Genomic DNA, 46482 nt, shown 5'->3' with positions numbered 1-46482 from the left:
ACATAATAAACTAGCAAAAACTAGAACATAATTTTGTATTAATTACACTTAATAATATATAAAAATTTTAATTATATTTAATAATATAAAAAGTTATTATATGTTATATAAAAAAAGGATAACATTCCATATTATCCTTTTTAGTATTAAATTTAGTTAAACATATGAAATTAAATTTTAGTCGTAAAGGTACGAGCAATAACGTCGCGTTGTTGTTCAGCAGTTAGTGAGTTAAAACGAACTGCATAACCAGAAACACGAATTGTTAATTGTGGGTATTTTTCTGGATGTTGTACTGCATCTTCTAATGTTTCACGACGAAGTACGTTTACATTTAAATGTTGACCACCTTCAACTTTAATTGTTGGTGCTACATCTAATGGAACTTCACGATATTCGAATTGACCAAGTTCCGCAGTTGGGACGATTTGATCTTCTTTGTAAACTGATTTAGCAGCAACACAACGAGCTTCTTTGGTTGAATCATCTAATAACCAGAAAGAGTTAAGTAGTGCTTGATTGTCTGCTTTAGTAATTTGGATACCTGTAATCATTTTTAAATCCTCCTAATGGATCTGGACCTTATTGTCCTAAACTATTTAGGAGTAATATAGCACTTTCAAAATTTGATTAAAATCAAAAAAAGCTATTAATCTAATAAGTTTTACCGTTGATCGTATAATTTTACTCAATTTTTGCAAATAACTTTATATTTATTAAAAGGTAATCTTTTATTGTCACTTGCAATTTAAGTGATATTTTGATGATCTTATATTAAACAAGTTATTTTTATGCGTCTTTTTATTCGTTGAACGCTTATTTACTGTTGAATGAAGAGTACTTTTCTCATCATTGATTATCAGTAGGTTTATTGGTATTTTTAGGTATAATTAATATCATCAATAAATCCAGTGTTGAACTAGATAAAACAATTGTAAAGGTCAAATATGAGTAATCAATTAACATGGAATGATGTTATTGGCTCTGAAAAAGAGAAGCCCTATTTTCAACATATAATGCAGTTTGTGGCAACGCAGCGTGCGCAAGGTAAAATTATTTACCCACCCCAGCACGATGTATTTAATGCTTTTCGTTTTACTGCATTTAGTGACATTAAAGTAGTGATCCTAGGGCAGGATCCTTATCATGGTCCAAATCAAGCTCATGGCTTATCCTTTTCTGTATTACCTGGAATCAAACCGCCTCCCTCGTTATTAAATATCTATAAAGAGTTAGCAACTGATATTGAAGGATTCACGATACCTAATCATGGCTATTTAGGTTATTGGGCTACTCAAGGTGTCTTATTACTCAATAATGTATTAACAGTTGAAGCTGGTCAAGCTCACTCTCATGCCAAAATAGGTTGGGAAACCTTCACTGATCATGTTATTGCAGCAATTGATAAATATCTAGAGGGTGTTGTTTTCCTACTTTGGGGGTCACCTGCACAGAAAAAAGGTCAATTTATCGATCGTCAAAAACACCATGTGTTAACGGCAGTACACCCATCGCCATTATCGGCTCATCGTGGATTTTTTGGTTGTAAACATTTTTCAAAAGCCAATAATTTTATTTTACAACATGGTAAAACGCCAATTGATTGGCAACCAAGATTACCGGAAAACAAGCAATGAATAAAAAACGTCGACCAGGCTTACAAGAAATCGCCAATTTACTTGGTATCAGCAAAATGACAGTAAGTCGCTTTTTACGAGATCCCAATCTTGTATCGGAAGCACTACGGTTAAAAATTTCATCGACTATCGATAAACTGGGTTATATCCCTAACAAAGCCCCAGACATGTTATCCAATGCTAAAAGTTATGCTATTGGGGTGGTGTTACCCTCGTTAACCAACCAAGTTTTTGCCGATATTTTAAAAGGTATCGAAATGGTCATGGATGTAAAAGGGTACCAAACCATGATCACGCATACCGGATACAGCGCCGATAAAGAAGAGTTACGGGTTCGCTCATTACTGTCTTACAATATTGATGGACTAATTTTGACTGAAAGAATACATAATCCCGCCACACTTAAAATGATCGAAATTTCAGGTGTGCCGGTAGTTGAAATTATGGATAGTGTCTCACCTTGTATTGATATGGCTGTTGGCTTTGACAATTTCACCGTCACCAAAAATATGATTCATCACATGATAGATAAAGGGCGACGTAATATTGTCTACTTTAGTGCCAGACAAGATCAGCGAAGCATTATTCGCCAGCAAGGTTATGAAAAAGCTATGCAAGAGGCGGGATTAACGCCAAAAACATTAGCGACAAAAGAAGCTTCATCCTATGAATTAGGCGCAAGATTTTTGCACCAAGTTCTAGAAGAAAATCCAAGCGTTGATGGTATTTTTAGTACCAATGATGATTTAGCTATAGGCGTATTACTTGAATGTCAACGTATTGGTATTGAAATACCTAAGCAGATAGCTATAGTTGGATTCCATGGACACAAAATTGGCCAATATATGAATCCGAAATTAGCCTCCATACAAACGCCAAGAATAGAAATGGGTAACATTGCTGCCGAATTACTTCTAAAACGCATCAATGGTGAAAAGATCGACCAAAAGGTAATCGACTTACCTGTTGCATATCTAGAGGGTGAAAGCTTATAAAAAATAAAGAGTTTTTTAAAAATCTAGATTAACGATCTGCTTTGTTGGGATTTCTGGTTTTCATGATTTGATATCTCTGCTATAATTACCTCTCAGTGGTTATTTATACCTACTAATTAGATCATCAAAGAATAACACTGAGGCCCCCAATGAAAATTGTTGAAGTAAAACACCCTCTAGTTCGCCATAAAATTGGCTTAATGCGTGAATATGACATTAGCACAAAAGATTTCCGAGACCTTGCCAGTGAAGTTGGCAGTTTACTGACTTATGAAGCAACAGCTGACTTACCGACTGAAAAAGTGACGATTGAAGGTTGGTGTGGACCAGTTGAAGTCGAACGCATCAAAGGGAAAAAAATTACCGTTGTTCCTATTTTACGTGCTGGTTTAGGTATGATGGATGGTGTCCTAGAACATATACCGAGTGCAAGAATTAGTGTTGTTGGTTTTTATCGTAACGAAGAAACTCTCGAACCTGTTCCTTATTTCCAAAAACTCACTTCTGATATTGAAGAACGTATGGCTTTAGTGGTAGATCCTATGCTTGCTACTGGTGGCTCTATGGTGGCTACTATTGATCTGCTTAAAAAAGCCGGTTGTAAAAATATCAAAGTACTGGTTTTAGTGGCTGCGCCAGAAGGTATTAAAGTATTAGAACAAGCTCACCCAGATGTTGAACTTTATACGGCATCAATTGATGAACGCCTAAATGATAAAGGCTATATTTTACCTGGGCTAGGTGATGCCGGAGACAAAATATTTGGCACGAAATAAAATCTCAATTTTTAGACCGGTTTATCCGGTTTTTTTATGTCTGCTATTTAATAATTAATTTGCTATTAGCAAAAAGAAGTTTAAGAAGAGAGGAAAACGTGTTTAAAATCAATAATGATGAAATTAAAAAGGATACTTCACTATTAAAACCAGCCTGGCAAGATATTTTTACTGGTGCTCAAATGCTATTTGTTGCTTTTGGTGCTCTAGTCTTAGTACCACTGTTAACTGGTTTAAATCCAAATGTAGCATTATTTACTGCCGGTGTCGGTACATTGTTATTTCAACTTGCAACTAAAAATAAAGTACCGGTATTTTTAGCCTCTTCTTTTGCTTTTATTGCACCAATTTCTTTTGGAGTAGCTCAATGGGGAATACCGGCAACTTTAGGTGGATTGGTTGCCGCTGGTTTGGTATTTATGTTTTTTGCTTTTCTGGTCAAAATTAATGGTAACAATGTTATCGATCGGATTTTACCGCCGGTAGTTACCGGGCCAATTATTATGGTAATTGGTTTATCATTAGCCCCAGTTGCAGTTGGTATGGCTATGGGTAAAGATAGTGGACTTCAAGCCGAAAACTATCAACTTATCATTATTTCAATGGCTTCTTTGTTAACGACTTTAATTGTTGCTATCTGGGCAAAAGGCTTTTTTAGATTGGTTCCGATTATTGCCGGTATTGTGGTTGGATATACACTTTCATGTGCTTTTGGTATTGTCAATTTTCAACCAGTTATTGATGCACCATGGTTTAAAGTGCCTGATTTCACATTTCCAGAGTTTCAGTGGCAAGCTATTTTATATATGATTCCTATTGTGATTGCTCCAACTATTGAGCATGTGGGGGATATTATGGCAATTGGTGCTGTAACAGGTAAAGATTATACTCGTGAACCTGGTTTACAACGGACATTGTTGGGTGATGGATTGGCTACTACTACAGCAGGATTTTTTGGTGGGCCTCCATGTATTACTTATGCCGAAGTTATTGGTGCGGTAACCTTAACTCGCAATTTTAAAACTCAGGTAATGACTTGGGCTGCATTATGGGCAATCTTAATGTCTTTCATTGGTAAAATAGGGGCATTTTTAAGTTCAATTCCAACTGTCGTAATGGGTGGAATCATGGTGTTGTTATTTGGTTCAATTGCTTCGGTTGGTATTAATATTTTAGTCAAACATAAAGTCGATCTTTCTGTATCACGGAATATGTGTATCGTCTCGTTAGTACTAGTATTTGGTATTGGTGGCATGATCTTCGATTTTGGTTCTTATGCATTACAGGGTATTAGTTTATGTGGGATTTTAGCCATTGTGTTAAATTTAATCTTACCGCAACAAACTAAAACCAATAACTAAGATAAACATTCTGGCCGTTAATCATAAAATCGATTAACGGCTAATCATATTTCCTTTTTTTACTACTCTATAAGATCTCTACGTTTTACTTAATAAATAATTATTTTAGTCAGCAAGTACTAACTTTTATAAAAAATATTAAGAGTACATTGATCAAATTCTAATTTTAAGCGTTAGGATTAACTTAATAACTATTATTTTTCCATAATAAAATAGATTTGATTTACCGTATGTTTTTTACAAACGTAAGTGAGTAATAACTTCCAAATAGTAAAGCTATTTTAAAAAAATTGAGGAAAGGGGTTTTTGATAAATAAAAAACTCACTTATTTCTCAATAAGTGAGTTTGGTTTAATAGTAATCAACAAACGTTATTTAATTGGACGCATTGTCGGGAATAAAATTACATCGCGAATAGTATGACTGTTGGTAAATAACATTACAGTTCTGTCAATACCGATCCCTAAGCCAGCAGTTGGTGGTAGGCCATGTTCTAATGCGGTGATGTAATCTTCATCATAGAACATTGCTTCATCGTCACCGGCATCCTTTTGTGATGCTTGATCGGCAAAACGTTGCGCCTGATCTTCTGCATCATTAAGTTCTGAGAAACCATTACCAATTTCTCGTCCACCGATGAAAAATTCAAAGCGGTCAGTGACAAATGGGTTTTCATCATTACGACGAGCCAGTGGTGATACTTCAGCTGGATATTCGGTGATAAAAGTTGGTTGTATTAAGTTAGCTTCAGCCACTTCTTCGAAAATTTCAGTTACAACTCGACCTAATCCCCAACCTTTTTCTACTTTGATTCCCACATCTTTGGCAATTGCACATGCTTTATCAAAATCATCTAAATCCGCATTATTCGTTTCTGGACGATAATGACAAATTGCTTCACGCATCGTCATTTTGATAAATGGTTTTCCAAAATCAAAAGTATGTTCGCCATACTGTACAACTGCATCACCAGTTACTGCGATAGCTAAACGGCGGAATAATGCTTCGGTTAATACAATTAGGTCTTTATAATCGGCATAAGCCATATACATTTCCATCATTGTAAATTCTGGATTATGTCGTGGTGATACCCCTTCATTACGGAAGTTACGATTAATTTCAAATACTCGTTCAAATCCACCAACAACTAAACGTTTTAAGTAAAGTTCTGGCGCAATCCGTAAGTACATATCTAAATCTAGCGCATTATGATGAGTAATAAATGGTTTTGCTGAAGCTCCACCAGGAATCACTTGCATCATTGGTGTTTCAACTTCCATAAAATGGTTTTCAAGCATAAAGTTGCGAATTTCAGTCACCACTTTTGAACGAGCAATAAAGGTATCTCGAGATTGTTGGTTAGTAATTAAATCAAGATAACGTTGACGATAGCGCATTTCTTGATCGGCTAAGCCATGGAACTTATCTGGTAATGGGCGTAGTGCTTTTGTTAATAAGCGAATTTCTTGACAATGGATTGAAAGCTCACCAGTTTTGGTTTTGAACAAATAACCTTTAGCACCAACAATATCACCAAGATCCCATTTTTTAAATTGTTCATTATAGTAATTTTCTGGTAGATCATCACGAGTGACATAAAGTTGGATTTGTCCAGTTACATCTTGTAGTGATACAAATGATGCTTTTCCCATAATACGGCGCATCATCATGCGACCAGCAACAGTAACGATAATTTTATTTTCGATTAGCTCTTCGTTAGTTTTATCATCATACAATTTATGAAGATCGCTTGAGATTGCATCACGACGAAAATCGTTTGGGAAAGCAATGCCTTGTTCGCGAATTGCAGCTAGCTTTTCACGACGTATTGTAAGCTCGTTGTTTAACTCTTCAATATGGTTTTGTTGCTCTTGCTGTGTTGACATAATATTACCTTTTATTTATCACCAAACAGGGTTATAAACCTGCTTTTAAGCTTTCTTCAATAAATTGATCTAAATCACCGTCTAAAACGGCTTGAGTATTACGGGTTTCGACGCCGGTACGTAAATCTTTAATTCTCGAGTCGTCAAGTACATATGAACGGATTTGACTACCCCAACCAATATCGGATTTATTTTCTTCCATCTGCTGTTTTTCGGCATTCTTTTTCTGCATTTCCAGCTCATAAAGTTTCGCTTTGAGCTGTTTCATCGCTTGATCTTTATTACTATGCTGAGAGCGATTGTTTTGACATTGAGTCACAATCCCTGTTGGCACATGGGTAATACGAACAGCAGATTCAGTTTTATTAACGTGCTGACCACCTGCACCAGATGCGCGATAAACATCAATACGTAGATCGGCAGGGTTGATATCAATATCAATATTATCATCAATTTCTGGATAGACAAATACTGATGCAAATGATGTATGACGTCGGTTACCTGAATCAAATGGACTTTTACGAACTAAGCGATGAACGCCAGTTTCGGTACGTAACCAACCATAAGCATAATCACCAGATACCTTAATAGTGGCCGATTTAATGCCCGCTACATCACCATCTGATACTTCCATCACTTCGGTACTAAATCCTTTTGATTCAGCCCAACGGAGATACATTCTAAGTAGCATTTCCGCCCAATCTTGTGCTTCAGTGCCACCTGATCCAGATTGAATATCTAAATAACAATCAGCACTATCATAATCACCTGAGAACATTCGACGGAACTCGAGACCAGCTAGTTTTTTTTCTAATTGCTCTAGTTCTAGATTTGCTTCATCAAAAGTATCTTGATCTTCTGCTTCAACAGCAAGTTCAAGTAAGCCTTCAACATCATCAAGTCCTTGATCTAATGAATTAATGGTATTGATGATCTCTTCAAGCATTACTCGTTCTTTACCTAATGCTTGTGCTTTTTCTGGATCTGCCCAAACTTCCGATTGTTCTAATTCAGCATTGACTTCCTCAAGACGTTCTTTCTTGAGATCGTAGTCAAAGATACCCCCGAATCACATCTGTTCGCTCGGTTAATTCGGCTATTTTCGATTTGATAGGATTAATTTCAAACATATTATGCTGTTTTGTAAATTTTTAAGTTTTTTAATTAATCCTGCATTGTAACGGATTTAAGTATAACTTAGCAATTACCAATTTGCTTACATCATTGATAATAATGTAAATGAATAATAAATAAAAAATGACGCGTATTGCGTCATTTTTATAATGTGATTTTTCTAAATGAGCTTATTTTTTCGCTTCTGTGTATAATTCAGCTACTTTATCCCAGTTAATAACATTCCAAAACGCACCAATATAATCAGCACGACGGTTTTGATATTTTAAATAATAAGCGTGTTCCCAAACGTCAAGCGCTAAAATTGGTGTGCCAGAAACACCTGAGAATTTTTCACCCATAACTGGGGAATCTTGATTAGCAGTTGAAACCACTTCTAGCTTATCATCTTTCAATACTAACCATGCCCAACCAGAACCAAAACGAGTTGCCGCAGCAGCTGAGAATTTTTCTTTAAATGCATCAACTGAACCAAAGTCTTTTTCAATAGCAGCTTTAAGTTCACCTTTAAGTTCAGTTCCAATTTTTAATAATTCCCAGAATAGAGTGTGGTTAACATGACCACCAACATTATTTTTAACACCAGTAATTTTGTCTGCAGGGACTTTGTCTAGATTTTTTAGTAATGTTTCAGGGCAAAAGTCTTTAACTTCAGCAGGTAGAGATTCTAATAATGCATTAGCATTATTTACATAAGTTTGATGATGTTTGTCATGATGAAGATGCATTGTTTCAGTATCAATATAAGGCTCTAAAGCATCATAAGCATAAGGTAAAGGGGGTAATGTATAAGCCATGAAATTGCTCCTTTCATTTATTAAGTATTTTTAACTCATTTATACTGTCGAGTATACGGTCTATCAATATATCCCACAAACTATTGTTTAGATAGCTTATGACTATCTAATTTAATATCATTGCTGTATGATTTTTATACTTCGTTTGGTTGTGTTAAATAAGGTGTATACATCATAATTGCATGATTTTCACTAATGAGTTTTTCCTCTATTTGATTATCGAGCAAATGGGTTTTTCGTTGCCATATCTTATTGTGTCTGGTGTATCCGCCCCACCATTGTTGTTCAATAACGTGATCGGTTTCGAATATTTCATAGTGATAAGATAAAGGTGTATTGGCAAGCAGTTCACCATGTAAATATTCATCATCTAACCAAAGATTAAGTCGGTACGTTGTATTGGTTTTATTAAGTAATTGTAAATCGATATAGTTATAAGAAAGTGTTGCACCACAAGCAAATGGAATAGTACGGTTAACATCCGGAAAAACATCAAAACTATGACGCCATCGTTCAATAATGGTTAAATCTGAATGTAATACCATCCAGTAAATCAAATTGCCAAGTTGGCATAAACCACCACCAATATCTTTGCCGATTTGGCCATTATGTAATGAGAGACCTTCTAAAAAGCCGCGTTTCTTAGATGGTCGACCAACTTTTTGCCAAATTGAAAATCGTTGATTGGGCTTAATTATCGAACCGTCGAGCTGTTCAATTGCTAAGCGAAGGTTAGTAATTTTGTTATATTGCAAATACATATCAACATCTTTCAGTTGTCTTAACAATACCGATTGATGTTTTTTATGAGAATAGCAGCAAGTATTATTATTCTTATCAATTACGCTATAGGCGTGACGGTTGCGCCACCAATCTAGTTTACGTTTGAGAATAAAATACTCCTTACCTAATTTTAACCTTAAATTACTGCGTTTTTTAGGTTTATCTACAATAGTGTTTTGCATATAACAATCATCCTAACTACTAAATTGCTTATTTTTTTATAAGTGATAAATAATTAAGGCTTAATTTATCTAAAAAGCCAAACAGTTTCTGATTCATTTCAGAATAATCATGGGAACGAAGTTGGCTAGGTGTATCAACAAAACGATATTTTGCTGCCTGATTAAGATCACTTTCTGAGTGAGCAATCAGCTGTTCAACAACATCTAAAGTTAACTCCATATGACATTGAAAACCATATACTAAAGGACCATAAGCAATGATTTGTCGTGGGCAGCCTTCACTATAGGCAATAATTTGTGCTTCTTGGGTTAAACCTGGCATGTCATTGTGCCAATGGCCGACAGCTAAACCCTTGCCAAAATCAACAAATAAAGGATTATTTTTACCTATTTCAGTTAAGGTGATAGGGAACTTACCGATTTCCTTTTCCGGACTATGACCATGTGGGGCTCCTAAAGCTTCACCAATTAATTGTGAACCAAGACAGACGCCAAGTACGATTTTTTTTGAGTTGATAGCCGATAATATTACTGCTTGTTCCGCTAGCGAGTCAAAATGAGGGCACTCTTGTTTGGTTGTTGCTGGTGATTGTGGGCCACCCATAATAATCAACATATCAATATTATCTACATTGTTGGGAAGAGGTTCACCAAGATAAACACGAGAATAACTAATGGTATAACGATGTTCTTTAGCCCATTGCTCATAAGCTCCAGGAGCTTCGAAATCTTCATGAATAATAAAATGCAAATGCATTGGTAAATCTCCTTTAACCTAACTATTATCGATCAGAATACTCAATTGCCATTAGATGTGAATATGGAAAATTAAGCGCGATAATTATTATGAATCTTTTATTAAGAAAGACAATAGTAAAGATATCAATAGGCGATAAACAAATAAGTTATAGAGCAGAAGAATAATAGGCATAAAAAAATCTGCTTGAGCAGATTTCAACATTCGGAAAGTTGGCTCCTCCAACAGGACTTGAACCTGTGACATACGGATTAACAGTCCGCCGTTCTACCGACTGAACTATGGAGGAACCGAAATGTAGCGCGCATATTATAGATTTAATGACATTATGTCAATAGTTAAATTGTTTAAAATGTGTTTTTTGTAGCAGATTATCTCGATTATTATGCTTCAAGTATTCGGATTGTCTTGAATAATGTCTTTTGTCTGAGTAGTTGTTGTGGATGTGATCCTAGTTCTCCTTCAGGGATCGTTTGATTTAATGCTTGATAATATTTGATCCAATAAGGCAGAATTTGGCCTGTGGCTAAATCGCTAAAGTTCATAGGATAACGTTGAAAATAATCTTCACCAGATGGGTACTTGAAAGCATAAGTAATCAGTTCACTACAGTAAAACCCTTTATCATCTTCGCGAAAACTATGGTTATAAGGCAACCCTAGACAGGTTTGCACTCGCATTAATGCGTTTTTAATGACGGAATCATCATAAATGGTTGCTACTAGATTATATTGAGCGGTAGCTAAAAAGTTGTTTAGGGGCTGTTGGATTACCCCATGTTTTTGAGTGGCTTCAATGATGATATTATTGCCAATATATAAACCAACATGGCTTATCTGATTGATTATCTCATCCGAGCAGAGCTGTGAACCAGAATGCGTAATTGCTTCATTAAATTCGCTTTCTTCATACTGGGATTGAAAAATAATATCGCCAATTTGCATTTTTATTGATGTTTTTTAGCGTGGTGACGCCATAATGAAAACATGACACAAGTTGCGATGATAAATTTAAGTGCATCCACACCAACAAAAGGTAAATAGCCTGCTTGTATCGCTTCGCTAAGGGAAATATGTAAATACCCCATTAAATAGACCACACCAAAGACAAATAATAATTGGTGAGCACAAGCAAAGGCAACTAATCCTAACAGAAAACGACGATCGTAACCTTTTTCTGCTGCATATCCAGCTAAATAAGCACTAAATACATAACCATATAAATAACCAGCAGAAGGAGAAGCAAGCGCCATAATGCCACCGCTACCATTGGCAAAAAGTGGTAATCCTAATGCACCTAAAAAAAGGTATTGAAGAATTGCTAAAGCACCTAATTTACGCCCCAAACAAGCTCCGATCAGAAGCACGCCTAATGATTGTAGACTGAATGGTACCGGATAGGTTGGAATACTGATATTTGCGGCAACGCCTAGCAGCAATGCGGCACAAGTAACTGCGCCCAACTTGCGTTGCCAAGAGGATAAGTTGAATAGTGTATTAATATAAGTTGGATAGTACGATGTTAATTGTTGTTTCATTATTTTCTACCATTAAAAGCTAAATAGTAGCGTCATAATAATACAAAAATAAAGCATGTAAACTATTTTTTTATAAAATAGTTTACATTTGTTTGGGGAATTTTGTTTCAAACTAAAAAAGGATTTGTCATTCGTTCATTGCCAAAGCTCGACATCGGACCATGGCCAGGAACAAAGATAAAATCATCACCAAGCGGAAATAGTTTATTTGTGATAGAGGAAATTAAATCGGCATGATTTCCTCGAGGAAAGTCGGTACGGCCAATGCTACTTTTGAATAAGACATCACCGACAAAAGCAATTTTATCTTTGGCATTGATAAATACGATATGGCCAGGAGTATGGCCAGGACAGAACAGAACATCAAGTGTAATGTTACCCACTTTAACTTGTTCCCCTTCAGTTAACCAGCGATCAGGTAAAAAACTATCTGTATAAGGAAAGCCAAATTGCATACATTGTTGTGGTAGTCCAGAGAATAAAAACTCATCTTCTTGACTAGGGCCAATAATCTTAACATTATAATGATTAGCTAACGCCACGGCAGCGCCAACATGATCTAAATGGCCATGAGTAAGCAAGATTTGCTTGATATTTACGCCTAGTTTTTCCACTGCTTTTCTAAGCAGTTCTGGCTCTCCACCAGGATCAATAAAGGCAGCCTCGTTTGTTTCATCACACCAAATAATGCTACAATTTTCTTGAAAAGCTGTAACTGGAATGATCTGATATTGAAACATATAATTCTCCCTTAATTGCTTAGCGCCGATTCGTTAAATTTTTACCATCTTGTGTGTTTAGTTGCGCAAAAATCATGCTTGATAGCATAGTCACAATACCTAGTATAACAAAGGTTAATTGAAATGCGTGAATAGTAGTTGTTGAATTGCTGAATAATCTTACTAATACCGCACCAAAACCAGTACCAAAGCTAATGGCTAATTGCTGATTAACCGCCATTAAACTATTACCACTGCTGGTGCTTTCACCTTGTAAATTAGCTAATGTTATACTATTCATTGAGGTAAATTGCATTGAATTGATTCCGCCAATGCAAAATAGCAAAATGCCTAATATTACTAATGGTGTCGCTAAGTTTATTAATGACATTAAAAGAATCAAAATTCCAGCTAAGATGGTATTAGCGACCAATACAAAACGGTAACCTAAACGAGCCAGAATCCGCGTAATGAAAAATCTGGTACAAATTGAAGCAATTGCCATAGGAACTAGCATCATGCCAGCAAAAATTGCTGAATAACCAAAACCAACTTGTAAAAATAGTGGAATAAGGAAAGGCACGCCAGAAATGCCCAATCGACAAACTAAATTACCGATAATACCAATTTTAAACGTTCGAATATTAAATAATGATAGTGGAAATAGTGGCCCAGATTTTTTTTGCGCATAGGTTCGATAAATAAATAAAAAAATCAGACTGATGATGGCAAGCGTTATTGGTAAATAATATTGTTGACCTTGATTTAAACATTCGACACTAAGGGTAGCGCTGATAAAAGTAATAACGATAAAAAGAAAACCAAAGAAATCAAAAGGCATATGTTTGCCTTTAATGTTAGGCATATACTTTAAGCTAATAAATACCCCTAAAACCCCAATTGGCAAGTTAATCAAAAATACCCAATGCCAACTTACCATATCGACTAGATAACCGCCTAAAACCGGCCCTAATACTGGTCCGATCAATCCTGGTATTGTTGCGGTATTTAATGCCGCTAAAAACTCGTTACGTTTAAATGCTTTAATCAAAACTAAGCGAGAAACCGGTACCATCATTGAACCACCAATACCTTGAATTACTCTTGATATATCTAAGAAAATTAATGAATTGGATAAAGCACACAGTAATGAACCTATTGTAAAGAGTGATACTGCCAGTACAAAGATATTTCGGGTACCAAATTTATCTGAAAGAAAGCCACTTACTGGAATAAATAGTGCTAGTGTTAGTGCATAACAGATTACCGCTGACTGCATGTTTAGGGGGGATTCATTAAGATCTTTGGCCATAGTTGGCAAAGCAGTATTTAGAATTGAGGTATCGAGTGATTGCATAAAAAAAGCAAATGCAGCAATCCAAGGTAATATACGATAGACAAAAGGTGGTAACTGTAGTTCGCTATTCATTTTGTTCAGCCTAAAATTGATTGATATGCTGGAAGCAGAGGAATTTTATTAATCCTAAGATTATACTCTCTTACTCATCGGGTATGATTGAATAAGAGAGCTAATGAATGCTATTTTACAATATTCACTGTTAATTGCTGGATTTTTTCTTATTTTTAACGGGTTTTCCTTGCCAATAACCAGCCAATAGTGAACCAGAAATATTGTGCCAAACAGAAAAAACTGCAGCAGGTAGTGCCGATAATGCTGAAAAGTAGGTTGTACCTAATGTTGCAGCTAACGCTGAGTTTTGCATGCCTACCTCTAAAGACATAGTTCGACAAGTGGACTCGTCAAAACCAAATAAACGACCTCCCCAATAACCACCCAGTAAACCAACACCATTATGAATAATGACGGCAAAGATAACGGTTATACCTACTTGAGCAATGAGTGCATGACTACCAGCAACAACTATACAAATAATTAATAAAATACAAAGCATCGATAACAGTGGCAAAAAGCGTTCACATTTTTTTACCACAGGATATAAAAAGTGGTGGACAATTAAGCCTAAAAGAATAGGGACGAGAACAATTTGAACAATATGTATCAACATATCCCAAACTCGAACTTCAACGGTAGTACCAACTAACAATAATGTTAGTAATGGGGTTACTACAACGCCAACCAGTGTTGATACCGATGAGATGGTGACCGATAATGCGACATCCCCCTTAGCGAGATAAATCATCACATTCGAGGCGGTACCACTAGCAACGCTCCCCACAAGAACCATGCCGACTAATAGCTCTGGTCGCATAGTGAATAATTTAGATAAGATTAACGCGGTAACTGGCATTACAATATAATGCAGTAAAGTACAAATTATGACTGCTTTCGGTTTAGTGACGACGCGTTTAAAATCATCAATACTTAACGTTACCCCCATTGTAAACATGACAAACATTAATAATTGTGATGTATGTGGTCGCACAGGTAGAAAGGTATCAGGTGAAAAATAGGCAGCTATTGCACAAAGAATTGCCCATAATGGAAATAATCGAGTTAATGAAATAATGGATTGTACAAAAAGTTGACTATAGCGCTGCGACATAAAATATCACCTTTTGTTGATAAATCATTAATAATTAAATGGTTATCTTTTGAACGGATTTGTAATTTCCATTCTATTAATTCTACGAAATAGCGTCAAGGTATTTGTTAAGATAGTGTTAATTATTTGTGAAGGCGGTTCTGTTCGCAATTGACTAAGAATATTAAAGATATCGACAATGTTTTCGGGACGATTTATTTGTCCTTGGCGACCGCTTAATGGCATATCAGGTGCATCAGTTTCCAACACTAAACTTTCCAGCGGTATTTTTGCAATGGTTTGGCGAGTTTTATTGGCTCTGGTATAACTTATTACCCCACCAACACCAATATAATAGCCTAATTTAATAAATTGCAATGCCTGTTGATAGCTACCAGAAAAGCCATGGATCACCCCACGACATGGCAAATTAGCTTGATGTAATTCATGATAGATAATGTCGTGTGTTTTGCGTGAATGGATTAAAACGGGTAAATCATAGCGCTTGGCTAATACCAATTGAGCTCGAAAATAATCTAGTTGCTGTTGCCAATCAACAGATTGGTCATAACGGTCTAAGCCAATTTCACCAATGGCAACTAATTTTGTAGGGTGAGTACTAACTATATCTGATAGTTGTTCAAGATCAGCCGGCGAGTGTTGATAGATAGGGTGTAAACCGAGTGCAGCATAAAGTTCACTATATTGCTCGGTGAGTTGTAATATTTGACTAAAATGTGTTGCTGATACAGCAGGAATAATTAAGCTATTAATTTTAACTTGGCGAATATTATTGATTGAATTCTCGAGATCGGTAACAAAAGCAGGAAAATTGAAATGGCAATGCGTATCGATAAACATAGTGCCTCCTCCTATTCTTCGACTTGATGTAATAATATCGGCAATAAATATCGCTGAGCAAACTGTATTATTTGTTCTATTAGATCATCGGTTAATTCGGGATAAAGCCTTGCGTAATAACTATCACATTCTGCGGTAAGAAATTGGCCACCTTGCCAAGTGGTTAATAATTTGCTTATTGCTTTTTCACTGAGTTCAATTTGTCCAGTTTTTGGATTATATGCAGCAAGCAACCAGCTCCATGCGCTTTGTAATGGCATTAATAGTGGTTGGTTGACACCTTTTATAAAACCTTCAACGAGATCCGTTAATAGGGTTAACGCTTGTGGGGCATCAATGTGTAAAAATCGCCATTGGTTGTCTTCTCGGCCATATAAGCGACTTTGGCTGTCGGTTTTATCCCAATTCAAAATACAATAAATTAAGTGATCAATCCATAATGACATACCATCACGAATCGAGAGTTTAGCTGGGCGCCAAGTTAAAAGACCATCTGCTTGAATGTGGGTTAGCCAACCTTGTAATTGATAATGTTGTTCATCTATCGAAATAGTTAAATTTACCTCTAAGGTTGATGGATTAGTTCTCTCTTCAATGATTTTATTGGCTAAAGGTTGCAGTGCTTCACACAGTTCATCATAAATAATCTCACCAAATGCACCGTCGGGTAACTCACCTGTTAGCTTAAGCCGTTGGTAAAAGTTATCACAGCCTTGCGAGTCCTTAGCAATCATTTCATTTAAAATTTGTAGATTAAGTTGATAGCGTTTTAAGTTATCTAGGCTAAAGTTTTCAGCATCGGGCAAGGTGTCATCTAAATAATTGACATAAAAATTAAAGCGTTTTTGTAAGAAAAACCGAATAGAGTGTTGATAAAAACGTTTTAATTCATCTAGATTGATATTATCCATAATGACTTTGCTAATATCGCTGATAAATGATTGGTTTTCTCCCGCTTTTAACGCGGCAGGTAACCACTCATCAGCATAACTTTTAGGTTCATTTAAGAAATTTTGAGGATTAAATGGTGTGCGAGTATGCAACGTTCTTAAATTATCAATTAAAGGCGTTTTTTTATCAGAATCTTTATCAGTAGCATCATGATAATACTGCACAATATAATCCCAAAGCTCATCGACTAATACTGACGGATAACGTTCGCTATCGTCTTTCATATCTCGACCGATATAACTGATATAGAGTTGATCTTGTGCAGATAAAATAGCTTCCAAAAACAGATAACGGTCATCAATACGTCGACTACGATCACCTCGACGAGGATTTTGAGCAATTAAGTCAAAATCTAAAGGTAAAGATGTTCTTGGATAATCACCATCATTCATACCTAATAAACATACTAATTTAAAAGGAATCGAACGCATTGGCATCATAGTACAAAAGTTTATTTTACCGACTAAAAAACGATGGGCTAGATGATTTTGCTCCAATCGTGATTGCATCGCATCATGTAAAATAGTTATTGAAATTTGATCGGTAAAATTAGCATTTAAACCACTGCTAATCAGTTTTTGCCACTCTTCTTGAATCATTAATAAAATTGATTCACGTGAGTCATTACTAACAAAAAAATCATTAATCAGTTCAATACAGCAGCCTTGCCATTCAGTTAATGGCTTATCTTCACTGAGAATGGTTAACCATTTACGCACCGATTTTATAAATTCTGCTAACTGACCGATTAATTCAGCATCTAAGCCGGTAGCACCATCATAAGCTAATATCTGTTGCCAACCACCTTGTTCACTATTCATGGTATAACCAAGTAATAACCGTTCAAGGCCAAATAGCCAACTGTGAGCATTTTCTAGACCAAAACGAATACCTGATTCAATAATCCAAGTATGTAATAAAGTTAGTTGTGACTCACTTATGGCAAACTTTTCAGCAATGGCTGGAATTTCAAGTAGATTAAATAACTCTTCAGCGGTAAAGCGGCTTTCAGTAAAGTTTAAAATAGCAAAAAATCCTTGCACCATTCGATCAATGTTGCGAGCTTTTTGATCGGAAATTGTGAATGGTAGATAGCGTTGTCCTTCAGCGTTACCGAATACTGACCGAATATAGGGTACATATTTATCGATATCTGAAACCATGACAATACAATCACGTAATTCAAGTGTTGGATCGGCATCAAATGCAGATAATAGATAATCATAAAGTACTTCGACCTCGCGCTGTTCACTATGGCAAGCGTGGAAGGTTACGGATCTATCTGTTTTCTTTATCGGCGCTTTTACATCACTGGTTTGATAAAGTTCTAAAATATCTTGCTGAATTGAATCTAATAAACATTTTCGCTCATGATCGACAAAAATATCAATGTCTTGTTTATTATTGAATTCCTGCAATAAAAATAGGTTATCTCGTCCTAACTTACCCCAAGATGTTAATAATGGGTTAGGAATATTATCAGGTGTATTTTGGATCTCTGATAGCTGTTTTTCTACAATATCGCCCCAATACCATTTGCAAGGATTATTAAACATTAAATGGACATCAATGTGTTGACCAAGTGTTGATAATAATGATAAATAAATTGGTGGTAGTGAGGTAATACCAAAAATATAGACTCGTTTCGGTAACGATTTTAATCTTGTGCGATCGAAATCATTATCTAACAAAATGTCTAACATTTGCTGATAGATATTGGCACGATGATAAGGTTGACTAATTGCAATTAGTTGTCGCCATAATTCAGATTGCCAGATTTCATCTGGATGATGATTTAGTTCAGCTACCGTTTGCTTGCTTTCCCATTTGGCTAACCAGTCAGGGCGATAAACTAAATATTGGTCAAATAATTGTGCGATTCGAGTCGCTAGTTGATACTGTTTTCGTTCTTCTTTATCAATATTAAGATAATGTTTAATGGTATCAAATTCAGGTCGCTCGATAATTTTTGGCAATAGATAATACAAACGCCAAGTCATTGATTCGACATTATAACTATTTTCCTGAGGTGAATTAGGTAACAGAGTTTGGTATAACTGCCAGATAAATTGGCTTGGAAAAAGAAAATCAACATTAGCAACTATCCCTAGATCATTGGCTAATTCAATTTGTAACCATTGTGCCATACCTTGGCTTTGCACCATAACCATATCAGGCATAAAAACCTGTTCTAGCGGATCTCTGCGCATTAACTCGCTGACTAATGTTTTGAGTAAATCGACTTGATTAGAATGATAAATGGTGAACATAGTTACATTAATATTAATAGAATTAATCAGATTATCGCTGATTGCTATTAATAAATCTAGCCATGATTAAATAGTAACTTTTTATAACTAAATAAAATGCCAATAGTTTATAAAAATTTTGAGGAAAGGGGTTTTTCAGAGGTAAAAATTACGCCTTTTAGGTAATGATAATTCAAATAGTCGTTCAGTAAATAATAAAAAAGGCTACAATTTATTAATTTGTAGCCCTTTATTGCCTAGTTTAGCTATCAATATCCTTATTGACCTATACGGCGAGTTAACTCAATAACTCGTATTTTTGCTAAGGCTTTAGAAAGTTCAGCAGATGCTTGAGCAAAAGACATATCATCGCTAGGATGATTAATGTGTTCTTGCGCTTGTCTTACTGCTTCTTGTGCCCTTGCTTCATCCAAGTCTTCACCACGAATCGCGGTATCAGCTAAGATTGTTACCATGGTTGGTTGTACTTCTAAAATACCACCAGATAGATAAATAAACTCTTCTTGTCCATCGGCTTTAACAATCCCGACCATTCCCGGTTTAATGGTTGTCAGTAACGGAGTGTGACCAGGATAAATTCCAAGTTCACCTTCTCGTCCTGTAACTCTGATTCGCTGAACATCACCTGAAAAAAGGTGAGATTCAGCACTAACAACTTCTAATTGATAGGAAGTTAGTGCCATAATGCTCTCTCCGTTCTATAAATCTCTTAGAGAGATTTCGCTTTCTCAATCGCTTCGTCGATTGAACCAACCATATAAAATGCTTGTTCAGGAATATGGTCATAATCACCGTTCATAATACCTTTAAAGGCACTAATTGTGTCTTTTAATGGTACGTATTTACCAGGTGAACCTGTGAACACTTCCGCAACGAAGAATGGTTGAGATAAGAAACGTTGAATTTTACGTGCGCGAGCAACAGTTAATTTATCGTCTTCTGATAATTCATCCATACCAAGAATCGCAATGATATCTTTTAATTCTTGATAACGTTGAAGAATTGACTGTACGCCACGAGCACAATCGTAATGTTCTTGCCCAACAACAAGTGGATCTAATTGACGACTGGTTGAGTCGAGTGGGTCAACCGCAGGGTAAATACCTAATGATGCTATTTGACGACTTAATACGATTGTTGCATCCAAGTGAGCAAAGGTAGTTGCTGGAGATGGGTCAGTTAAGTCATCGGCAGGTACATATACTGCTTGGATTGAGGTAATTGAACCCGTTTTAGTTGAGGTGATACGTTCTTGTAATAACCCCATTTCTTCTGCTAAGGTCGGTTGGTAACCTACCGCAGATGGCATACGACCTAATAGTGCAGATACTTCGGTACCGGCTAAGGTATAACGGTAAATATTATCGATAAATAATAGTACGTCTTTACCTTCATCACGGAATTTTTCTGCCATTGTTAAACCAGTTAACGCTACGCGTAAACGGTTTCCTGGCGGCTCATTCATCTGACCATAAACCAATGATACTTTATCAAGTACGTTTGATTCTTTCATTTCATGATAGAAGTCGTTACCTTCACGAGTACGTTCACCTACACCAGTAAATACTGAGTAGCCTGAGTGCTCGATAGCGATGTTACGAATTAATTCCATCATGTTTACAGTTTTACCAACACCTGCACCACCAAATAGACCAACTTTACCACCTTTTGCAAATGGACAAATTAAGTCGATAACTTTGATACCAGTTTCAAGTAATTCTGTTGAGTTAGCCAACTCTTCGTATGTTGGTGCTGCACGGTGAATCGCCCAACGCTCTTCTTCACCAATTGGACCTGCTTTATCAACAGGATCACCAAGTACGTTCATAATACGGCCAAGTGTTTTTGTTCCCACAGGAACTTCAATGCCGTGACCTGTATTTACTACTTTAAGTCCACGTCTTAAACCATCAGATGAGCCCATTGCAATACAACATACAACGCCACCACCTAATTGTTGCTGAACTTCCAGAACTAATTTATCAGTGCCAGTTTCCACTTCTAATGCATCATATACCTTTGGTACTGCATCTTCTGGGAATTCGACATCAACCACCGCACCGATGATCTGGACAATCTTTCCAGTAGCCATTTTTAATCCTCTACGTCTTTTTCTTAACTATAAGCCAATATTTAGCACTAACCTGAAACAGCAGCTGCACCAGATACAATATCAATTAATTCATTTGTGATCGCACCTTGACGGGCTTTGTTATACACAATTTGTAATTCATTAATTAAATTTGCACCGTTATCGGTTGCTGCCTTCATGGCCACCATTCTTGCTGCTTGTTCACTCGCTAAATTGTCAACCACCGCTTGATAGACTTGTGATTCAATATAACGACGTAAAATCACATCTAATAATGATTTTGCATCAGGCTCATAAATATAATCCCATGATGAAGCTTTAAGTTCTTTATCTTCTGAAGCCGGTAATGGTAATAATTGCTGTATTGTTGGCTTTTGCGACATTGTGTTAATAAACTTATTGGTTACAATATATAGTTTATCAATTTTACCGTTGTCATATGCCTCAAGCATTGTTTTTACCGGACCAATTAAATCAGATAAAGTTGGTTCATCACCTAAATTGGTTACTTGGGTTAAGATGTTGGTTTTTACTGAAGAGAAAAACGAAACACCTCGAGAACCAATTAAAGCGACATCTGCTTCAACGCCTTTCTCTTGCCATGCTGACATATCAGCAATAACAGTTTTGAAAAGATTGATATTTAATCCACCACATAAACCACGATCGGTTGAAATGATAAGATAGCCAACTCGCTTAACATCCCTTTCTTCCAGATAAGGATGTTTAGTGCCTATTTGAGCTAACGCTAAATGTCCAATTACTTCACGAATCATTTCAGCGTATGGACGACTAGCCGCCATTCTATCTTGCGTTTTACGCATTTTAGAATTAGCTACCATTTCCATCGCTTTGGTGATTTTTTGCGTACTTTGGATACTGGCAATTTTCGTTCTAATTTCTTTTGCATTAGCCATTTGTTACCTCACCCTTACCAAGTTTGAGTTGATTTAAAGCTTTCAAGCATTGCTTTTAACTTGTTTTCAATCTCATCATTGTAATTGCCTGTTTCGTCGATTTGCTTAACAAAATCGGCATATTGACTATGGGCATAAGCAAGAAGTGCTGTTTCAAATGATAATACTTTAGCAAGTTCAACATCTTCAAGATAACCACGCTCAGCAGCGTAAAGTACAATTGATTGCTCAGCAACAGTCATTGGTGAGTATTGCTTTTGTTTGAGTAATTCAGTTACTTTTTCACCATGGCTTAATTGGTTTCTTGTTGCTTCATCTAAGTCAGAGGCAAATTGTGAGAATGCTGCTAATTCACGATATTGTGCAAGAGCAGTACGAATACCACCAGATAATTTTTTCATTATCTTAGTTTGCGCAGCACCACCAACACGAGAAACCGAAATACCTGGGTTTACCGCTGGGCGAATACCTGAGTTAAATAAGCTAGTTTCAAGGAAGATCTGACCATCAGTAATCGAAATTACGTTAGTTGGTACGAACGCTGAAACGTCACCTGCTTGAGTTTCGATAATTGGTAATGCAGTTAATGAACCTGTTTTACCTTTTACTTCGCCTTTAGTGAATTCCTCAACATAAGCTTCGTTAACACGAGCTGCACGTTCAAGTAAACGAGAGTGAAGATAGAATACATCACCAGGGTAAGCTTCACGTCCAGGTGGACGACGAAGTAATAATGAAATTTGACGATAAGCAACCGCTTGTTTTGATAAATCATCATAAACAATTAATGCATCTTGACCGCGATCACGGAAGTATTCGCCCATGGCGCAACCAGCGTAAGGTGCTAAGTATTGTAATGCTGCAGATTCAGATGCTGATGCCACCACCACAATTGTGTTTTTAAGTGCACCATGCTCTTCAAGTTTACGCACTACGTTAGCAATAGTTGATTGTTTTTGACCGATTGCTACATAGATACATTTAACCCCAGAATCACGTTGATTAATAATGGCATCAATTGCTAATGCGGTTTTACCAGTTTGACGGTCACCGATGATAAGTTCACGTTGACCACGACCGATTGGAATCATTGAGTCAACTGCTTTATAACCAGTTTGTAATGCTTGGTCAACTGATTGACGGTCGATAACACCTGGAGCAACCACTTCTACTGGCGAAAATCCATCATGTTGAATTGAACCTTTACCATCAATTGGTTCACCGAGAGTATTAATAACACGGCCTAATAAACCATCACCTACTGGTACCTGTAAAATACGTCCAGTACATTGCACTTTCATCCCTTCAGATAAGTCTTCGTATGGTCCCATGACCACAGCACCAACAGAATCTCTTTCAAGGTTTAATGCCATTGCATAACGGTTGCCTGGTAATGCAATCATTTCACCTTGCATTACATCAGTTAATCCGTGGATTCGAAGAATACCATCACTTACAGATATGATAGTTCCTTCATTGTGAGCATCACTCACAATATTGAACTGAGCTATCCGCTCTTTAATTAGTTCACTTATTTCAGTTGAATTTAGCTGCATTATCAGTCCCCTTAAGACTGTAGAGCGTCATTTAGTCGATTTAGACGCCCTCTGATACTACTATCAATAACCATATCGCCCGTACGAATAATAAAACCAGAAATGAGCGATTTATCAATATGACATTTTAGTTTTACTTTTCGTGATAAACGTTTTTCGACTGCGACAGAAATTTTATCAAGTTGTTCACTGGTAAGCTCATTAGCAGAAATAACCTCAACATCTGCTTGTGCTTCTTTATCTAAACAGTATTGCTCAAACAAACTTAACACTTCAGGAAGAAGAGATAAACGTTTGTTTTCAGCCATAACTTTAATAAAATTAGTGCTAAACTCATCTAATACATCTTTACAGATATTGATGAGTAAGTTAGCCACTGAATCAGTTTTCATGTCAGATGTTAAGATACTTCTTATTTGAGCATCTTTGCTCACTTCAGATGTTAACACCAACATTTTGTGCCATGATTCGATGCTATTTTTTTCAACAGCAAAGTCGAAAGCGGCTTTAGCATAAGGGCGAGCAATCGTAATTAAGTCAGCCATTGCTCTATTCTCCTTATAGTTCAGCTACGAGTTTATCAATGATGTCGCTGTTAGCGGCTTCATTAACAGAACGTTCAATAATTTTTTCTGCACCGGCAATAGCGAGTGTAGCGACTTGTTGTTTAAGCTCTTCTCTAGCGCGTTTGCGCTCAGCTTCAACTTCAGCAAGTCCTTGAGCAACAATCCTTTCTTTTTCACGAGAAGCTTCTTGTTGTGCTTCTTCAAGAATGGCTGCTTTGCGTTTATTCGCTTGCTCAATAATTGCATTAGCCTCAACCTTAGCCTGTTGCATTATGTCAGATGTATTTGCTTTGGCTAATTCCAAATCTTTTTTTGCTGTTTCTGCTGAAGCAAGTCCATCTGCTATCTCTTTTTGGCGTTTTTCAATCGCTCGGATAACGGGTGGCCAAACAAACTTCATACAGAACCAAACAAACAATACAAATGTAATTGCTTGGCCGAGGAGAGTTGCGTTCATATTCATGAGACAATTCCTCTTAAATTATTATTAGCCTGCAACAGCAAAAATGACATATAACGCAATACCTACACAAATCATAGGGATCGCATCAACTAAGCCCATAACGATAAAGAATTGGGTACGTAACATAGGCATTAATTCTGGTTGGCGAGCAGCACCTTCTAAGAATTTACCACCTAATAAACCAATACCAACTGCACCACCGATTGCAGCTAATCCCATCATTATGCCTGCGGCTACAAATAACATACTATCCATTATATACTCCAGTTTATTATCAAAAAAATTTAAAAATTAATGATCTTCTGTTGCCGAAGCCATCGCTAAATAGACAATCGTCAACACCATAAAAATAAATGCTTGTAAGGTAATTATCAAAATATGGAAAATAGCCCATGGTAATGATAATACCCATTGTGACCACCAAGGTAATAGTGCAGCAATTAAGATGAAGATAAGTTCACCAGCATACATGTTACCGAAAAGTCGTAATCCTAATGAGACAGGTTTAGCTAATAAACTAACAAGTTCTAGGACTAAGTTAATTGGTGCAAATGCCCAATGATTAAAAGGATGTAAAGTATATTCTTTAATAAAACCTGTAATCCCTTTATATTTGATTGAATAGATGATGATAAGCGCAAATACGCCTAAAGACATTGACATGGTAATACTAACGTCAGCTGTCGGTACTACTCTTAAATGTGATAAACCTAAATATTGTCCAGCGTAAGGTAAGAAATCAACTGGAATGAGATCCATCAGATTCATTAAGAAAACCCAAATAAACACAGTAAGAGCTAAAGGGGCAATGAGTTTATTTTGGCCAGTAAACATGTCTTTGACGGTATTATTGACAAATTCAAAGATCATCTCGACTGCACATTGAAGTTTACTTGGTACGCCACTCGTTGCTTTCCTTGCAACACGATGGAAAATCCATAAAAACAGCACACCAAGTAAAATTGAAAAGAACAAGGAATCAAGATTAAAGGTCCAAAAACCAGAACCGACTTGTAAGTTCTCAAGATGGTGTTTTATATAAGCTTGCGGTGAAGCTGGAGAGGAAACTGCCATATAACCCTCTTACCTATTTTCTAAAAATAAAAACTACAGCTTGTTATATTTTTTACCTTAAAAGGTATAAACAATTACTGCAATAACCGAAGCTGTTATTTTAAACCTAATTGCCTATATTAAGTCAACAACTGATTAAAAAAATAAAGAATTTAGACACTTTTTACTAATTTTGCGTAAAGAATAACAGCTTTATTACTCACTTTATTAGAAATAATTTTCACCAATTGCCTAATTAATGTAGAAAAAATAGGCTAATTTGATTGTTTAACTGCATTAGCAATTTGTTCCGCAAGTTGCTGAACTTGTGATTGATTGCTACCTTCAACCATCACTCTAATAAGAGGCTCTGTGCCTGATTTACGAATGAGTACTCGCCCATTATTAACAAGTTGTTGTTCAGCTTGTTCAATGGCTGATTTAACTTCAGGATTCGTTAATGGATCATGTTTACCAGAGAATCGGACATTAATTAATACTTGGGGCAACATTGTCATACCACTACATAAATCAGCTAATGACATATCATTGCGTACCATTGCAGCTAAAACTTGTAAGCCAGCAACAATGCCATCACCGGTAGTGGTTTTATCTAGCAGTAGAACGTGACCTGAATTTTCAGCGCCTAACCGCCAATTTTTTTCAACTAGCATTTCAAGTACATATCTATCGCCGACTTTTGCTCTTACAAATGGAATACCAAGATTTTTAAGGGCGATTTCCAGCCCCATATTACTCATTAGCGTACCGACCACTCCACCTTTTAGCTGACCCTGTCTTAACGCTTCTCGAGCAATGATATAAATAATTAAGTCACCATCAATTTTATTACCTTTATGGTCAACCATAATAATACGGTCACCATCACCATCAAGGGCGAAACCTAAATTGGCTTTTTCACTGATAACTCTCTCAGTTAAAGCTTTTACATCAGTGGCACCACAATTTTCATTAATATTCACGCCATCAGGGTCACAACCAATTTTGATTACTTTAGCGCCAAGCTCACGCAATACTTTCGGGGCAATGTGATAGGTGGCACCATTAGCACAATCCACCACAATTTTTAGGCCTGATAAACTTAAATCATGATCAAAAGTACTTTTACAAAATTCAATATACCGACCAGCAGCATCAGTTATTCGACTGGCCCGACCTAATTGTTTTGATTCGACGCAATCGATCTCTTTTTCAAGTTGCGCCTCGATTTCTAACTCAATTGCATCATCAAGTTTGCGCCCTTCGTTTGAGAAAAACTTAATACCATTATCATAGAAAGGATTATGTGACGCAGAAATGACAACACCAGCATCAGCACGAAACGTGCGAGTTAGATAGGCAATCGCCGGCGTTGGCATTGGGCCAGTAAAAGCGGCGGCAACCCCAGCCGAAGCAAATCCGGCTTCTAATGCTGATTCCAGCATGTAACCTGAAATGCGAGTATCTTTACCTATGATTACTTTTTTTACACCATCTTTAGCCAGTATTCGCCCAGCAGCCCAACCTAATTTGAGAGCAAAATCAGGCGTTATAGGATATTTCCCAACTTTTCCTCGAATACCATCTGTCCCAAAATATTTCCGATTAGACATGTTATTCCCTCATACAGAATTTTTTATTTAACTTATTTCCGGCGTTATCATATTAACGTTATCAGTGTTTTACAAAGGAACTTAGCTAAACTATTCTCGATTGTCGTTAGCAAATTTCAATAACACTTGGCTTTCTTTAATAAAACGCTCGGCATATTTACCAAACCATTTTGTTACTTCATTAAAATTCTCAATAAATTTGGTTTTATCTCTTTGTTCGATTAATTTAACCATTTGCCCAAAACATTGATAGTAACGTTTAATTAATTCAATATTGGCATCTGATGCCATGATGATATCGGCATAAAGTTCTGGATCCTGAGCAAATAAACGGCCTACCATCATTAATTCAAGTCGATAAATTGGTGATGATAGGGTAATTAGCTGTTCTAAATCAGCGTGTTCGCGTTGTAAATTCACACCATATGAGAATGAAGTAAAATGACGCAATGCTTGAATAAATGACATGCATTTATCATGCTCTTTTGCATCAATCGCACATAAATTTGCTCCCCAAATCCGCATTTGTTCAATTAACCATTGGTATTGTTCCGGGTATCGTCCTTGGCAGTAAACAATAACTTGTTTAGCTAAATTAGGTACATCAGGGCCGAACATAGGATGTAAGCCAACGACAGGACCAGTATGCTTAGCTAACATAGCTTGTAACGGTTTGACTTTGATTGAAGTAAAATCAGTTAAAATGCAATCTTTAGGTAGTGGTGGTAATTGTTCAATTATTTCACAAGTTTTGTTGATAGGCACTGTCACAATAACTGCAGCTGCATCAGCGACTACTTCTGCAGCTTGATGCATTGTTTTTGAGCCTAGTGTTTTGACTTGGTAACCAGATAAGGTAAATAATCTGGCAAATAGTCGGCCCATTTGACCATTACCACCAATAATAACAATTGATCCTTTACCGGAGTAAACTTTTTTGAACCCTTTATCATTTTCACTAATATAAGACTCACGCATTAAACGACGTAAAATATCTTCAATTAGCGCTGGTGATATACCTAAATCTTCGGCTTCTTGTTTCCGTTTAGTTAACATATCCGCTTCACGTTTTGGATCGTAAATTGGAATTCCATGCTCGCTTTTCACTTCACCAACTTCGGCCACTAATGCTAGTCGCTGACTAATTAAAGATAAAATCGATTTATCTACTTCATCAATTTTATTGCGCAATGCAAGTAATTCCTTTGACATATTTGCTGGATCCTTTATCACAAGTTATAGCTTTTACTGTAATTGCTTAACAGTATAACGTATTTTTGGTAGCATGGGTTAATAGCAAAATTAAATCAAATACAATAAATTTATGATTAAAGTTATCTCATTTAACATTAATAGCCTTCGGGCAAGAATTCACCAATTAGCAGCGATTATTGATAAACATCAGCCAGATATCATTGGCTTGCAAGAAACCAAAGTTCATAACGATCAATTTCCAATTGAGGAACTAGCACAGTTCGGTTATCACTTACATTATCATGGTCAAAAAGGGCATTATGGCGTGGCATTATTGACTAAGCAAAAACCATTATCAGTCCAATGTGGTTTTCCAACTGATGAGGAAGGTGCACAATGTCGATTAATTATGGCTGAATTACCGACTAGCCAAGGTAATTTAATCGTTATCAATGGTTATTTTCCTCAGGGAGAAAGTTTACACCATGAAATCAAATACCCTGCTAAACGTAAATTTTATCAGGATTTAAATCAGTATATACAAAGCCAGCAACTTAATAGTCAATTATCCTTAATTATGGGGGATATGAATATTTGTCCAACTGATTTAGATATCGGTATTTCTGATGAAAGTCGTAAACGGTGGTTGCGTACTGGTAAATGTTCTTTTTTGCCTGAAGAGCGTGAATGGATAAATAATTTAATGTCTCTTGGTTATACTGATACTTATCGTCATGCTAATCCTGAATCGCAAAGATATTCATGGTTTGATTATCGTTCTAAAGGATTTGATAGTGAAACTGGATTAAGAATTGATTTAATATTAGCCAGCCAAAAGTTACAGCAATATTGTCAGCAAACCGGTATCGATTATGATATTCGCGGTATGGAAAAACCATCTGACCATGCACCGATCTGGGCACAATTTGATTTAGATTAAACTTCAACCATAAGGATAATAGTATGCAAAGCAGTTCGATTTTATCGGTCAAAGATCTTAACCAAATGGTTAAAGATCTGCTTTCTGATGCTATTGGACAAATTTGGTTAGTGGGGGAAATTTCTAATTTTTCTCGTCCTTCTTCTGGCCATTGGTATTTCACATTAAAAGATGAAGTTGCCCAAGTGCGTTGTGCTATGTTTCGTAATAGTAATTTTCGCACCGGATTTACTCCACAAAATGGTCAACAAGTGTTGGTAAATGCTTCGGTAACGCTTTATGAAGCACGTGGCGAATATCAATTGGTCATTAATAAAATGCAACCCGCGGGTGCGGGATTGTTACAACAAAAATTTGAGCAGTTAAAACAAAAACTGTCAGAAGAAGGATTGTTTGATCCTATTTATAAACAAACATTACCCGATAATATTCGTACGGTTGGAATTATTACTTCAGCAACTGGAGCTGCGTTGCATGATATTTGTCAGATATTAAATCGACGCGATCCTAGTTTGCATTTGATTATCTATCCAACTCAGGTTCAAGGTAATGAAGCGGCAACCCAAATAGCAAGGATGATTGAAATTGCTAATGTTCGCCAAGAATGTGATGTACTAATAGTTGGACGAGGTGGTGGCTCACTTGAGGATCTTTGGTCATTTAATGATGAAGTGGTTGCAAGAGCAATTTTTGCTAGCCGAATACCGATTGTTAGTGCTGTTGGTCATGAAGTCGATTTTACGATTGCTGATTTTGTTGCTGATGTTCGTGCAGCAACGCCATCCGCAGCGGCCGAGCTGGTAAGTCGAGACAAACTAGAGCAAATTAAGCGTTTACAAGTTCAAGAACAATATTTATGCATGGCAATGGATTACTATTTAATGCGCCGACGAGAACGCTTAAATAAATGGCGCCATCAATTACAAACACAACACCCTCAAGCAAAATTATCAAAACAATTAAATCGTTTATTAACTGATCGTCATGCTTTGTTTGAAAATATGCAGCAATATTTATTAAGGCAATCTTATCGCCATAATCTGCTTGATAAACGTTTGGTTCGTGTTTCACCACAACATAAAATTCTTTATTATGGGCAGAGCCTTGAGCAAAAACAGCAACAAATCATTAATTTGATTCAAAACAAGCTGACAGATGCTAAGCATCAGTTTGTATTACAAACATCTCAGCTTAATAGTGTTAGTCCACTAGCAACCCTAGAGCGAGGTTATTCAGTAACAACTAATCAGCAACACAAAGTGATACGCTCAGTTGAACAAGTCGTTATTGGAGAAATTATTGAAACACAGTTAAAAAGTGGCAAAGTAACTAGTCAAATTATTGAGATTAATAAAAAATCTAGTTCACAATAGTTTTGTTAAGATTTGAAAAATTAACTTATTATAGCTTAATTGAAAATTAACTTTTTATTTAGCTATTTTGTTTTTATTAATAGTCTATCTTATTTAATAAATTTAATGTGCGAAATTGGATAAAATTGTATCTTAAATAGTATTAAGGATATAATATTCAGCAAATTTATTAAAAAATACTAAGAGAATAAAGTGGTTATGCATCCTCCAATAGGTATTGATTTAGGTACTACCAATAGTTTGATTTGTGTTTGGCAAAATGGTCAATCAACGCTTATTCCCAACGCTATCGGCGAAGTTGTTACGCCATCGGTGGTCAGCATTGATGAAGATAACTCTATTTTAGTTGGTCATGCTGCTTTATCACGTTTAACCACTCATCCTAGCCGTAGTGCTGCGGCATTCAAACGTTTTTTAGGCTCAAGTAAAGTTTTTGAATTAGGTGAGCAAAAATTCACTCCAACTGAACTTTCCGCATTGGTTTTAAAATCATTAAAAGCCGATGCTGAAGCTTTTTTAAAACAAGAGATTAGTGATGTAGTAATATCCGTACCTGCTTATTTTAATGATGAACAGCGTAAACAGACTCGCTTTGCTGCTGAGCTAGCAGGCTTAAATGCTGTGCGTTTAATTAATGAACCTACAGCTGCCGCCATGGCGTATGGATTACATGAAGAACAATCTGGAAATACCTTAGTTTTTGATTTAGGTGGTGGTACATTTGATGTTACTGTGTTGGAATATAGCATGCCAATCATTGAGGTTCATGCTTCAGCTGGTGATAATTACTTAGGTGGTGAAGATTTTACTCATGAACTTGTTAAAGCTTGTTTAAGCGAATGGGAACTCAAACAATCCGATATACCTGTTGATGATTATGCTCGCTTGCTAGATTTAGCCGAACAACTAAAATGTAAACTAAGTGGTGAACAAATACATAATTTGACTTGGTCTTGGCAAGATAAGTTGTGGCAATTTTCATTAAATGAAGTAAGGGCTAAATCAATTTGGTTACCTTTACTTAATCGCTTACGAGCACCTGTTGAACAGGCTCTAAGTGATGCTCGCTTAAAACCTAATGAACTTGAACATATTGTCTTAGTTGGTGGTTCATCGCAGTTAGGTGTAGTGCGAGAGTTAGTAACCAAATTATTTGCCAAATTACCTTACCGTCACATTAATCCAACGACTATTGTTGCACAAGGGGCTGCAGTGCAAGCAGCATGTCGTTTACGTGATGTTGATGTTGAAGAAGTGATTCTTACCGATGTGTGCCCATATACCCTAGGCATTGAAAGTAGTTCTGGTAATATTAATGGTTTATTTTCGCCGATTATTGAACGTAATACGATTGTTCCAACGTCAAAAGTAAAAACCTTTTCTACAACACACCCACAACAAAAAAGCATTATGCTTTCAGTTTATCAAGGAGAAAACCCTCGGGTAGAAAATAATGTTCTAATTGATGAATTTGAAGTTCCTTTAAAGCCAATGGAAAAAATACAAGGGATTGATGTTCGTTTTAGTTATGATTTAAATGGTTTGCTCGAAGTTGATGTGGTATTGCTTGAAACTGGCGTATTGCATGGCAAAGTGATTGATCATAGTCCAATAGGGTTAACAGATAAGCAAAAACAAGAGAGCCATGAACGTCTGGCAGCCCTTAAGATTCATCCGCGTGATGAAATGCCAAATCGTACTTTATTAGCGCGACTAGAACGAGCATGGGCACAGTCATTGGGTGATGAACGATTATTAATTGGAGCATATATTGAAGCTTTTATGCAAGTACTTGATCAGCAGAATCCCGAAGAAATCGAGCAAGTACGCAGTGAGATAGAGGTAAATCTTAGCGAGCTTAATCGATAATCATTACCTTTTCTAAAATCCCTCCTTTGTTAATCAGAAAATAGTCTTTCATTTTCAAAGGGGGGAAAATTCAGATGATTTATTTTTGAGGTTATTCTTCTATTGGTGGTCCGTAGCGGTTGGTCTCATTAAAAGTTGAAAGCCAACACGGCAATAATAGCAATGGTAATAAAATTGTGGCGGATACAAAATAATAGAAACCTCCATTAGAATAACAGTCATTTAAGCGTCGTTTTATTGCCAAAACACTATTGATTGTTGCTAATCCGCATAATACAAGCATAATAGGATGATCTAAATTAGTTTTTTTTGCTGCCTCTATTATTAATAAAAATAAAGGTAAACTGAAAAAGCCCATTTGTTTTAAGAAACCAATTAAATTGGTTCGGCCTCTCCAACGCCAAATTTGCCACCATTCATTTGGTGGAAATGATTTTGATTGAAGCTTTTTCTGGTGATCCATATTTTTGGCTAACAGCAATGCTGAGGATAATTTAATTATGCTATTATTATCATTATTTTGTCCGATTTCTTCTAGTACTTCTATATCCTCTTCTTCGCATAGCGAATCATCTTTGTTTAACTTGTTATTTATAGCATATAATTTATCTATGTTTTGCAATTCATCATTATGTTTTTTAAGGGATGATGGAATAGATAATTTGTCACAAAATGCGTTAGCAAGTTTTTTTAACTGTAGATCATCGCCAGCAAGTTTTTGTAGTATTTGGTGTAGTTTTGTTTTTTGATTTGGTTTATCAAAAACAATCATATACAGTAACATTAAACAACTTACTGGTTTGTTGGCTAGTTTATGTGCCCATCTTTGTTCAACTATTTGTTCAATTTCATCCCAATTAACCTCTTCTGGCGAGTCGGTAAACGCCTCAATTGAATTTGGATAATTAACCAACATACTGCCAATCAATTGGTTATCAGTATCGATTAAATTATATAATTCTGTATCATTTTGCCATTCGTTAGACTTAAAGGTATTGATCAGCGGCACTAGCGGATCATTTTCTGGGAGTAAAAATAAGTTATCGTTTTCACGAATAAATTCAGCGGCTTTAATTGGTGAATTGGTAATGGTAATGGCTAATAAACAGTAACGATACCATTGCCAATAAGCATTCTTATCAGCCTCAATAATTGATTGTTCAGGTGATTTAGGTAAATTATTAAATCCCCTAAATTGATAATATATTGGCCAATCAAACATTTCCATATTTCGATAGGTTACATTGCGGTATAGATGTAATTTAGCGACAAACGGGATATCATCGAATCTATCTAACCATAATCGACCATATAAAAACTGATTGCCTTTTTCGTTATCTGGATCAAATTTAGTCGGAATAGTTGCATTTTCATCACTTTGGTACAACCATTCTTTAAACTCCTGAACGGGTGGTAAATTAGTGAGCCATTCAAGGTGTTGTATAGCTTGACGCTGTAAATTTTGTAAAATAAATTGTTCAAACTCATCTTCACTTGAGTCAGCTAAGATTTCTTGCAAAAGTGTTTTATTACCGTGTCGTAGCATGATTGCATGTCGGTATAAACGATATAACCGATTGTTTCCATCATCACATAATAAAGTGTGTAGAACTTGACGATAATTCCAATGATTATCCAGAGCCCAGGTTATAACAGCCGCAATTCCATTGCTGTAGTTTTGTTTCCTAAATTTCAGTAGTCGAGAAATTGTTGATGGCGTAAATTGCGGAATACTATATATATAAGTTTCCTGATCTTCTGCCGTTAAACAATAAGAATGGTTTAATGCCAGAATTAATAATGGTAGATAATCAAACCGATTTTTAGAACACCATAACATTAACCAGCTGGTGGCCTTTTCTTGATATTGTGGTAAACGATAAAGTTCTAACCAAAGTGATAAGGCGTTTTGTTCGTCTTCAATCAGTGAATACTGCATTGCGGCGACAGCTTTCCATTGTTCCTGAATTTGCTGTTCTTGATTAGTATCTGAAATACAAGTTAAGGCATAGTCTAATAATCCTCTATTTGGCGATTTAGCAAAATAATACCAATTGGCTAATTCTTGCATAAACTCTGTATTATCAGGTAGGTAAACTACAGTATGAATAGATAAATATTCTGCTAACTCTACTGCTGGTTTTTCCCAGAAAAGCCATCTAGCACAACGAGCATAGTCGATGGTTACATTTTGTATGGCTTTGCTTGTCCTTGGTAAGCTGTCGTAATTAAAAAAATCACCACGATCAATATGATCAAAAAAATTCTCATACATATCAGCGTCGTTGGGAGAATAACTATTTATTTGCTGACGCCAGCGTAAATTATCAGCTAATATTTTCACACATGATAGTGATATCGTCACAGTGTCATAACTGATATCCAACAGTTTCCATTTAGCAATTTCCAGTATAGACATTGGGTAATCATAAAAAGAAGCAACAAATTTATGCCACTCATTCACATCATGGCATCGAACCGGATCATCGAGTAATGCTTGATAGTTATCACTGATTTCTTTGACTTGTCGCTCTTCTTCGGTGAGGGGTTTAATGACCTCTTCAGCGAGATTTTCTTGATTTAATTCTTCAGTCATTGATTCTGGTGATTTTGCATACTGCATTGCTAATTCATAGGCTTCGCGTAGCGCTTTAAAACCATCAGGATCTGTTTCAGGATGATATTCAGGTAGTTTTGCCCGATAAGCTTGTCGAATCACGGCGATATCGGTAGTTTTCTCAATTGCTAATAATTGCCAAAAATTGTTATTCATGACCAAGCATACTCCATTAATGATTCAGGTTTTTCCAGTTCTTCTATCTCAATATGCCAAGGCAAGTGATGATAAGGGGAATCTTCGTTGCTATACAAATTAGTCATGGCCCATGTCTGGGATGAACGGCATAAGTCACAACGTAATTTTTCTAGATCTTCTTTATTAGTCAATGATTCCCAATATTGATAACCGACAAACCAGCCAGAAAAATAACTTTGCCATGATGAATAATAGTATTGAGCTCGTAGTCCAATTCTATACAAAATCCAAAGGGCTTCTTCTTCAGTAATAAATTTATTGGTGATGCCATTACGTAATATATAACCCATACGTGCGTAATCCCAACTACGGATGCCTCCAGCACCACATTCGGAATAAGTTTGTTCAACAAATTCGAGCAAAACTTTATCATAATCGCTCTGTTTCTCGGTGTAATTCAACCAATCTAATGCCGATAGACGAGGATACATAAAGTAATGTTTAGATAAGGCTGTTGCATGACCATCATCGACCATATTAAAAACCATTGCTAATAGTGTTTCTCGAGAGTGGATGCCCCAGTCTTTTTGCATATCAATATATTCATAATCTGGGAAAAAAAATGGTGAGGTATAACTTGCACCACTCTCTTTATTTAAGGCAACCATTGGTGCTGATAGACCATATAACCAATCGATATAATCTTGATTCATCGCTTTATTCCATTAATTTTTTATACAACCATTTTATAAACGATAACAGATTTTATAAAAAAATAAATGTTTGTTATAACGATTAAATTAATTACTTTTTTGCTATAGATTAGGTAAAAAAATCGAAAGATTTTATTTTTTAGAACAATAAAATTATTTTGCAAAACTATATCTACAAGGCATAATAAAAACTATTAATCAGTATTTGAATTCTACTGAGTAGTAAATAAAAGGAGTAATAATGAAAAAATTTGTCTTAGTAACAGCATTAGTAACGAGCGCATTAATGCTACAAGGTTGTGTTGCTGCTGTTATTGGCGTCGGCGCCGGAGCTACCGCAAAAGTTGCCACTGATCCGCGTACCACTGGAACACAAGTTGATGATACTACCCTGAACACCCGTATGAATAATAAATTAAGTGAAAATGGTCCTTTTTTTATTGGCTCTCGTATCTCTTCAAGTACTTATGATGGCAATATTATTTTGACTGGTCAAGCCAATGCCGAACAGATTGAAAAAGCGGAACGTCTTGCTTATCAAGTTGAAGGTGTGAGGAAGGTTTATAACCAAATTCGTACAGGTGAACCAGTTAGTGCAGGAACAATCACCAATGATATGTGGATAACAACCAAAGTTAAATCTCAACTTGTAATGAATTCTAAAACCAAAGCACGTAATATCAAAGTCGTTACTGAAAATGGCGAGGTATTTTTAATCGGTATTGTTAGCAGTGAAGAAGGGCAGGAAGCCGCTACTGTTGCAAGTAAAGTTGCAGGTGTTAAGAAAGTTGTTACATTATTTATGCAACGTTAATCACTAATTGTAAAAGCCAAAAGGATTAAAAAAGGGAGAATTTATTCTCCCTTTTTTACCTTAAATGCCAGTTAATTTGATACGTTCAATCATTTTTTCAATCCCTTGTAACCTAGATTGGCTCAACTCATCAGTAATTTTTAATTGCTTTAATATTGCAAGAAAATCGATAGCTTGAATTTGTTCTGCTGTTTTATGATTGGCAATAATGATTAAAATAGCTAGCAAGCCTTTAACGATTCTACCTTCACTATCACCTTGAAAGGTAAAAGTATTATCTAATTGTTTTTCATTAGTTAGCCATACCCGATTTTCACAACCATAAATTTGGTTGGATTCTATTTTTTTTAAATCCGGAAAATCAGGTAATTGTTTTGCTAAGGCAATTAATTGTCTATAACGATCTTGCCAGTTCTGTTGTTTAGAAAATAATTCAAATAAAGTTTGTTGTGATAGCATAATTAAAACCGATTAGTAATTGAACAAGTCATTAACGTTTCTTTGATTAACTACAGATATAGCTTAAGTGAGTAATTCAATGGCATTTTGTAATGCTGTAATAAAATGATCAATATCGTGCTGATTATTATATGGCATAAGTGAAATACGAATAACACCATGACAACCAAGTTTATCCATAAGTGGTTTAGCACACAATTCACCGGTTCGGATGGCAATATTTTGTTCGCTTAATAAAATAGCGATATCATTATGATGAATGTTTTGTATATTAAAGCTAATGATAGGGCTATTGCTAACGCTATAAAATTGTATATTGGTTAACTGGCTTAATTTTGATTCAGTATAGCTTGCTAATTGTTTTATATAATTTTCTAATTGTGCTTCATTCCACTTTGTTAACCAATCTAAGGTTGCTTTAAAACCAATAATGCCCGCTATATTTTGTGTACCAGCTTCAAATTTATAGGGAAGATTTTCAACTGTAAATCCGGTAAATGAAGCAGCTTTTAACATTTTACCGCCGCCATGCCAAACATTCATTTGATTGAGTAAATATTGTTTTCCATATAGTATCCCCAATCCAGTTGGGCCATATAGCTTATGAGCAGAAAAGGCATAAAAATCGATATTTAAATTTTCAACATCAATCGGATGATGTACAACGCCTTGAGCGCCATCCACGACTAATACCGCATTGGTTTGATGAACTAGTTGACTAATTTGGGCTAAATCTGGACAAAAACCGGTAACGTTAGACATTTGAGTTATAGCAACAATTTTAGTTCTCGCTGAGAGTAATCTTGAAAGCTCATCAATATCTGCTGACCATTTAATGATCTTGGCGCCAGTTTGTTTCGCCACAATAAGCCAAGGTAACAAGTTGCTGTGATGTTCTAACTCGCTAACAATGATTTCATCACCTATATGTAATTGTGCTCTGGCATAACTTTGGGCAATTAAGTTGATTGATTCGGTTGTGCCTCGAGTCCAAATGATTTCACAATTTGACTTAGCATGAAGTAGATCAGCAATATTTTGCCTAGTTTGATCAATCGTTGCGGTGACTTGTAGCGCATCTTGGTGCAAACTACGTTGCGCTGTTGCAGTGTTATGCTCGTAATACTCAACAGTTGCATCGATCATGGCTTGTGGTTTCAGCGCTGTAGCTGCTGAATCAAGATACACATTATGGCTATTTAGGGCAGGGAAGTCTGCCCTAAATTTTTCGAGTAGCAGCATATTATTGTGTAAGTTCAAGTCCTGCAATTCCATTCCAATAACCGTTACAGTCTCGTTTATGTTCAATGTGTAAAGGATTTAGTCCTTCTTCATTAGCTCTAAATTGCTTAACTACCTCGAGTGTTTCAATTCCAAGCGGAGAAATACGCACGATATCAACTAATCCTTTCATCTCTTTTAGATTATTACCTAAGTTATAACAGTAGCCACTTTGTGTTTGAATACCGTTAAGAACAAATACTTTTTGTTGTTCTTGAGAAAATACTTCTCGACCAACGGGATATTTAATACAGCAAGTCTCACATTTATCTTTTGGTTTATCTTCCGATCTAGCAGTAAAACAGCGGGCAGAATAGGCTAATGGTAGATAACCATAGCTAAATACTTCAACTTCAAAATTGCGCTCAATTTTCAATGCGTCAAATTGTTTTAAAACATTGCTTAACCAATCGCGAGAAAGTTCAACTGGCATACACCAACGCACCATACCTTGTTTTTGTAACAATTTTAGGGTTAATGCGTTATAACAGTTAATTGCCGGACCAGCGACAAAAGGTAAATTATTGTCATGAGCAATATTAATTGCAGCCAAATCATTAGCTTCAATTAAAAAATCACCATTATTAACTAATTGTTTTAAATCAATTAGTTCTGATGGTGCTTCAAGTAGTGCTAGGGTAGAAAGTACGACTTGTTTACCGGATTTAGCAATTTCTTTAGCTAAATCTAACCAATTGGGTACTTTCATTTCCCGACGTTTGGTACATACTGTTTCGCCCATATAAATAATATCCGCTTCACTTTCCTTAGCGGCTTGATAAAAGGCTTCGGTTTCAATTTTAGGCCAATAATAAAGCACAGGGCCTAACGCATATTTCATAGTCTTGCTCACTATATCTGTATTTAATTATTTCAAATAGTCAATGTTCGATAGCTATTTTCTAACTCTAATATCAAAAGCAATCTAGATTAGTATCATATTTATTTTATTGGTAAACATGAGTAAATATGTTTACACTTTATTGCCATTTACGGTGGTAAGCACCTAATGTCGTTTGTGTGCCTTCTGATACTGATCCTAATGTATCCATCCAGTTCTTTTCTGTTTGGAATGTTTGAGGATTCGCTTTATAACGATCGATAGCTTGTCGCCAAACTTTAGTCACTTGTTCCACATAAGCTGGACTACGTTGACGACCCTCAATTTTTACTGAGGCAATATTAGCCGCAAATAGTTCAGGTAACAGTTCAATGGTATTTAAACTTGTTGGTTCTTCAATAGGATGATAAAGTTCATTGCCAACAAAATAGCGTCCTTTACATAAGGTTGGGTAACCCGCATTTTCACCTTTCTTATGGCAATCGATTAATACATTATTTAGTCTAGATTCAAGTCCTTTATCGGTCTCTTCCCAACGGACAAATTTCGCTGGTGAACAAGCTCCTACGGTATTGGGAGATTCGCCAGTTAAATATGAGGATAAATAACAGCGACCTTCCGCCATAATACATAGACTGCCGAATGCAAATACTTCCAATGGTACTGGAGAGACTTGTGATAACTGTTTCACTTGATGCATGGATAACACTCGCGGTAAAACAATACGATGTACCTGAAAGTTATTATGATAAAACTTGATTGATTCTTCATTGGTTGATGATGCTTGAACCGAAACATGACGTTCAAGATTAGGATGTTTTTCAGCTGCATAATCAAGCATGGCTAAATCAGCAATGATTAGAGCATCAGCGCCAATATTTGCCGCTGTATCAACTGCATATTGCCAGCGCTCAAAGTTTTCCGGATGAGCAAAGGTATTAATTGCGATGTGTAACTTTTTACCATGCTTATGTACATATTCGGATGCTTCAATTAAACGCTTTTCATTAAAATTTAATCCCGCAAAATGGCGAGCATTGGTATCATCTTTCAAACCAATATAAACGGCATCAGCACCGTTATCGATTGCTATTTTTAATGATGGTAACGAGCCGGCAGGGCAGAGAAGTTCCATATTTATACCTTTAGATTCTGCATTTTATTCGCCGTGTATTATGCAATAATTCTGGCTGTAATGCGAATAGAAAGCAGGCAAAGTCACTAAAAACGTAACAAATGATAGCTCAATTGTGTCATGTAAAAAGACTAAAAAAGATAATTAATGGTGAAATTGTTTCTGATATCAACTACCTAGGCATAATCTTTGCCATACCTAGGTAAAAGTTAGTGACTTGCATATGTGACTTAGAAATGTTTATTTTATATTTTCCAAATAAAATTTAGCAAGATGATTAATTCATCATTGCTTATTATTGAATGATATTCAATACTTCATCATTATGGTCATAAAAAGTCGGTTGGCTACTAGTTGATGAAAAAGTGTCATTATTAATAACAGTTCTAATTGGTGATTATATTTCTAGATAATGGTTATTCTGATTTAGTTTATTGAGGTTTATTTGTAAAAATAATTGGGGAATGTATACCATCTTATTGATATTAGAATATGAATGAAGTGGTCATAGTTTGTGGGATTTATGTGTAAAACAGTTAAATATAACAAAGGATGTTACTCTTCACTGATTATCTTTATAACTCTCTAGTTGGGTAAATTCTGTTTCAATGCAGACCATTCAACATTACCACTTAAAAAGCTTCGTCATCTAATCTATCAAGATCTTCAATTTTATCTAACCTATCTTGCCAATAAGCTTTTTCCTCTTCAGTCAACACCGGGGTCAAACCACCTTGAAGCTCGAAACGTAGTTTTATACCCTTTTTTTCCAATGCCTCTTTCTTTTGTAAAGTATTATTCTCAACTGCATTTTTACTGCTACTAATAGCTGCACTAGCATCACCAAAATTACCACCGCCGGCAGCTACCGCAAGGCCGGACGCTAGTTGAGATAGTGCGCTGATGGTTTGTTTTTCTTCTTCTTCGGTTAAATCTTTGACTTCTTTGCCATACAGTTGTTTGCGGATGATATCTGCTGCAATTTCACCGGCCACTGCACCCGCTCCACCGGCAAGTCCTGAGTTGCCTTGTAGCTCAGCGACTACTGCGCCAAGTATTGCATGAGCAACTAACCTCGCGGTTTCGTTATCACCGGCTTGTATCTTTATCTGCTCAGCCAGCCATGGTGCACTGGCGCCAGCTAAGCCGCCGGTGATAATTTAATTTGTTAAGTTTATTCCTTAATAGATATGGAATTTTGTTGTTGAGCTTAGCAAGAAAAGCTTATATTAGGTCCATTCTAATGTCCCATCGTTGTGAACCCATACAGCCCCGGCAGGACAAGAGTCATCATAGAACCAATAATCCTCCATCATGTGTTTAGGGTCATACATTCCATCCTCATTGTTAGGAAATGCATCATGAAATATTTTTAACTGCTCATCAATTGTACCGGTCAACATATGCCCTTTTTTTGCCAATTTAACACGTCCTTCCTTCAATAATCTTTGTACAAAATAAAAAAATATTTCTTTTCTTGTTTGAAAAGGAAATTGCTCTCCAGAAAATTTTAATGATGGAATCATATCAGGACTCATATAACTCCATAATGCTCCAAAAGATCTGAATTCAGACCAATCAACAATATTTTTATAATCATAATCATCTATCATAAATTTCTCCTATCTAAATTTAATTTCTGCACTTTTTCTTAATCCTCTATATAAATTTGTTAATGTGGGATTATTTCTAATATCAATAGTCCAACGAGCTCCTGTTTTGTCCACTGAGCTTGATACATTTCTTAATGTAATAGTTGTCCCATCTTGTAATTTAGCTGTATAAATACCATCTCTAGTTTTTGTTAAAGGTTGTCCCGCTAATTCTTCTGCATAATTATAGATTTGTCTATCCGTTAAATTTTGGCTTTCATAAATTCTTGTTGTATAACGATTACTTCCAGGTCCTTGTTGGATGGTTTGTCCATCAATTTTTAAATCAGTTTTAGGATTATCCTTATCAAAAACATCTTTTAGTTCATCAAATCTTTCTTGTTGCCTTTGTTTCTGATTATTTTCATTCTTATTATTGTCATCATCAGGTGGTAATATTGGCGCACCACCTACCGCAGTAGCTTCTGAGTTGTTTAATTCATTATTTGATGATTCATTATAAATCTTGTCTCCCCATGTTTCATTACCAAACATGGTAGGTGCTAATCCTTTTTTTGCAAGAATTTGTGCATCTAACCAAGCTACTTGTTCCGGTGAAAGTTCCTTAATTTTTTCCGGATCTCTACTCTTACCTGCATCCATTGCCTCTTGAATTTGGTCATTTGTTAGACCAAAGTCAACACCTAATTGTGCAAGCATATTTCGACAGGTTGCATTTTTCATGCAAAACTCGTAGCCTTTTTCTAATCCTTTGAGTATAGGTTTGGCCAAACCATTATTCTCAACCGCATTTTTACTACTACTAATAGCTGCGCCAGCATCACCAACACTACCACCACCGGCAGCTACTGCAAGACCTGCTGCTAATTGCGATAGTGCACTGATGGTTTGTTTTTCATCTTCGGTTAACTCGCTGGCATCTTTACCACCATAAAGGGTGTTGATAATTGCTTTACTCGCTAGCTCTCCGCTTACTGTACCAACACCTCCTGATAATGCTGAGTTGCCTTGTAGCTCAGCGACTACTGCACCAAGTATTGCATGAGCAATTAAGTTGCTGGCAATATCATCGGTTTGCCATTTACCATCTTTATCTAGATGCCCGGTGTGCAGTTTTATCTGCTCAGCTAACCATGGTGCACTGGCGCCAGCTAAGCCGCCGGTCATATCGCCGGTGATAATGCCGGTAATAATTGATACGGCTGAGTCAACGCCTTTACTAAAGTCATTGCCCATTTTGCCATTTTGGGAGTCTTTACCGGCATCTTTATGAATAGTGCGTTCGAGCTCTTTTACCTGCTCTCCTAACTCTTTTAAGCTAGTAACAATGTTTAATCTGGTCTGCTCATCCTCTTTATTAAAGATTGGTTTGAGTTTGCTATGGGCATTTTCGGTATCATGATTGAGTTCATTAATATCTTGTGTTTGTTTATCTTGGTCACGAATGATTAACTCACCGTCACTGATTGCCGCATGGGTAATATTCGAGGCTTCATCGTTATGGTCATAAATGGTTGGTTGACCACTGGTCGGTGAAAAAACATTGCTACCAACAACTATTCTAATTGGTTGATTATATTTTTTAGATAATGGTTATTTTCGAGTTGGTTTATTGAGGTTTATTAGTAAATATAATTGAAGAGTGTATACCGTCTTATTGATATTTGAGTATCCGTGGGCTATTAATAAAGCAATAATAAGTCGCTGAAGATAATTTTAGACATCAGGATTTGGACATACTAAACGAACTAAATAAAACAACATTAATGTGAAATTAAAATCAGTAATAATATCTATCCCCCCTTTCCTTAAAATTTTTAGGTAAAGGGGATTAGAGGTAAGTTAAAAAGTAACTAAGTTGTGGTTTTAGGAATTTTACCTGTCCACCAAATTGGTTTTTCATCAGGTTGTAAATTATCGAAAACAGATAAAGGGATCTGACTGTAGCTTACACAATAAGGAATGGTAGTAATTGCTACCATTACCGGCTGATATTTATAATCGGGATCTGATTTAAACCATTCATAATTTCTTATAGCACATTCAATACACTCATAAAATGTTTCAAAATATTTACCAAAAATCTCGAATAAAGTTGATTTAGTTCTATCTAAATCACTTTTAACTTGACCTGATAATATTTTACTCCAATCAAATGCTTCTCTATCCAACTGTTTAAACTCTTTTTCTACCAATTTCATTAATGCTACGGCGGCATCTAACTCTTCTAATTTTAAATAACGACGATATAAGCGGTCAGTAATCAGTGACCAATTTTGGTCAGGATATTTAGGTAAAACATAATATGAAATGCAGTCAAAAAATAGCTGCATATCACTATCTGTACCTAAATTAAATATTGATCCTCCACCTATAAAACCGTGTTTTAGTGACATAATTTATTTACCTCAAAGTTTAATCTCTTAATAATCGAATTTGTTCTGGCTTAATTATTCCATTTGATTTATTTTTTATACCCTGTTTTATTTTAAATTGCTGTGCGGCAGTTATTTTTTGACCGCGAATATCTATTACAACTAATTGTTGTACTCCTGATGGTAGATGTTTTTTTCTATCAATGGCTTGTTTGGAAACATTATCAATCAAACCATTAATATTATTTTGTATATCATAATTTTTTACTTCTATTGAACAAGTAGTACCATTACAAAAATCTGGCCTTACACTCCCGTCTGTTCCCCATTTTACCTTTTGACCATTCAGATAGCTTTCTTGAGCATTAAAATCAGGAGTTAACGTTTTACCAACATCCTTTTCTGAATCCACTGGAGTTGGACGACCATTAGTCGTTGTTGCGGTATTTCCTGGTGATGGAACATTTATTTTCTCATTTTTTTCAAAAATATAATATGAGCCATTGTTTTTATAAATTGGATTTCCCGCAGCATCAACTTGGCCTGTATTTGTATAAACGCCACCTCTAGGTCCAACTATATTATCACCTTGTTTGCTATAACCAGTTGGTAATTTTGGTTGTGCTAGAGTTTGTCCGCCCTTGTTTATTGCATTTTCTAACTTTGATAACTCAGCCGCACTGAGTTTGTGCCCCACCACTATACCAGCAATAGCGGCTAAATCACTATTGATGCGCATACCTAGAACTATTTTATCAGCTGTGGCTTTATCAACACCCCAATTTTCACTGATACGTTGAGCTAAAATGTCTCTATCTTTTTCTACATTTGCAACATCTAAACCAAATTGCAAAGATTCAATATCTTTGTAACCATTATAATATTTAGTATAATTTGCATACGCATCATTATAAGCTATTCTATCTTCTGGCGATAACGAATCAAAATATGATTGATAAGCTTTATCTAACTCTGCTCTAGCAACACTGCATTCTGTAGATTTTATGTTCTGGCAAGCTATAATTAAAACTTGGTTTTTATAATCATCTAAGGCATTTAGAGCAGTAATCAAATCTTCTAATTCTTGTTTTCGTTCATCAGAAGCATTTAGTAAGCCTTTCTTGATTAATTCTAATTCAGCTTGTGCATCTTTTCTTTTTTTATCTTCTGATGCACTCAAATAGTTATTCTCAACCGCATTTTTACTACTATTAATAGCTGCACTAGCATCACCAAAATTACCACCGCCGGCAGCTACTGCAAGGCCGGATGCTAGTTGAGATAGTGCGCTGATGGTTTGTTTTTCATCTTCGGTTAACTCGCTGGCATCTTTACCACCATAAAGGGTGTTGATAATTACTTTACTCGCTAGCTCTCCGCTTACTGCACCAACACCTCCTGATAATGCTGAGTTGCCTTGTAGTTCAGCCACTACCGCACCAAGTATTGCATGAGCAATTAAGTTGCCGGCAATATCATCGGTTTGCCATTTACCATCTTCACCCATATGCCCGGTGTGCAGTTTTATCTGCTCCGCTAACCATGGCGCACTGGCGCCAGCTAGGCCGCCGGTCATATCGCCGGTGATAATGCCGGTAATAATTGATACGGCTGAGTCAACGCCTTTACTAAAGTCATTGCCCATTTTGCCATCTTGTGAGTCTTTACCGGCATCTTTATGAATAGTGCGTTCGAGCTCTTTTACCTGTT

At 36.1% G+C, this 46482-nt stretch carries 42 protein-coding genes and 1 tRNA gene; 8 read left to right on the top strand and 35 right to left on the bottom strand.

From position 1 onward, the window contains the following. Window positions 1-170 precede the first annotated feature (170 nt). A complete protein-coding gene (gene grcA, locus B6C99_RS09835; RefSeq protein ID WP_086359657.1) occupies window positions 171-554 on the bottom strand; it encodes an autonomous glycyl radical cofactor GrcA in 384 nt (127 codons plus the stop codon). Window positions 555-947: 393 nt separating this feature from the next. Between grcA and ung the strand changes: the two genes are divergently transcribed. From ung to B6C99_RS09815, 4 genes are all read left to right on the top strand, one after another. Continuing rightward, complete coding sequence (gene ung, locus B6C99_RS09830; RefSeq protein WP_086359656.1) at window positions 948-1637, top strand: uracil-DNA glycosylase; 690 nt, start codon at window positions 948-950, stop codon at window positions 1635-1637. Next, window positions 1634-2632: a gluconate operon transcriptional repressor GntR gene (gene gntR / locus B6C99_RS09825; protein ID WP_086359655.1), complete on the top strand. Its 999-nt coding sequence runs from the start codon at window positions 1634-1636 to the stop codon at window positions 2630-2632. The genes ung and gntR overlap by 4 nt, the downstream gene beginning before the upstream one ends. A 149-nt stretch (window positions 2633-2781) precedes the next feature. Then, complete coding sequence (upp, locus tag B6C99_RS09820) at window positions 2782-3408, top strand: uracil phosphoribosyltransferase (RefSeq protein WP_086359654.1); 627 nt, start codon at window positions 2782-2784, stop codon at window positions 3406-3408. A 122-nt stretch (window positions 3409-3530) separates the two neighbouring features. After that, window positions 3531-4769, top strand: a complete 1239-nt coding sequence (locus tag B6C99_RS09815; RefSeq protein WP_371265836.1) for a uracil-xanthine permease family protein — start codon at window positions 3531-3533, stop codon at window positions 4767-4769. 371 nt (window positions 4770-5140) lie between these two features. On the opposite strand, the gene lysS is transcribed toward B6C99_RS09815, so the two are convergent. The 23 genes from lysS to tyrA all read right to left on the bottom strand — a co-directional run bounded on the left by lysS (window position 5141) and on the right by tyrA (window position 28622). Further along, window positions 5141-6655, bottom strand: a complete 1515-nt coding sequence (lysS, locus tag B6C99_RS09810) for a lysine--tRNA ligase (protein ID WP_086359653.1) — start codon at window positions 6653-6655, stop codon at window positions 5141-5143. Window positions 6656-6686: 31 nt separating this feature from the next. Next, a protein-coding gene (gene prfB, locus B6C99_RS09805) for a peptide chain release factor 2 (protein WP_108720963.1) occupies window positions 6687-7785 on the bottom strand; the annotation gives its coding sequence in 2 pieces (ribosomal slippage) (window positions 6687-7709 and window positions 7711-7785; 1098 coding nt in all). A 174-nt stretch (window positions 7786-7959) separates the two neighbouring features. Next, entirely contained in the window at window positions 7960-8586 is a 627-nt protein-coding gene (locus tag B6C99_RS09800) for a Fe-Mn family superoxide dismutase (RefSeq protein WP_086359652.1), read from the bottom strand. A 134-nt stretch (window positions 8587-8720) separates the two neighbouring features. Next, window positions 8721-9551 carry a VanW family protein gene (locus B6C99_RS09795; protein ID WP_086359651.1) on the bottom strand — a complete coding sequence of 277 codons (831 nt, stop codon included), beginning with the start codon at window positions 9549-9551 and terminating at the stop codon, window positions 8721-8723. 28 nt (window positions 9552-9579) lie between these two features. Beyond that, on the bottom strand, window positions 9580-10308 hold the full coding sequence (locus B6C99_RS09790) for a type 1 glutamine amidotransferase (RefSeq protein WP_086359650.1): 729 nt from the start codon (window positions 10306-10308) through the stop codon (window positions 9580-9582). A gap of 213 nt (window positions 10309-10521) precedes the next feature. Next, window positions 10522-10597 (bottom strand) — tRNA-Asn (locus B6C99_RS09785). Between the two features lie 94 nt (window positions 10598-10691). Continuing rightward, on the bottom strand, window positions 10692-11252 hold the full coding sequence (locus tag B6C99_RS09780; RefSeq protein ID WP_086359649.1) for a YiiX/YebB-like N1pC/P60 family cysteine hydrolase: 561 nt from the start codon (window positions 11250-11252) through the stop codon (window positions 10692-10694). Window positions 11253-11254: 2 nt separating this feature from the next. Beyond that, the gene (locus B6C99_RS09775) at window positions 11255-11845 is read right to left on the bottom strand and encodes a biotin transporter BioY (RefSeq protein ID WP_086359648.1); all 591 of its coding nucleotides are present in this window, start codon (window positions 11843-11845) and stop codon (window positions 11255-11257) included. A gap of 107 nt (window positions 11846-11952) precedes the next feature. Further along, window positions 11953-12585 carry an MBL fold metallo-hydrolase gene (locus B6C99_RS09770; RefSeq protein WP_065614747.1) on the bottom strand — a complete coding sequence of 211 codons (633 nt, stop codon included), beginning with the start codon at window positions 12583-12585 and terminating at the stop codon, window positions 11953-11955. Window positions 12586-12604: 19 nt separating this feature from the next. Further along, the gene (locus B6C99_RS09765) at window positions 12605-13993 is read right to left on the bottom strand and encodes an MFS transporter (RefSeq protein ID WP_086359647.1); all 1389 of its coding nucleotides are present in this window, start codon (window positions 13991-13993) and stop codon (window positions 12605-12607) included. A gap of 130 nt (window positions 13994-14123) precedes the next feature. Next, entirely contained in the window at window positions 14124-15089 is a 966-nt protein-coding gene (locus tag B6C99_RS09760) for a bile acid:sodium symporter family protein (protein ID WP_086359646.1), read from the bottom strand. Window positions 15090-15131: 42 nt separating this feature from the next. Continuing rightward, window positions 15132-15929 (bottom strand): TatD family hydrolase, encoded by a 798-nt coding sequence (locus tag B6C99_RS09755; RefSeq protein ID WP_086359645.1) that lies wholly within the window; start codon window positions 15927-15929, stop codon window positions 15132-15134. A gap of 11 nt (window positions 15930-15940) precedes the next feature. Continuing rightward, the gene (gene recC / locus B6C99_RS09750) at window positions 15941-19150 is read right to left on the bottom strand and encodes an exodeoxyribonuclease V subunit gamma (RefSeq protein ID WP_086359644.1); all 3210 of its coding nucleotides are present in this window, start codon (window positions 19148-19150) and stop codon (window positions 15941-15943) included. A 257-nt stretch (window positions 19151-19407) separates the two neighbouring features. Continuing rightward, window positions 19408-19833: a F0F1 ATP synthase subunit epsilon gene (locus tag B6C99_RS09745; protein WP_086359643.1), complete on the bottom strand. Its 426-nt coding sequence runs from the start codon at window positions 19831-19833 to the stop codon at window positions 19408-19410. 26 nt (window positions 19834-19859) lie between these two features. Continuing rightward, window positions 19860-21242: a F0F1 ATP synthase subunit beta gene (gene atpD / locus B6C99_RS09740; RefSeq protein WP_034901521.1), complete on the bottom strand. Its 1383-nt coding sequence runs from the start codon at window positions 21240-21242 to the stop codon at window positions 19860-19862. Between the two features lie 47 nt (window positions 21243-21289). Further along, window positions 21290-22159, bottom strand: a complete 870-nt coding sequence (atpG, locus tag B6C99_RS09735) for a F0F1 ATP synthase subunit gamma (protein ID WP_065614742.1) — start codon at window positions 22157-22159, stop codon at window positions 21290-21292. Between the two features lie 14 nt (window positions 22160-22173). Then, a complete protein-coding gene (gene atpA / locus B6C99_RS09730) occupies window positions 22174-23715 on the bottom strand; it encodes a F0F1 ATP synthase subunit alpha (RefSeq protein ID WP_034901516.1) in 1542 nt (513 codons plus the stop codon). Window positions 23716-23726: 11 nt separating this feature from the next. Then, window positions 23727-24260, bottom strand: a complete 534-nt coding sequence (gene atpH, locus B6C99_RS09725) for a F0F1 ATP synthase subunit delta (RefSeq protein ID WP_065614741.1) — start codon at window positions 24258-24260, stop codon at window positions 23727-23729. 13 nt (window positions 24261-24273) lie between these two features. Continuing rightward, a complete protein-coding gene (gene atpF / locus B6C99_RS09720) occupies window positions 24274-24744 on the bottom strand; it encodes a F0F1 ATP synthase subunit B (protein ID WP_034901512.1) in 471 nt (156 codons plus the stop codon). Between the two features lie 24 nt (window positions 24745-24768). Continuing rightward, the gene (gene atpE / locus B6C99_RS09715) at window positions 24769-24999 is read right to left on the bottom strand and encodes a F0F1 ATP synthase subunit C (protein ID WP_034901511.1); all 231 of its coding nucleotides are present in this window, start codon (window positions 24997-24999) and stop codon (window positions 24769-24771) included. A gap of 36 nt (window positions 25000-25035) precedes the next feature. Further along, entirely contained in the window at window positions 25036-25818 is a 783-nt protein-coding gene (gene atpB, locus B6C99_RS09710) for a F0F1 ATP synthase subunit A (RefSeq protein WP_034901508.1), read from the bottom strand. Window positions 25819-26072: 254 nt separating this feature from the next. Then, window positions 26073-27410, bottom strand: a complete 1338-nt coding sequence (gene glmM / locus B6C99_RS09705) for a phosphoglucosamine mutase (RefSeq protein WP_065614740.1) — start codon at window positions 27408-27410, stop codon at window positions 26073-26075. A 90-nt stretch (window positions 27411-27500) separates the two neighbouring features. After that, window positions 27501-28622 (bottom strand): bifunctional chorismate mutase/prephenate dehydrogenase, encoded by a 1122-nt coding sequence (gene tyrA / locus B6C99_RS09700; protein ID WP_086359642.1) that lies wholly within the window; start codon window positions 28620-28622, stop codon window positions 27501-27503. A gap of 115 nt (window positions 28623-28737) precedes the next feature. Between tyrA and xthA the strand changes: the two genes are divergently transcribed. The 3 genes from xthA to B6C99_RS09685 all read left to right on the top strand — a co-directional run bounded on the left by xthA (window position 28738) and on the right by B6C99_RS09685 (window position 32786). Continuing rightward, window positions 28738-29544 carry an exodeoxyribonuclease III gene (xthA, locus tag B6C99_RS09695; RefSeq protein WP_086359659.1) on the top strand — a complete coding sequence of 269 codons (807 nt, stop codon included), beginning with the start codon at window positions 28738-28740 and terminating at the stop codon, window positions 29542-29544. 23 nt (window positions 29545-29567) lie between these two features. Beyond that, window positions 29568-30917: an exodeoxyribonuclease VII large subunit gene (gene xseA / locus B6C99_RS09690; RefSeq protein ID WP_086359641.1), complete on the top strand. Its 1350-nt coding sequence runs from the start codon at window positions 29568-29570 to the stop codon at window positions 30915-30917. 198 nt (window positions 30918-31115) lie between these two features. After that, entirely contained in the window at window positions 31116-32786 is a 1671-nt protein-coding gene (locus tag B6C99_RS09685; protein ID WP_086359658.1) for a molecular chaperone HscC, read from the top strand. Between the two features lie 91 nt (window positions 32787-32877). Here B6C99_RS09685 and B6C99_RS09680 read toward each other — a convergent pair whose 3' ends face one another. Both B6C99_RS09680 and B6C99_RS09675 read right to left on the bottom strand, forming a co-directional pair. Next, a complete protein-coding gene (locus tag B6C99_RS09680) occupies window positions 32878-35559 on the bottom strand; it encodes a J domain-containing protein (RefSeq protein WP_086359640.1) in 2682 nt (893 codons plus the stop codon). Beyond that, the gene (locus tag B6C99_RS09675) at window positions 35556-36254 is read right to left on the bottom strand and encodes a DUF1266 domain-containing protein (RefSeq protein WP_086359639.1); all 699 of its coding nucleotides are present in this window, start codon (window positions 36252-36254) and stop codon (window positions 35556-35558) included. The genes B6C99_RS09680 and B6C99_RS09675 overlap by 4 nt, the downstream gene beginning before the upstream one ends. Window positions 36255-36495: 241 nt before the next feature. Here B6C99_RS09675 and dolP point away from each other — a divergent pair, with 241 nt between their 5' ends. Beyond that, entirely contained in the window at window positions 36496-37068 is a 573-nt protein-coding gene (gene dolP / locus B6C99_RS09670) for a division/outer membrane stress-associated lipid-binding lipoprotein (protein WP_086359638.1), read from the top strand. A gap of 60 nt (window positions 37069-37128) precedes the next feature. Here the strand turns inward: dolP and csdE are convergent, their stop codons facing one another. From csdE to B6C99_RS09625, 9 genes are all read right to left on the bottom strand, one after another. Further along, window positions 37129-37527 carry a cysteine desulfurase sulfur acceptor subunit CsdE gene (gene csdE / locus B6C99_RS09665; protein ID WP_086359637.1) on the bottom strand — a complete coding sequence of 133 codons (399 nt, stop codon included), beginning with the start codon at window positions 37525-37527 and terminating at the stop codon, window positions 37129-37131. Window positions 37528-37590: 63 nt separating this feature from the next. Beyond that, window positions 37591-38769 carry a cysteine desulfurase CsdA gene (csdA, locus tag B6C99_RS09660; RefSeq protein ID WP_086359636.1) on the bottom strand — a complete coding sequence of 393 codons (1179 nt, stop codon included), beginning with the start codon at window positions 38767-38769 and terminating at the stop codon, window positions 37591-37593. 1 nt (window position 38770) lies between these two features. Then, window positions 38771-39649, bottom strand: a complete 879-nt coding sequence (locus tag B6C99_RS09655) for a U32 family peptidase (protein WP_065614733.1) — start codon at window positions 39647-39649, stop codon at window positions 38771-38773. 139 nt (window positions 39650-39788) lie between these two features. Continuing rightward, window positions 39789-40784 (bottom strand): peptidase U32 family protein, encoded by a 996-nt coding sequence (locus B6C99_RS09650; RefSeq protein ID WP_086359635.1) that lies wholly within the window; start codon window positions 40782-40784, stop codon window positions 39789-39791. A gap of 632 nt (window positions 40785-41416) precedes the next feature. Continuing rightward, window positions 41417-41779, bottom strand: coding sequence for a VENN motif pre-toxin domain-containing protein (locus B6C99_RS09645; protein WP_216819449.1), 363 nt, complete (start codon window positions 41777-41779; stop codon window positions 41417-41419). A gap of 234 nt (window positions 41780-42013) precedes the next feature. After that, complete coding sequence (locus B6C99_RS09640; protein WP_086359633.1) at window positions 42014-42397, bottom strand: DUF596 domain-containing protein; 384 nt, start codon at window positions 42395-42397, stop codon at window positions 42014-42016. Window positions 42398-42406: 9 nt separating this feature from the next. Continuing rightward, window positions 42407-43633 (bottom strand): VENN motif pre-toxin domain-containing protein, encoded by a 1227-nt coding sequence (locus B6C99_RS09635; RefSeq protein WP_086359632.1) that lies wholly within the window; start codon window positions 43631-43633, stop codon window positions 42407-42409. Window positions 43634-44250: 617 nt separating this feature from the next. Further along, window positions 44251-44793, bottom strand: coding sequence for a hypothetical protein (locus tag B6C99_RS09630; RefSeq protein WP_086359631.1), 543 nt, complete (start codon window positions 44791-44793; stop codon window positions 44251-44253). A gap of 19 nt (window positions 44794-44812) precedes the next feature. Further along, window positions 44813-46482: VENN motif pre-toxin domain-containing protein (locus B6C99_RS09625; RefSeq protein WP_086359630.1), on the bottom strand; the 1670-nt coding region annotated here is incomplete at its 5' end.

It is taken from the genome of Gilliamella sp. N-G2 (assembly GCF_002142215.1).
GTDB lineage: Bacteria > Pseudomonadota > Gammaproteobacteria > Enterobacterales > Orbaceae > Gilliamella.
This window is presented reverse-complemented; position numbering and strand designations above follow the sequence as displayed.

What these genes read in the sequence shown, in the direction of transcription:
- gntR (WP_086359655.1), top strand. Translation starts at nt 1,634, where the DNA reads ATGAATAAAAAACGTCGACCAGGCTTACAAGAAATCGCCAATTTACTT.
- dolP (WP_086359638.1), top strand. Translation starts at nt 36,496, where the DNA reads ATGAAAAAATTTGTCTTAGTAACAGCATTAGTAACGAGCGCATTAATG.
- glmM (WP_065614740.1), bottom strand. Translation starts at nt 27,410, where the DNA reads ATGTCTAATCGGAAATATTTTGGGACAGATGGTATTCGAGGAAAAGTT.
- B6C99_RS09745 (WP_086359643.1), bottom strand. Translation starts at nt 19,833, where the DNA reads ATGGCACTAACTTCCTATCAATTAGAAGTTGTTAGTGCTGAATCTCAC.
- B6C99_RS09770 (WP_065614747.1), bottom strand. Translation starts at nt 12,585, where the DNA reads ATGTTTCAATATCAGATCATTCCAGTTACAGCTTTTCAAGAAAATTGT.
- B6C99_RS09685 (WP_086359658.1), top strand. Translation starts at nt 31,116, where the DNA reads ATGCATCCTCCAATAGGTATTGATTTAGGTACTACCAATAGTTTGATT.
- B6C99_RS09650 (WP_086359635.1), bottom strand. Translation starts at nt 40,784, where the DNA reads ATGGAACTTCTCTGCCCTGCCGGCTCGTTACCATCATTAAAAATAGCA.
- atpE (WP_034901511.1), bottom strand. Translation starts at nt 24,999, where the DNA reads ATGGATAGTATGTTATTTGTAGCCGCAGGCATAATGATGGGATTAGCT.
- B6C99_RS09640 (WP_086359633.1), bottom strand. Translation starts at nt 42,397, where the DNA reads ATGATAGATGATTATGATTATAAAAATATTGTTGATTGGTCTGAATTC.
- B6C99_RS09795 (WP_086359651.1), bottom strand. Translation starts at nt 9,551, where the DNA reads ATGCAAAACACTATTGTAGATAAACCTAAAAAACGCAGTAATTTAAGG.
- csdA (WP_086359636.1), bottom strand. Translation starts at nt 38,769, where the DNA reads ATGCTGCTACTCGAAAAATTTAGGGCAGACTTCCCTGCCCTAAATAGC.
- B6C99_RS09675 (WP_086359639.1), bottom strand. Translation starts at nt 36,254, where the DNA reads ATGAATCAAGATTATATCGATTGGTTATATGGTCTATCAGCACCAATG.
- B6C99_RS09775 (WP_086359648.1), bottom strand. Translation starts at nt 11,845, where the DNA reads ATGAAACAACAATTAACATCGTACTATCCAACTTATATTAATACACTA.
- recC (WP_086359644.1), bottom strand. Translation starts at nt 19,150, where the DNA reads ATGTTCACCATTTATCATTCTAATCAAGTCGATTTACTCAAAACATTA.
- xseA (WP_086359641.1), top strand. Translation starts at nt 29,568, where the DNA reads ATGCAAAGCAGTTCGATTTTATCGGTCAAAGATCTTAACCAAATGGTT.
- B6C99_RS09655 (WP_065614733.1), bottom strand. Translation starts at nt 39,649, where the DNA reads ATGAAATATGCGTTAGGCCCTGTGCTTTATTATTGGCCTAAAATTGAA.
- B6C99_RS09765 (WP_086359647.1), bottom strand. Translation starts at nt 13,993, where the DNA reads ATGAATAGCGAACTACAGTTACCACCTTTTGTCTATCGTATATTACCT.
- B6C99_RS09780 (WP_086359649.1), bottom strand. Translation starts at nt 11,252, where the DNA reads ATGCAAATTGGCGATATTATTTTTCAATCCCAGTATGAAGAAAGCGAA.
- ung (WP_086359656.1), top strand. Translation starts at nt 948, where the DNA reads ATGAGTAATCAATTAACATGGAATGATGTTATTGGCTCTGAAAAAGAG.
- B6C99_RS09760 (WP_086359646.1), bottom strand. Translation starts at nt 15,089, where the DNA reads ATGTCGCAGCGCTATAGTCAACTTTTTGTACAATCCATTATTTCATTA.
- atpH (WP_065614741.1), bottom strand. Translation starts at nt 24,260, where the DNA reads ATGGCTGACTTAATTACGATTGCTCGCCCTTATGCTAAAGCCGCTTTC.
- B6C99_RS09680 (WP_086359640.1), bottom strand. Translation starts at nt 35,559, where the DNA reads ATGAATAACAATTTTTGGCAATTATTAGCAATTGAGAAAACTACCGAT.
- B6C99_RS09630 (WP_086359631.1), bottom strand. Translation starts at nt 44,793, where the DNA reads ATGTCACTAAAACACGGTTTTATAGGTGGAGGATCAATATTTAATTTA.
- B6C99_RS09800 (WP_086359652.1), bottom strand. Translation starts at nt 8,586, where the DNA reads ATGGCTTATACATTACCCCCTTTACCTTATGCTTATGATGCTTTAGAG.
- B6C99_RS09635 (WP_086359632.1), bottom strand. Translation starts at nt 43,633, where the DNA reads ATGGGCAATGACTTTAGTAAAGGCGTTGACTCAGCCGTATCAATTATT.
- grcA (WP_086359657.1), bottom strand. Translation starts at nt 554, where the DNA reads ATGATTACAGGTATCCAAATTACTAAAGCAGACAATCAAGCACTACTT.
- atpB (WP_034901508.1), bottom strand. Translation starts at nt 25,818, where the DNA reads ATGGCAGTTTCCTCTCCAGCTTCACCGCAAGCTTATATAAAACACCAT.
- atpD (WP_034901521.1), bottom strand. Translation starts at nt 21,242, where the DNA reads ATGGCTACTGGAAAGATTGTCCAGATCATCGGTGCGGTGGTTGATGTC.
- lysS (WP_086359653.1), bottom strand. Translation starts at nt 6,655, where the DNA reads ATGTCAACACAGCAAGAGCAACAAAACCATATTGAAGAGTTAAACAAC.
- B6C99_RS09790 (WP_086359650.1), bottom strand. Translation starts at nt 10,308, where the DNA reads ATGCATTTGCATTTTATTATTCATGAAGATTTCGAAGCTCCTGGAGCT.
- atpF (WP_034901512.1), bottom strand. Translation starts at nt 24,744, where the DNA reads ATGAATATGAACGCAACTCTCCTCGGCCAAGCAATTACATTTGTATTG.
- B6C99_RS09755 (WP_086359645.1), bottom strand. Translation starts at nt 15,929, where the DNA reads ATGTTTATCGATACGCATTGCCATTTCAATTTTCCTGCTTTTGTTACC.
- tyrA (WP_086359642.1), bottom strand. Translation starts at nt 28,622, where the DNA reads ATGTCAAAGGAATTACTTGCATTGCGCAATAAAATTGATGAAGTAGAT.
- atpA (WP_034901516.1), bottom strand. Translation starts at nt 23,715, where the DNA reads ATGCAGCTAAATTCAACTGAAATAAGTGAACTAATTAAAGAGCGGATA.
- atpG (WP_065614742.1), bottom strand. Translation starts at nt 22,159, where the DNA reads ATGGCTAATGCAAAAGAAATTAGAACGAAAATTGCCAGTATCCAAAGT.
- upp (WP_086359654.1), top strand. Translation starts at nt 2,782, where the DNA reads ATGAAAATTGTTGAAGTAAAACACCCTCTAGTTCGCCATAAAATTGGC.
- csdE (WP_086359637.1), bottom strand. Translation starts at nt 37,527, where the DNA reads ATGCTATCACAACAAACTTTATTTGAATTATTTTCTAAACAACAGAAC.